43 protein-coding genes (2 of these 43 cut by a window edge) are annotated in these 57,671 nt (G+C 41.7%); 29 read left to right on the forward strand and 14 right to left on the reverse strand.

The genetic code is table 11. From position 1 onward, the window contains the following. On the reverse strand, window positions 1–341 hold the start of the coding sequence (locus A7968_RS03920; protein WP_064665246.1) for a winged helix-turn-helix domain-containing protein. Its footprint begins 1,813 nt before the window's first position; 341 of the gene's 2,154 nt are visible here — the first part of the coding sequence; it begins with the start codon at window positions 339–341; its stop codon lies off the left edge, out of view. A gap of 156 nt (window positions 342–497) precedes the next feature. On the opposite strand from A7968_RS03920, the gene A7968_RS03925 reads away from it, so the two are divergent. The 4 genes from A7968_RS03925 to A7968_RS03940 all read left to right on the forward strand — a co-directional run bounded on the left by A7968_RS03925 (window position 498) and on the right by A7968_RS03940 (window position 8,512). Beyond that, window positions 498–3,122, forward strand: a complete 2,625-nt coding sequence (locus A7968_RS03925) for a TonB-dependent receptor (protein WP_064665247.1) — start codon at window positions 498–500, stop codon at window positions 3,120–3,122. Window positions 3,123–3,227: 105 nt separating this feature from the next. Continuing rightward, on the forward strand, window positions 3,228–5,276 hold the full coding sequence (locus A7968_RS03930; protein WP_064665248.1) for a S9 family peptidase: 2,049 nt from the start codon (window positions 3,228–3,230) through the stop codon (window positions 5,274–5,276). A 185-nt stretch (window positions 5,277–5,461) separates the two neighbouring features. Further along, window positions 5,462–5,887, forward strand: coding sequence for a hemerythrin domain-containing protein (locus tag A7968_RS03935; protein WP_064665249.1), 426 nt, complete (start codon window positions 5,462–5,464; stop codon window positions 5,885–5,887). Window positions 5,888–6,187: 300 nt separating this feature from the next. Next, a complete protein-coding gene (locus A7968_RS03940; RefSeq protein WP_064665250.1) occupies window positions 6,188–8,512 on the forward strand; it encodes a TonB-dependent receptor domain-containing protein in 2,325 nt (774 codons plus the stop codon). Window positions 8,513–8,574: 62 nt separating this feature from the next. Here the strand turns inward: A7968_RS03940 and A7968_RS03945 are convergent, their stop codons facing one another. Next, a complete protein-coding gene (locus tag A7968_RS03945; RefSeq protein ID WP_064665251.1) occupies window positions 8,575–8,991 on the reverse strand; it encodes a hypothetical protein in 417 nt (138 codons plus the stop codon). Window positions 8,992–9,202: 211 nt separating this feature from the next. Here A7968_RS03945 and A7968_RS03950 point away from each other — a divergent pair, with 211 nt between their 5' ends. The 11 genes from A7968_RS03950 to A7968_RS04000 all read left to right on the forward strand — a co-directional run bounded on the left by A7968_RS03950 (window position 9,203) and on the right by A7968_RS04000 (window position 23,166). Then, the gene (locus tag A7968_RS03950) at window positions 9,203–11,563 is read left to right on the forward strand and encodes a TonB-dependent receptor (RefSeq protein WP_064665252.1); all 2,361 of its coding nucleotides are present in this window, start codon (window positions 9,203–9,205) and stop codon (window positions 11,561–11,563) included. An 11-nt stretch (window positions 11,564–11,574) separates the two neighbouring features. Then, on the forward strand, window positions 11,575–13,728 hold the full coding sequence (locus tag A7968_RS03955) for a dihydrolipoyl dehydrogenase family protein (RefSeq protein ID WP_064665253.1): 2,154 nt from the start codon (window positions 11,575–11,577) through the stop codon (window positions 13,726–13,728). A gap of 1 nt (window position 13,729) precedes the next feature. Beyond that, window positions 13,730–14,527 carry a DUF547 domain-containing protein gene (locus A7968_RS03960; RefSeq protein ID WP_064665254.1) on the forward strand — a complete coding sequence of 266 codons (798 nt, stop codon included), beginning with the start codon at window positions 13,730–13,732 and terminating at the stop codon, window positions 14,525–14,527. A gap of 16 nt (window positions 14,528–14,543) precedes the next feature. Beyond that, complete coding sequence (locus A7968_RS03965) at window positions 14,544–15,746, forward strand: ABC transporter substrate-binding protein (protein WP_227008983.1); 1,203 nt, start codon at window positions 14,544–14,546, stop codon at window positions 15,744–15,746. Window positions 15,747–15,793: 47 nt separating this feature from the next. Beyond that, window positions 15,794–17,461, forward strand: a complete 1,668-nt coding sequence (locus tag A7968_RS03970; protein ID WP_227008972.1) for an ABC transporter permease — start codon at window positions 15,794–15,796, stop codon at window positions 17,459–17,461. Then, complete coding sequence (locus A7968_RS03975; protein WP_064665257.1) at window positions 17,461–18,108, forward strand: ATP-binding cassette domain-containing protein; 648 nt, start codon at window positions 17,461–17,463, stop codon at window positions 18,106–18,108. Before A7968_RS03970 ends, A7968_RS03975 begins: the two co-directional genes overlap by 1 nt. Next, window positions 18,101–18,733 carry a CDP-alcohol phosphatidyltransferase family protein gene (locus A7968_RS03980; RefSeq protein ID WP_064665258.1) on the forward strand — a complete coding sequence of 211 codons (633 nt, stop codon included), beginning with the start codon at window positions 18,101–18,103 and terminating at the stop codon, window positions 18,731–18,733. Before A7968_RS03975 ends, A7968_RS03980 begins: the two co-directional genes overlap by 8 nt. A gap of 3 nt (window positions 18,734–18,736) precedes the next feature. Beyond that, window positions 18,737–19,534, forward strand: a complete 798-nt coding sequence (locus tag A7968_RS03985) for a sterol desaturase family protein (RefSeq protein ID WP_064665259.1) — start codon at window positions 18,737–18,739, stop codon at window positions 19,532–19,534. A gap of 136 nt (window positions 19,535–19,670) precedes the next feature. Then, window positions 19,671–20,456 carry a hypothetical protein gene (locus tag A7968_RS03990; protein WP_064665260.1) on the forward strand — a complete coding sequence of 262 codons (786 nt, stop codon included), beginning with the start codon at window positions 19,671–19,673 and terminating at the stop codon, window positions 20,454–20,456. Window positions 20,457–20,514: 58 nt separating this feature from the next. Then, window positions 20,515–21,969 (forward strand): lipid-binding SYLF domain-containing protein, encoded by a 1,455-nt coding sequence (locus A7968_RS03995; protein ID WP_064665261.1) that lies wholly within the window; start codon window positions 20,515–20,517, stop codon window positions 21,967–21,969. 12 nt (window positions 21,970–21,981) lie between these two features. Next, on the forward strand, window positions 21,982–23,166 hold the full coding sequence (locus tag A7968_RS04000) for a BamA/TamA family outer membrane protein (protein ID WP_064665262.1): 1,185 nt from the start codon (window positions 21,982–21,984) through the stop codon (window positions 23,164–23,166). Window positions 23,167–23,231: 65 nt separating this feature from the next. On the opposite strand, the gene A7968_RS04005 is transcribed toward A7968_RS04000, so the two are convergent. Together A7968_RS04005 and A7968_RS04010 are read right to left on the reverse strand one after the other, a co-directional pair. Beyond that, entirely contained in the window at window positions 23,232–24,200 is a 969-nt protein-coding gene (locus A7968_RS04005; RefSeq protein WP_064665263.1) for an HAD family hydrolase, read from the reverse strand. Window positions 24,201–24,278: 78 nt separating this feature from the next. After that, complete coding sequence (locus A7968_RS04010; RefSeq protein ID WP_157586647.1) at window positions 24,279–25,799, reverse strand: arylsulfatase; 1,521 nt, start codon at window positions 25,797–25,799, stop codon at window positions 24,279–24,281. 341 nt (window positions 25,800–26,140) lie between these two features. Here A7968_RS04010 and A7968_RS04015 point away from each other — a divergent pair, with 341 nt between their 5' ends. The 11 genes from A7968_RS04015 (at window position 26,141) to A7968_RS04065 (ending at window position 43,102) form a co-directional block, all read left to right on the forward strand. Beyond that, window positions 26,141–28,396 (forward strand): tetratricopeptide repeat protein, encoded by a 2,256-nt coding sequence (locus A7968_RS04015; RefSeq protein WP_064665265.1) that lies wholly within the window; start codon window positions 26,141–26,143, stop codon window positions 28,394–28,396. 10 nt (window positions 28,397–28,406) lie between these two features. Continuing rightward, window positions 28,407–29,399 carry an AAA family ATPase gene (locus A7968_RS04020; RefSeq protein WP_064665266.1) on the forward strand — a complete coding sequence of 331 codons (993 nt, stop codon included), beginning with the start codon at window positions 28,407–28,409 and terminating at the stop codon, window positions 29,397–29,399. A gap of 10 nt (window positions 29,400–29,409) precedes the next feature. Next, complete coding sequence (locus tag A7968_RS04025; RefSeq protein WP_064665267.1) at window positions 29,410–30,345, forward strand: DUF58 domain-containing protein; 936 nt, start codon at window positions 29,410–29,412, stop codon at window positions 30,343–30,345. 2 nt (window positions 30,346–30,347) lie between these two features. Then, a complete protein-coding gene (locus tag A7968_RS04030; RefSeq protein WP_064665268.1) occupies window positions 30,348–30,806 on the forward strand; it encodes a DUF4381 domain-containing protein in 459 nt (152 codons plus the stop codon). Next, window positions 30,803–31,810 (forward strand): VWA domain-containing protein, encoded by a 1,008-nt coding sequence (locus A7968_RS04035; RefSeq protein ID WP_064665269.1) that lies wholly within the window; start codon window positions 30,803–30,805, stop codon window positions 31,808–31,810. Before A7968_RS04030 ends, A7968_RS04035 begins: the two co-directional genes overlap by 4 nt. After that, a complete protein-coding gene (locus A7968_RS04040) occupies window positions 31,800–33,416 on the forward strand; it encodes a vWA domain-containing protein (protein ID WP_167542952.1) in 1,617 nt (538 codons plus the stop codon). Before A7968_RS04035 ends, A7968_RS04040 begins: the two co-directional genes overlap by 11 nt. Further along, window positions 33,416–34,609: a BatD family protein gene (locus A7968_RS04045; protein WP_064665271.1), complete on the forward strand. Its 1,194-nt coding sequence runs from the start codon at window positions 33,416–33,418 to the stop codon at window positions 34,607–34,609. The genes A7968_RS04040 and A7968_RS04045 overlap by 1 nt, the downstream gene beginning before the upstream one ends. 107 nt (window positions 34,610–34,716) lie before the next feature. Further along, the gene (locus tag A7968_RS04050; RefSeq protein WP_227008971.1) at window positions 34,717–35,847 is read left to right on the forward strand and encodes a BamA/TamA family outer membrane protein; all 1,131 of its coding nucleotides are present in this window, start codon (window positions 34,717–34,719) and stop codon (window positions 35,845–35,847) included. 408 nt (window positions 35,848–36,255) lie between these two features. Then, window positions 36,256–38,919 carry a glycoside hydrolase family 16 protein gene (locus tag A7968_RS04055; RefSeq protein ID WP_064665273.1) on the forward strand — a complete coding sequence of 888 codons (2,664 nt, stop codon included), beginning with the start codon at window positions 36,256–36,258 and terminating at the stop codon, window positions 38,917–38,919. A gap of 73 nt (window positions 38,920–38,992) precedes the next feature. Continuing rightward, window positions 38,993–41,953 carry a TonB-dependent receptor gene (locus tag A7968_RS04060; RefSeq protein ID WP_064665274.1) on the forward strand — a complete coding sequence of 987 codons (2,961 nt, stop codon included), beginning with the start codon at window positions 38,993–38,995 and terminating at the stop codon, window positions 41,951–41,953. 150 nt (window positions 41,954–42,103) lie between these two features. Further along, window positions 42,104–43,102: an alpha/beta fold hydrolase gene (locus A7968_RS04065; protein WP_084448008.1), complete on the forward strand. Its 999-nt coding sequence runs from the start codon at window positions 42,104–42,106 to the stop codon at window positions 43,100–43,102. Window positions 43,103–43,175: 73 nt separating this feature from the next. Here the strand turns inward: A7968_RS04065 and A7968_RS04070 are convergent, their stop codons facing one another. The 4 genes from A7968_RS04070 to exaC all read right to left on the reverse strand — a co-directional run bounded on the left by A7968_RS04070 (window position 43,176) and on the right by exaC (window position 47,114). Beyond that, window positions 43,176–43,373 (reverse strand): CPXCG motif-containing cysteine-rich protein, encoded by a 198-nt coding sequence (locus A7968_RS04070; protein WP_064665275.1) that lies wholly within the window; start codon window positions 43,371–43,373, stop codon window positions 43,176–43,178. A gap of 76 nt (window positions 43,374–43,449) precedes the next feature. Continuing rightward, window positions 43,450–43,884, reverse strand: coding sequence for a GFA family protein (locus A7968_RS04075; RefSeq protein ID WP_227008970.1), 435 nt, complete (start codon window positions 43,882–43,884; stop codon window positions 43,450–43,452). A gap of 58 nt (window positions 43,885–43,942) precedes the next feature. Next, window positions 43,943–45,445, reverse strand: coding sequence for a S41 family peptidase (locus A7968_RS04080; protein WP_064665276.1), 1,503 nt, complete (start codon window positions 45,443–45,445; stop codon window positions 43,943–43,945). Between the two features lie 148 nt (window positions 45,446–45,593). Beyond that, window positions 45,594–47,114: an acetaldehyde dehydrogenase ExaC gene (gene exaC / locus A7968_RS04085; RefSeq protein ID WP_064665277.1), complete on the reverse strand. Its 1,521-nt coding sequence runs from the start codon at window positions 47,112–47,114 to the stop codon at window positions 45,594–45,596. A 188-nt stretch (window positions 47,115–47,302) separates the two neighbouring features. Between exaC and A7968_RS04090 the strand changes: the two genes are divergently transcribed. Both A7968_RS04090 and A7968_RS04095 read left to right on the forward strand, forming a co-directional pair. After that, window positions 47,303–48,205, forward strand: coding sequence for an AraC family transcriptional regulator (locus tag A7968_RS04090; protein ID WP_064665278.1), 903 nt, complete (start codon window positions 47,303–47,305; stop codon window positions 48,203–48,205). A 307-nt stretch (window positions 48,206–48,512) separates the two neighbouring features. After that, window positions 48,513–49,895 (forward strand): Na+/H+ antiporter NhaC family protein, encoded by a 1,383-nt coding sequence (locus tag A7968_RS04095; RefSeq protein ID WP_064665279.1) that lies wholly within the window; start codon window positions 48,513–48,515, stop codon window positions 49,893–49,895. 137 nt (window positions 49,896–50,032) lie between these two features. On the opposite strand, the gene A7968_RS04100 is transcribed toward A7968_RS04095, so the two are convergent. Continuing rightward, the gene (locus tag A7968_RS04100) at window positions 50,033–50,506 is read right to left on the reverse strand and encodes an RES family NAD+ phosphorylase (protein WP_064665280.1); all 474 of its coding nucleotides are present in this window, start codon (window positions 50,504–50,506) and stop codon (window positions 50,033–50,035) included. After that, the gene (locus A7968_RS04105; protein WP_064665281.1) at window positions 50,506–50,940 is read right to left on the reverse strand and encodes an Xre family toxin-antitoxin system antitoxin; all 435 of its coding nucleotides are present in this window, start codon (window positions 50,938–50,940) and stop codon (window positions 50,506–50,508) included. The genes A7968_RS04100 and A7968_RS04105 overlap by 1 nt, the downstream gene beginning before the upstream one ends. Window positions 50,941–51,311: 371 nt before the next feature. On the opposite strand from A7968_RS04105, the gene A7968_RS04110 reads away from it, so the two are divergent. Further along, window positions 51,312–53,492: an OsmC domain/YcaO domain-containing protein gene (locus A7968_RS04110; RefSeq protein WP_064665282.1), complete on the forward strand. Its 2,181-nt coding sequence runs from the start codon at window positions 51,312–51,314 to the stop codon at window positions 53,490–53,492. A 64-nt stretch (window positions 53,493–53,556) separates the two neighbouring features. Here A7968_RS04110 and A7968_RS04115 read toward each other — a convergent pair whose 3' ends face one another. The 4 genes from A7968_RS04115 to A7968_RS04130 form a co-directional block, all read right to left on the reverse strand. Then, window positions 53,557–53,961 (reverse strand): DUF1801 domain-containing protein, encoded by a 405-nt coding sequence (locus tag A7968_RS04115; protein WP_064665283.1) that lies wholly within the window; start codon window positions 53,959–53,961, stop codon window positions 53,557–53,559. Between the two features lie 25 nt (window positions 53,962–53,986). Beyond that, the gene (locus A7968_RS04120) at window positions 53,987–54,574 is read right to left on the reverse strand and encodes a DUF1287 domain-containing protein (protein ID WP_064665284.1); all 588 of its coding nucleotides are present in this window, start codon (window positions 54,572–54,574) and stop codon (window positions 53,987–53,989) included. A 50-nt stretch (window positions 54,575–54,624) separates the two neighbouring features. Continuing rightward, window positions 54,625–55,467: an alpha/beta fold hydrolase gene (locus A7968_RS04125; protein ID WP_064665285.1), complete on the reverse strand. Its 843-nt coding sequence runs from the start codon at window positions 55,465–55,467 to the stop codon at window positions 54,625–54,627. Window positions 55,468–55,681: 214 nt separating this feature from the next. Beyond that, window positions 55,682–57,671: the 3' portion of an insulinase family protein gene (locus A7968_RS04130; RefSeq protein WP_064665383.1), read on the reverse strand. The gene runs 890 nt beyond the window's last position; the window shows 1,990 of its 2,880 coding nt (coding positions 891–2,880); its start codon lies beyond the right edge, outside the window; its stop codon occupies window positions 55,682–55,684.

Raw genomic sequence — 57,671 nt, forward strand, 5'->3', positions numbered from 1 at the left:
TCTAATAAGGTCGGTGCATCACTTACCTTTGCGATTAACTGATAGCCGACTCGCGGTACGGTACGAATAAATGTTGCAGTGTTTTTGTCGTCATGGAGGCTTTTACGCAGTTGTGTTACTAGCTGACTTACTGAATTATCGCTCACGACGACATCCGGCCAAAGCGTATCCATAATTATATCGCGTGATACCGCATTGCCTTGGTGTTCAAGCAATAACTTTAACAGCACCAACTGTTTAGCTTCAACGCCACTCCAACGCCCTGCCACTTTGACTTTAAGAGCAGCAAAGTCAACCAGTACATCGTTAAGTAGTAACTGTTTTAATTCGGCTGTTGGCATCGTTTGTTTTTACACACGTTAATCTATGGTTAAATTAGTCAAGAAAGCGTATTATAAGCAAATACGGTACATAGTAGCATACTCAATGAGTGTGTTCTTATTTTATAGGTAGTTATCACTGCTAGTTTTTCTCATGTTGCTCTAGTTGGGTTGAGTATGACAATAAAAATAAAAAAACTTGTTAACATAATGCTCATTTACAGCGTATTTAATACGCTTTACTCAAGTGCCCAAACGCCTTCTGAAACAGACCAAAATCAATTAGAAACAATTCAAATTAGGGGCTTTCATGACAGCGCTATCAAATCACTCCGCGATAAGCGTGATAGCCAGTCAATCATAGAAGCAATTAGCGCACAAGATATCGGTAAATTCCCTGATAAAAATGTCGCAGAAGCATTGCAACGCATTACCGGTATTTCACTTTCCCGTGCCCAAGGGGAAGGTGAACGTGTCGGTGTTCGTGGCACCACCCCGGAACAAAACCGTACTTTTTTAAATGGTCAAGCTATTGCCTCTGCTGATTGGTGGATCTCAACCCAACCTAATCGTGGTTTTAATTACACCCTGTTACCCGCAGATCTGGTGTCTTCTTTGGAAGTATATAAAACCCCACAAGCAGATCATAACGAAGGCTCGTTAGGCGGCTCTGTTAATATTAAAACGCAACGACCCTTGCATACGCAAAGCAATCAGTTTGTTACCAACGCGCAAGTACAATACAATGATTTATCAGGGGAATTTGACCCTCAGCTAGCCGTTTTTTATAACTGGACTAACCCAGAAAAAGACATTGGTGCATTAGTCACTTTTACCCGCAACCAACGCTCATTACGTCGTGATGGGCTTGAGTCATGGGGCTGGCATGAACAAAACTTTCAACAAAACAACGATGGTAGTTTATCTGCAACAGACAGCGACACAGCCGATCTGAAAAATATTTGGACCCCAGGTGGGGGTGGCTCAGCAATATTCCAGCAACAGCGAGTGTTAACCAGTGCCACCGCAAATTTTGAATACCAACCTAATTTAGATTGGAATATTCAACTGAATACTTTGTATTCAGTGCTTAACGCTGATAACAGTAACCAAAACTTTTTATGGCAGCCTAGTAGTGTGTTTGCCCGTGGCGGTCATATCAGCGATGCGAAGATTATTGATAACACCCTCGCCTTTGCCCGCTACTCAAAAGTTCCTGAACAAAACGCACAAAATTTACCATTTAGTACTGCTATGGAAGCTATTTGGCGAGAATCTGAAATAAATACCAGTAGTGTGCATTTAATTGTTAGCCAGCAAGCACACCTTTGGCAAAATCAATATCAAATTGGTTTTACCAAAGGGGGTGGCGGCTCAAAACAAGATCACACCTCACAATTCTCAGCCAATACCGCCTATACCGTTGATACCACAGAACGTAAAAATATAATCGCCAACTATGATGTATCCCCGCTTGATGGACAGGCTTGGCAACTTACAGAAGCACGTAACGACAGCCAAGATTCAAACGATCAAGAGTTCTATTTGCAAGGTGATTTTGAACGCGCAATTGATCATTCTATTATCAGCGCTATAAAAGTTGGCGCAAAGTACCGCGATCATCAACGTGATTTTATTCGTTATCGTTCATTTAACGGCGCATTTGATGGCATAGCCCAGCAACTTGATTGGACCTTAGCTGACTACCCGGCGGCTTTTCCCAGTAGATTTTTATCCGAAATTGGCGATCAACACACTCTCAAAAATTACAGCTATGTCGATATCAACGCATTATCTACAGATTTTAAAACGATCGACTTTATACAGCAGGAAGAAAAAGCCAGCCGTTTCGATATTCAAGAACGCACAACAGCAGGTTATGTTAAATTAATGCTTGATGGCAATGACTACCGAGCAAACTTGGGGGTACGCGTTGTTAATACTGAACAAGACGCCGGTGCTTATCAGCGTGTTGGTTCACCGATTGAACAACAAGAAAGTTTTGTGTGGCAGCAACACAGCAAAAATTATGTAGATATTTTACCCAGTGCCAATATCAGCTTTGATTTAAGTGAGGACTTAATTGCCCGAGTCAGTGCCGCGCGGGTAATGTCTCGTCCGCAATATAATCATTTAATGCCGTCAACTAACTACAACGTCACGCAGGCGCAAGGCCAAGGCGGCAACCCAGACTTAGATCCCTATCGTGCCAATCAATTTGATCTAAGCGTTGAATGGTATTTTGATGATGCCGCGCTGCTCTCTGTGGCATTATTTAATAAAGACGTTGAATCCTTTGTCGAATTTAAGCGCACCATTGAGCAACACGAAGGCATTGATATGACCATTGACAGGCCCATCAATGGCAGCGGCGGCACAATCAGAGGGGTAGAAATTGGCTATCAACAAGAGCTTATATATGGTTTTGGTTTGATCACTAACTATACTTTTGTTGATGGCGATCGCACTGATAGCATCTCAGGGCGTGAAAATTACGTACCTGGCACTTCAAAACACACAATAAATTTAACCAGTTACTACGAAAATGACTGGTTAAGTTCGCGTTTGGCCTATAACTATCGCACTCATTTTGCCACCGGTGTAGGGGAGACCATGATGGATGATTTTGGTCAACTTGACGGCAGCATTACCTTCAAATTATCTGACAAGCTTGATTTTGTAGTAGAAGCAATCAATCTCACCGATGAAATCACTTACCTGTATGAGCGAAATGAATATGCACCTACGGGCATTTACCAAAATGGTCGACGTTTCTATGTTGGTGTTCGTTACAGCCATTAATCGTTCACGCTTGCGTGTTGACCGCAAATTTTAACATTCTAGGTACGTGCTGTTATAATCCTTCGATAATTAAAACAAGTGAATAAAACAAGCGAAGGAAAAATCATGCTAAAAACTAGCTTAGCACTGGCCATTGGGCTTTCAAGCTCATTGGCGGTTGCTGCCACATCGTTAACCGTTGAAGATATTCCAAAAATTCAATCTGTGCTACAAACCAGTATCAGCCCAGATGGCGAGACTGTGGCCTTTACCCGCTCTGTACCACGTGAATTATACGTAGATGAAAATGGCACGAATTACAGCGAGCTTTATGTTGTTGATGATGAAGGTGTTGAGCGGCCTTTCATTACTGGCTCTGTCAGCATCAAGAGTATTCAATGGTCAAACGACAGCAAAACCATTTATTTTTTAGCAAAGCTGAAAGATGACAAATTTAGCGCGCTATACCAAATCCCGGTTGATGGTGGTCAAGCGCAAAAAGTGCTATCACTAAATGACACATCAATTTCTAGTTATCAATTAAGCCCAAACAACAAGCAACTTGCTATTTTAGCTATGCCAGCGGCTGATAAGTCTGAAAAAGAGCTGAAAAAACTCGGCTTTATGGCTGAAGTTTACGAGTTAGGTTTAAAGAATAAACAACTGTTTATTGTAGATTTGGCCAACGCAGACCAGCCATTAACCCCGCAACCTCTAAATGTTGCGAACTATGTCAGTGACGTTAACTGGGCAGCACAAGGCGACAAATTATTAGTTAAAACTCAGCCTACAGCACTGATTGACGATAAATACACTAAATCACAATGGCATTTATTTGATATTGCCAGCAACCAAGTAACCATGTCATTTGCCACCGAAGGTAAACTTGATGGCGCTGAGTTATCTCATGATGGTCGTTATATTGCGATTTTAGGTGCAGAAGATAAGCACGATCCGGCGACTGGCCGCTTATTTCTAGCGGATACTAAAACCGGTGAAGTAACAGACTGGTTACCCAACTTTATGGGGCATATCGTTGATTTTGAATGGTCTAATAAACGTAATACACTAAACTTTATTGCCAATGTAGGCACACAAAGCTTTGTCGCAAGTATTAAAACTGGTTCAAATAAATATAAAAAACTTATCAAAGAAGGTGAGCTTATTGCCTCAAACCTAAGTATTTCTGACTCTGATAAAACCATAGCGCTGCGCGGTAATACAGCTAAGCACCCAAATGAAGTATTTATTGTTCGTGGCTCTAAAGCGCAACGTTTAACCGATTCAAACACTTGGTTAAATGACAAACGTTTTGCTAAACAAGAGACTATTTCTTTAAAAGCCCGTGACGGTGTTGAGATTGATGGCGTATTAGTTTACCCACTCGATTACAGCGAAGGCACACGTTATCCATTGATCATGTCTGTGCACGGCGGCCCAGAAAGTCATGATAAAGATGGTTGGGTAACTAACTATTCTCGCCCAGGTCAAATGGGTGCAGCACGCGGTTATGCGGTGTTTTACCCTAACTACCGCGGCTCTACCGGTAAAGGGGTAGATTACTCGAAACTAGGCCAAAACGATTACGCAGGTAAAGAGTTTGATGATTTAGTTGATTTTAAAGATCACCTTGTTGGAATGGGCTTAGTAGATGGCAAACGTGTTGGCATCACCGGTGGTTCATACGGCGGCTATGCCTCTGCATGGGGCGCAACAAAGCTGACTGAACACTTTGCCGCAAGTGTTATGTTTGTGGGCGTAACTAATCAACTTTCAAAGTTTGGTACGACTGATATTTCCAATGAAATGAATCTAGTACATGCCCGCTCTTACCCGTGGGATAAATGGCAGTGGTATCTAGAGCGCAGCCCTATTTACTGGGCTGGTCAATCAAAAACACCGCTGCTTATTATGCACGGTAAAGACGATCCACGTGTACACCCAGCACAATCAATGGAACTATACCGTTATATGAAAGTACAAGGCAAAGATGTACGTCTTGTATACTACCCGGGTGAAGGACACGGTAACCGAAAAGTGGCTGCCCAATACGATTACAGCTTACGCCTAATGCGTTGGATGGATAATTACTTAATTGATGGCAACAAAGATATGCCAGCATTTGAGATTGACCACGCAGCGAAGCTAAAAGCAGTAAAAGACGCGAATAAGTAGCATCTAAAATTACTTCTTGAAAGGCCAACCACAGTGTTGGCCTTTTTCATTTTAACCTGTAACTTTTACATTGTTTTTATATATTCTTGCTACCAAATCTTTAAATATCAATATAAAACAATAGATTAAAACATGGCTCGCCACTTGCTTCTGTTAACTGCAAATAGGTTAAGCAAGGATAAATCATGAATATTTTTGAAGCACTACGTCACGATCACGATAAACAACGTTCACTGGTTGATGCACTTATTGAAACACATGGAGATTCACCGAATCGTCAATCGCTTATGGATAATTTAAAACATGAGCTGGAAGAGCATGCCAAATTTGAAGAGCGTTATTTTTATAATCCCTTAATGTTTGATGATTTAACTCACGAAAAAGCCCGTCATGGGATAGCCGAACATCATGAGCTTGACGAGTTAATTGAACAACTTGAAGAAACAGATATGAGTTCACCCGCCTGGTTAGTTACCGCGAAAAAGCTTCATCATTTAGTGCATCATCATCTTGCGGAAGAAGAACATGAGATATTTCAGCTAGCTGGAAAAGCGCTAACCGAAGCACAAAAGCAAAGCTTGGCGGAAAAATATAACAATGCGATGAATTAAACTTTAGAGGGAATTTTGCCCCCCAACTCTATAACACACCAAGTGTCTAATATGTTTTGTTCATTAAACATTTTCGTAACTGAGTGAAAAGCCCACCTCCCTAGCACTGGGCTTTTTACTCATATCATCGCCACCGGCCATTTAACATTGACTACCCTTACTGATTTTAAAGTAAATATTATTCACTAAATGTAAATATTTTCACTTACACAATTGAACATGCAACTGATAATTGTTATCATGCCGACCTCGGTTACTAATTAGATTTATAATCTTTATTCTTTTCATGAAGGAAGTACAATGAAATCCCGCCCACTTTATTTGGCCTCATTGATTAGTGCAGTATTAACATCAACAACACTTATTGCTGATGATAACACTGCTAAAAATATGGAAGTTATGGTTGTTACCGCATCAGGTTACGAACAAAAATTAATAGATGCGCCTGCGAGTGTTTCTGTTGTTTCTCGCGAAGATTTACAGAACAAGCCTTTCACCAGCCTCGCAGATGCACTTCGCGATATCGAAGGTATTGATGTCGGTGCGGGGCAAGATAAAAACGGTAATATCAGCATTACCATGCGTGGATTACCAGCTAACTATACGTTAGTACTCATTGATGGTCGTCGTCAAAGTGATGTAGGTAACATTGGCCCAAATAACTTCGGCAACAGTCAGTTTATGTACATGCCACCACTTGAAGCCATTGAGCGCATTGAAGTTGTGCGTGGCCCAATGTCTACGCTATATGGTGCAGACGCCATTGGTGGTGTTATTAATATCATCACTCGTAAAAACCTTGATACCACACATGGTAGCGTGACTGTAAGCAGCAATATTCAAACTGACGACCAGTACGGTAACGATAACAAAATCGACCTATATTTAACCGGTCCAAGCGGCATTGAAGGGTTAACATATGGTATTCGTGGTAGCTTCTATGACCGCCAAGAAAGTGAGCCAACATACAGCGAAAATTTACCATTACCAGATGGCAGCATGTGGGTTGATGACGGCAGCTTTGGTGATAAAAAAATTGTTGCCGCACATAACTGGAACGCAGGCGCAACAATAAACTATCTGATCAATAAGCAAAACGAAATTACCTTTGAGTACGATATAGCCAAACAACGCTACGATAACACCGAAGGTCAAACCGGTACTTTAGACAGCCCAATTAGCTTATGGCGTGCAAGTGGTGGTATTGTCCAACCTCGCGTTGGTTATACACCATATCAACGTGTTGAGCGTGAACAATTTGTCCTAGCCCATGTTGGCCGCTATGACGCTGGCACGCTTACCAGCAGCATTACCCAAAGCAGCAGTGAAAACTTTGGCCGCTCATTGCCACTGACTGTACAAGAGCGTTTAGGTGTGCAAGCTATTTGGGACCAAGCAGTACAAGATCAAGGCAGCACTAAACCAGAACTAACAGATGCAATTTACACGCAACTTGATGAGGCTTTTTTACCTCGTCCAATGCGAACACTAAAACTTGATAACTTAATTATTGATACCAAATTTGAGTCAAACATTAATAACCACTACTTTGTAGTTGGCGCACAATATTTTGATGCCGAGATGGAAGATGGCGTATTTGGTATGTACGGGGATGGTTTCCGTGAAGGGACCACTCAAGCTCACCGCCAAACCGCTATTTTTGCAGAAGATAATTGGGAAATAACCTCAGATCTTACTGCGACTTTTGGCGCCCGTTATGATCACCACAATATTTTTGGCTCGCAAGTGAGTCCGCGTGCTTATTTAGCTTACTCACCTGCCGATGAATGGACGTTTAAAGGTGGCGTTAGCACAGGTTATAAAACCCCAGAGCCAAATCAGTTATTCCCAGGGATCACCGGTTTTGGTGGCCAAGGTACGCGCCCTTTCGTGGGCACACCAGACTTACAGCCAGAGACCAGTGTAAACTACGAAATGGCCGCTTACTTTAACGGTAGTGATAACTTTAGCGGTAATGTAACCGTGTTTTACAATGACTTTAAAGACAAAATCATTAACCAAGATAACTTACCAAACTGTGAAGTGGCTGTTGGTGATGAGCCTTGCGTTGAAATTGGCGCAGGGTGGGCCGGTATTGGCAGTACTACATTCACACAAGCTGCTAACGTTGATAAGTCAGCAACTCGCGGTGTTGAAGTCGCTGCTAACTGGCAAATTATCGACAGCTTAGCACTGCGCGGTAACTTTACGTACACTGATAGCGAAGTGAAAAGTGGCCGCGATGAAGGCTTACCGCTCGTTAATACACCAAAAAACATGTATAACCTAACCCTTGCATGGCAGCCATTAGATGATTTGAGTATTTCACTTATTTCTGAAATTCGTAGCGATCGTTACCGTGGTACGGCAAATGTATCTGGTCCACAAGGCCCTGAAACGCAGAAGCTATATTACAAAGCCTATGATTTATATCATTTAGCTGCGAGCTATAAAATTAATGAAAGCCTCGCACTGAATGCGCGTATTAATAATCTATTGGATGACGATTTATCAAGCCGTACATGCTTGTTAGCAACATCACAAGAAGAATATGAATGTACTTCTGATTACAATACCACACAAAAAGCGCGTAGCTTTTGGGTATCTATGAGCTATAGTTTTTAATTTAGATTGATAATCAATTTACAAGCCCAGCATCGCTGGGCTTTTTTTATTTCCGAGTTACTTTATGATTTAAAAGTAAATTTCGTGTCTTCTACACGTAATATGTATAACGTAAAACAGGCTGCCCACATTGGCCATGCTGCAAAGAATAATAAGTTATTAAAACCATCAAAATACTGTGCATAGGATGAAAGTGTTGACGCGCCATGCATCAAAAATATCACACCATAAGTTATACGCTTTTTAATACCGGCCATAAAAGCTAAAACCAAAATTAGCTGTAAAGCACCTAATATATAAGCCACCGTATCGTTTGCACCGCTAATGCCATAAAAGTGCTCAAATATACGCGCACTATGCGCTGGGTTGACAAATTTATCCAAAGTCCACATTAGCATTACGACAAAGACACCTAAGCGTAATGAGAAAAGTGACCACTGTATGCGGTTTCTTAGATCAGATGATAAAGTTTGAGACATTTCATTTCCTTAAACAAGTGTTGTCATTTCAATTAGTGAGTTTAACAAGACCGCATAAGCCAGTTTTTATTACACGCGAACTCATTTTTCCAATATTCAGCTATGCTATTTAAATCGCTACTGTTTTAAAAAGTAATAAGAACACTGAAATATATTTCTAAAAACTGAGGTCTCTATTTCCGTCACTGATATTTAACTGCGGTAAACACATTTGAAATACACTTATTTAGCTTTATCCATCGCCATTACTTTGCAAATGCCACATGCCCTTGCGACCCAAGAAAACAATCAGCTATCAGCCAACTCAGCGATAGAAGTGATTGAAGTTTCAAGTCAGGTTATAAATGAACAAGGCTTTTCGCCAAAAAATACATCCGTTGATGGCCCCTTTGGTGATAATTTAGCACTTACAGATATTGCTCGTGCAGTCACACCAATCACCAGTAATATGATTGAACAACTTAATATTACGACTTTACAAGATGTATTAGCGGTCAGCCCTAATAGCTATTCAGCCAGTGGCTTTGGTGCGCCAAGTTTACCTACGCTGCGTGGGCAATTGGGTGAGCTATACCAAGATGGAACTCGTCGCCAAGCTGGTAACAATGGTTTTGGTGTACCGCTGTCGTTTAATGCGGTAGAGCAAATAGATGTCGTCAAAGGCGCACCTCCTGTTTTATTTGGCAGTAGTCAACGTAATGGCGGTTTTGTCAACTTGCACTCTAAAACTGCAAATACGCAAACGGCACAAGGCAAAGTAGTACTTTCTGCCGGACGTTGGGATCAATACCGAGCACAAGTGGATTACAGCGTTCCTATTGTTGAAGGCAAAAGCGGCTTTAGAGTCAGTGCTGAACACGTTGATAACGGTAGCTTCTATGATTATGCAGGCCATAAAAGTGATAGTTTGTTTGCTGCGCTGCGCTTTTTACCCGATAATAAAAGTAGCTGGGACATTAACTTTGAATTTTACCAAGTTGAATTTACTGATAACGCAGGCATTAACCGCCCTACTCAAGCACTGATTGATGACGGACTTTATATTACTGGTCAGGGTGTACAACCTAATGGCAGCAGCATTGCTGGCGCTGGTGCTATTGTATCACCAACAGGGCAAGTGGTGATCCCACGTAGTACCGTACTCACGGATCCCAATAATCAAAATAAAGCCACCACTTACTTACTTCACAGCATCTACAAGCGCGAACTATCAGCCCATACAACGCTAAAAAACATAAGTTATTTTCAGCATTTACAACGTGATGAAATTGCCCAAAACAGCTTTGTTGAAATCATTGATGGTGCAGATACAGCACAAAATCGCACCGAGCTAAATTACCAATGGAATGATAATCAAAGCACGCTATTTGCATTTGATGTTCGCTATAACAAAGTAAAAGGTTACAGCCAATTTACCACAGAGGCCGACTTACCGATTGATTTAACAGGCCCACTTGAAAACCGTCGGATCCCGCTCACTGCTGAACAACAAGCGCGTTTAGTTGAATTACGTCCCGGCGTTTACGTATCGCCTGGTGGTCAATACGATATAGATAACAATGGTAACGGTGATTTTTCACTTTCAGACACCACCGATTCCACCAGCTGGCAAACCGGTATTGCCCTGCAACACGACAGTGAGTGGACTAATAAATTACGTACCAGCATTGGTTATCGTCTTGATTACTATGACGTAACAGCCCAAGACCCACTAGCACCGCAAGGACAAGTAGCAGCCCATGATAGTATTTATGAGGCCTTGCATTCAGGCCAAGCAAGTATCAACTATAAGCTCACTCATACACTAACTAGTTATTTAGCCGCAAGTTATAATCAAGCCACTTCAAACAGCATGGCTGGCGGCACCACACTTGGTAGTGACAATAAAATCAGTGCACAAAATTTTGCCACGGATAATACCCTTACTGAAGTTGGTCTAAAATACAGCCCAGATGACACCCCATGGTATATCGATGGTGCGCTATTTAGTCAACGCCGTAGTTTACGAAATCGCGATGGCAGTAATACAGGTATCCGCACTCAAGGTTTTGAGGCTCAGGCCTTTTATGATGCACAACCATTTTGGTTAAGTGCCGGCTATAGTTACATCGATGCCCGCTACGATAACTCAGCTAGTAGCCAAGACTCCAACCAAGTAGCTGATGCATTTGATAATTCACGTCCTGACATAATTAATGGCACAAGTGTCGGCGCGCCTAATTTTGCCTCGTTTGCAGCGTCAACTCGTCGCGTTCAAGGTATACCTGAGCAATCGGTCAGCCTTAATGGTGGTTGGTTTATTACTCAACATTGGCAAGTTGGCTTAGGGGGTATTTATACTAAAAGCTACCCGCTTGATTACTTGGCCACTGTCAATATTCGCGATCAGTATACGTTAAACTTCAATACCAGTTATGAATTTTCACAGCAAACAAAATTACGTTTAGATGTGAGCAATGTTACTAACCAAGATAACTGGCGTCCAGTATTTGAAGGCGGTTACTTTGGCTCGACCTTAGTATTCCCTGAGCTACCAATCAATGCCAAGCTAACCTTTCAACACAGCTTTTAAGAGCGAAAATGATGTTTAAAAAAATTATATTATTAATTACTGCACTGCTCGCTATTGGGCTGTTTTTCTATTTTGATTTACATCAGCTATTAACCCTTGATGGGTTAAAAGGCTCAATGGATCAATTTAACCAATACAAAGCGCAATCGCCGTTGCTCGTTATTGGTGGGTTCTTTTTACTCTATGTCGTAGTAACTGCATTATCTCTGCCAGGAGCCGCTATTTTAACTCTGGCAGCAGGAGCACTATTTGGCCTAGTCGAAGGTTTACTCGTGGCTTCTTTTGCGTCAACCATTGGCGCCACACTCGCCTTTTTAGTGTCCCGTTATTTATTACGTGATGCGGTTAAAAAGCGTTTTCCTGAGCGTTTAGCAGCAATTGATACTGGCGTTGAAAAAGAAGGCGGTTTTTACTTATTTACTTTACGTTTAGTACCGGTATTTCCATTCTTTTTAATCAACTTATTAATGGGTGTCACCGCAATTAAATCATGGACTTTTTACTGGGTAAGCCAAATTGGTATGTTGGCTGGTACCTTCGTATTTGTAAATGCAGGCACTCAACTGGCGCAAATTGATAGCTTATCGGGCATTTTATCGTTTAATTTAATTTTATCATTTGTACTACTTGGGGTATTCCCACTTATTGCTAAAGCAATACTTAAGACCATTAAAAAACGTCGCGTTTATAAAAATTATACTAAACCAAAACAATTTGACCGTAACTTGATAGTCATAGGTGGCGGTGCTGGCGGCTTAGTAACGAGTTATATTGCTGCAGCAGTAAAAGCCAAGGTAGCCTTAATCGAAGCAGGAGAAATGGGCGGTGATTGCCTAAACTATGGCTGTGTACCCAGTAAGGCGATTATTAAAAGTGCCAAGATAGCCGAGCAAATTAAACACGCTGATAAATATGGTTTAGAGAGTAGTACGCCGCAGTTTTCGTTTAAGAAAGTTATGGCACGAGTACAGCAAGTGATTGCTGATATCGCCCCACACGACAGTGTTGAACGTTACACTGATTTAGGGGTAGAAGTGCTCAAAGGCTACGCGAAAATTATTGACCCGTGGACAGTTGAAATTAAACTTAATGATGGTGGCAGCCAAACTCTTACTGCCAAAACCATTGTTATCGCAACAGGAGCACGTCCATTTGTTCCGCCACTACCCGGTATTGAAGAAACAGGTTATGTCACCAGCGATACGTTATGGAGCAAGTTTGCCGAGCTTGATGAAGCACCTAAAAAACTGGTGGTGCTAGGTGGCGGGCCTATAGGCTCTGAACTTGCGCAAAGCTTTGCTCGACTCGGATCAAACGTAACGCAAATAGAAATGAGCGAGCGTATCATGATCAAAGAAGATGAAGAGGTTTCACTTTTTGCAACCGAAACACTTAAAGCCAGTGGTGTCAACGTACTCACCAACCACCAAGCTCTTCGCTGTGAAACACGCGATAATAAAAAGTATATTGTTGTTAAACATCAAGCAAAAGAGCTTGAAATTGAATACGACGAACTATTATGTGCCGTTGGTCGTAGTGCGCGCTTAACCGGTTATGGCCTAGAAGAGTTAGGTATTGAAACCAATCGCACAATTGTAACTAATGAATACCTAGAAACCCTCTACCCAAATATTTTTGCGGCCGGTGATATTGTTGGCCCGTATCAATTTACGCATGTTGCAGCCCATCAAGGCTGGTATGCCGCAGTAAATGGTTTATTTGGTAATTTGAAGAAGTTTAAAGTGGATTATCGAGTGATCCCCTGGACAACCTTTATTGATCCTGAAGTTGCTCGCGTAGGTATTAATGAGCAAGATGCAATCGAACAAGAACTTGATTATGAAATTACTCGCTTTGAATTTAAAGAGCTTGACCGCGCCATTACCGACAGCGCCACGCAAGGTTTTATTAAAGTTATTACGCCTAAGGGTAAAGACAAAATACTCGGTGTGACTGTGATCTCTGAGCACGCTGGTGATCTAATCGCTGAGTTTGTACTTGCGATGAAACACGGCTTAGGACTGAATAAAATACTTGGCACTATTCATAGTTACCCAACATGGGCTGAAGGCAACAAATATGCCGCTGGCGAGTGGAAACGAGCACATGCTCCTGAGCAAGTATTAAATTTGCTTGAAAAGTACCATACTTGGCGTCGAGGTTAGTATGAAGTTTAGTGCGATTTTTATTACCTTAGTAGGGTTTTTTTTAAGCCCAACTTCTCACGCCGAATCACTGCATTCACCTTGGCAGCAGCTTCTTAGCAAACATGTATATCCAATCAATCAGGGTAGTGGCACTGAGGTTGATTACCAAGCCTTTAAGGCGCAGCGTAACACCTTAAAAAACTACCTTGAGGCGCTTTCAACAGTTAGTCAAACTGAGTTTGATGCTTGGCCCAAGCATAAACAGTTAGCTTTTTTAATTAACGCCTATAACGCATGGACGGTCGAATTGATTCTAACTCAATACCCAAATATTGACTCAATTAAAGAATTAGGGCGTTTTTTTAGCTCTCCTTGGAGCAAAAAGTTTGTTTCATTATTAGGCGAAACCCGTAGCTTAGATAATATCGAACATACACTTATTCGTGGCACTGGCCGGTATAACGACCCGCGTATTCATTTTGCAGTAAATTGCGCCAGTATTGGTTGCCCCGCGCTACTAGAAGAAGCCTACACAGCCGACAAGCTTGAGCAACAGTTAACCGCACAAACTAAACGCTTTTTAACCGATACAAGCCGTAACTATATTACGGATGACACGCTTTATTTATCATCAATTTTTAAATGGTATAAAAGTGATTTTGAGCAAGGTTTTAAAGGGGCTAACTCTCTCAATGAATTTATAGTAATTTATGCAGATGCGCTAAACTTAAACCAAAACCAACAACAAGCAATTAAAAACAACGATATGGATATAGAATTTTTAGACTACAACTGGGCGCTCAATGCCAAAAACTAGGTTGGTTTTACGTTATATGCGCTTAACATTATTATTAAGCGCTTTAGTAACCGCACTCACAAGTTACGGCCAGCCTACGCACTTTGAAACAATACAACAGCAAGGCCAAAACCAGCCTGTGTATTTTCACGCATGGGGTGGTGATGCGCAAATAAATGCCTATATACAATGGTTAGCAAGTGAAGTAAAAGCCGCTTACAACATTGACTTAGTGCATGTAAAGCTTAACGATACCAGTGAAGCAGTAAACCGTGTACTCGCTGAAAAATCCGCCGCTAACCACAATAATGGTCAAGTTGACTTAATTTGGATCAACGGCGCTAACTTTGCTGCCATGGCAAAAAATAAACTATTAGCGCCAGACTGGGCTTTTGAACTGCCTAACTTTGCGCTGACAAATCCAGATAAAAACCCCGCCATGAGCAGAGACTTCAGCCTACCTACCCAAGGTATGGAAGCACCATGGGGGCAAGCTGCACTGACTTTTTATTACGATAGCGTAGCAACACCAGTACCGCCAAAAACACTTACTGAATTGCTAAGCTGGAGTAAACAAAACCCAGGACGATTTAGCTATCCAAAACCTCCTGACTTTTTAGGTGTTAGCTTTTTAAAGTATGCGCTACTGGTACTCAATAATAACCGCCCAGCGCAACACCTCCTTTATCAACCAGCGACACCACAAAGCCAAGCATTACTGCTTCCTGAATTATGGCAATTTTTAGATAAATTACACCCGTATTTATGGCGCAGTGGTCGCTATTTTGTTTCAAGCGGTATTACACTTAGACGTTTAATGGGCGATACCGAACTAAGCCTTGCATTTACTTTTTCAGCGCCTGAGGTTGCTGGTGCAGTAGAACGCTTTGACTTACCACGCAGTATTCGTAGCTACGCCATGGCGGATGGGAGTTTGAGTAACATCCACTTTATTGCCATCCCTTATAATGCAGCTCATCAAGCCAGTGCAAAACTAGTGGCAAACTTTATGCTTAGCGTTAAAGCACAAGCTAAAAAGCAGCAAGCAATGGTATGGGGTGACCGCACAGTCCTTGATTTATCAGCATTAACACCAAAACAACAGGAAAAATTTAAACCCGCAAAGCCGCATTTAAGCGCACTGCCCATTAATAGCAACAGCCCAGCTCTTAGTGAGCCGCACCCAAGCTGGAGTAACCTACTCACTCATGAGTGGCTTAAGCGCTATGGTGCACAATAACTATGCTTAATGCGACCAGATCATATTTTACGACCTTTGTCAGTATCATGCCCACGTTACTGATTGCTTTGTTAGTACTTCCTGTATTAGGTGGTTTAGCTAATGTCATTTTACCCGCCTTTGGCTGGCTACCTGCCCTTGGTGAAAATGCCCTTAGCATAAAAGGATTTAGTGCCTTATTTGCAACTGCAGGGCTGACTAATATGCTTATGCTTAGCTTCTCAAGCGCGCTTTTAAGCACCTTATTAGCTTTTGTTATGACGATATTAATTATGGCCAGTTACTTTAACAGCCCTTGGCTTGGTCGTATCCAACGTTTATTAGGGCCAATACTCGTGATCCCCCATGCAGCCGCGGCCATAGCAATTGCATTTTTAATTACGCCTTCCGGTCTTTTCTCTCGCATGCTGTCGCCTTGGTTAACTGATTGGCAAGCCCCTGTTGATTGGTTATTACCACACGATCCGTTTGGGCTGAGTATTATTTTAGGGCTCACCCTAAAGGAGCTGCCATTTTTATTATTGATAGCATTAGGCGCACTATCACAAAAAGAGCTAGGTAAAACGCTTCACGCGCAACATAAAGTCGCACTCAGTTTAGGTTACTGCCCTATCACCGCTTTTTTTAAAGTCGTGTTACCCGCACTTTACCCATATTTACGTTTACCTGTACTTGCTGTGCTTGCTTATGCCAGTGCAAGTGTAGAAATCCCATTAATTCTCGGCCCAAATACGCCTCCCACCTTGGCTGTGGCAATTTTACATTGGTTTAATGACGTTGATTTAACCCTCAGAATTCAGGCTAGCGCAGGCGCATTACTGCAATTGATAGTGACACTCTTTACACTAACTTGTTGGCTAGTACTTGAATGGTTAGTTAAGTTTTTTGCAAAGAATAGTTTAACTAATGGACAGCGAGAATACGCAGGCCAGTTAATAAAATGGCTAACCCATCTGCTTACCACATTATTAATGAGCGTAATAGTCATGGCGCTAGCAGGGCTTATTTTATGGTCTGTCGCAGGATTTTGGCGATTTCCGGCTGCGTTGCCAGAAAAATTGCTATTCATGCATTGGCAAAGCGCATTTAGCCAAATGCAAACCCCAATTATCAATACTTTACTGATTGGTTTTGCGGCCACCAGCATAGCGCTATTTTTAACCCTTCTCACTCTCGAGGCAGAACAGCAGCGCGGGTATGAGCTCTCAAGCTTAGTGAGTTTACTCATCTATTTACCCATGCTCATCCCCAGTATCGCGTTTTTATTTGGTTTAGTATGGCTGCAAGAACAATTAAGCAGCCGACACGCTTACTTCAATGTAATATTTAGTCACTTATTATTTGTGTTACCTTATGTATTTTTATCATTAGCAAGTAGTTACCGCTTACTCGATAAACGTTTTGCACAAGTAGGTGCAAGCCTTGGCGCGGCGCCCCTGAAAGTTTTTTTGCAAATAAAGCTCCCCCAATTGTTGCCTGCGATTTTAGTTGCCTTAGCACTTGGTTTAGCGATTAGTTTTAGCCAATACTTACCAACCATTTTACCCGGTGGCGGGCGTATCAATACTATAACCACTGAAGCTGTCGCCCTCGCAAATGGGGCGAGTCGCAGAGTTAGCAGTGTTTATGCATTAACGCAGATGATTTTACCTGGCCTAGGCTTTTTGCTTGCGTGGCTTTTGCCCAAATTTATTTTTCGTCACAAGGATTTATAATGGCTGCATCACTGACCATCAAAGCACTAAACCTATATCGAGGCTCTGAGCATTTACTTACCCTTGATGAAACCATTAAAGGCGGCGAAATACTAACTATTATGGGGCCATCAGGTAGTGGAAAGTCAACACTATTAAATTGGCTGAGCGGTATGTTACCTAAAGGTTTTAGTGCGCAAGGTGCGCTTTATTTTAACCAGCAAGATATTAGCCACCAGCCAAGTCACCTACGTCATTTAGGCTTACTTTACCAAGACTCGTTATTATTTTCACATCTTGATGTTGCAGGTAATATCGCCTTTGCAATGCCTAAAGGCGATAAACAACAAAGGCTGAAAAAAATAACCGAGGCGCTTTCACAAGTTGGATTAAGTGGTATAGAGCAACGCTCTGTTAGCAGCCTATCGGGCGGTCAGCAAGCACGTGTTGCATTACTAAGGGTATTATTAAGCCAGCCCAAAGCAATATTATTAGACGAGCCTTTTAGTAAGCTCGACAGTCAGTTACGTAGTGAAATACGCGAGCTGGTGTTTAGCCAAATACGCGCACTAAAAGTTCCTGCCATTTTGGTAACGCACGATTACAGTGACGCAAGCGCAGCTGCTGGCAAAGTAATAAACATAACCAAGGAAAGTGAGCATGCTTGATAAGTATATTACGCCTATAATAAAACCACTGCTAACACCTGTCGTCAGGCTACTTGATAGAAAAAATATCACTCCCGATCAACTCACAGTTAGCGGTTTTGTAATTGGCCTATTGGCAGTTCCTTTACTAGCATTAGAGCTGTGGTATTTTGCACTGACTGCAATTGTAATAAATCGCATTTTTGATGGCCTAGATGGCGCGTTGGCTCGCCATACAAATAAAAGCTCAAGTGCGGGTGGCTTTTTAGATATTACTCTCGATTTTTTATTTTACGCAGCTATTCCACTTGGCTTTATTTTGGCGAACCCTGAACAAAACGCCATTGCTGGCGCTATTTTGTTAGCCAGCTTTATTGGCACCGGTTCGAGCTTTTTGGCCTTCGCTATTGCTGCAGAGAAATTTAACCTCGAAAAGCCACAATTTAAAAATAAGAGCTTTTATTACTTAAATGGCCTAACTGAAGGCACTGAAACCATAGCACTATTTATTGCTCTGTGTATTTGGCCTGCGCAATTTGCATTACTTGCAAGCATTTTTGCTTTTGCTTGCGCAATAACCATTGTCACTCGCATTTATGGTGGTTATATCACCCTAAAACAGCAAGAACTCAGCTTAGGCGAATAATAAATGACGAATGAAGTATATTGGCGCCTTGGCTGCTTTTTTAGCATTTTAATAATCATGATGTTACTTGAGTGGCAAAAACCCGCGCGTAAATCACCAGTTAAAGCATCAACTCGATGGTTTGCTAACTTTTCTTTAGTACTTATTTCATCAGTGGCAGCGCGCTTAATTGTACCAATAGGGCTTACCGCATTAGCTATTTATAATACCGAGCAAGGGATTGGCTTATTTAACTTATTGGCACTGCCAATGTGGCTGGTCATTATCCTTAGTTTTTTACTGCTCGACATGCTGATTTATTGGCAACATCGCTTATTTCATCAAGTACCGTTACTTTGGCGTTTACATAAAGTTCACCACGCAGATCCTCATGTCGATACAAGTACTGGACTTCGCTTTCATCCTATTGAAATCGTACTCAGTATTTTAATTAAGCTCACTGTAATAACCATTTTGGGTGTACCCGCGCTGGCCGTACTTGTTTTTGAAATAGTACTGAATGGTTTTGCGTTATTTAATCATGCCAATATTCGCCTGCCAAAAAGGCTCGAACACCTATTGCGTTTACTAATAATTACCCAGCAATTGCATCGCATTCATCATAGCCAGCGCCCCGATGAAACCAATAGTAATTACGGCTTTAGTGTTGTTTGGTGGGATAAGGTTTTTAAAAGCTACAAAAAGGCAGCCACGCTAACTGATGATAACCTCAATATAGGTTTAAAAGAATTCCGGAGGGTAAATGAGAACAGTCGACTATGGACACTATTAAAAATACCCTTTATAAAGAAACAGATTTAGTTAATATCACAGTGCACACTTTAGTAGTTGCCATTAAGCCAACTACAGTAGGCAAGCTGCAATTTGCCATAGCAATGATTTACTCTATACTGACTATCGTAATAGGATTTATTTTTAATTTAATAAGGATCGTAATATGCGTAAACTCCTCCCTATACTTGCCTTTTTGCCAGTTGCAAATATAGCCCAAGCACAAGAAAAAGATGTGCAAGATATGTCTGACCCACTTGCCGTATATACTCAAGCAGGTTTTGGCGTTACCGATAAAGGGATTAATTTAAAAATTGGTCAAACCTATGACACAGGTAACCCCACCACTGCTGGGATGAATATCATTGAAGTGAAGGGGATTTATGGCGATGTATTCGGCTGGCGAGGAGATGACAAAACCACAGATTCCATCGATTCATTTCGCTTTCGTAATTTTACTACAGATTTAAGCAACGGCACCGCCACACAAATTGATGCCAACTATAATTTGCGAGGCAACCTCGCTGCAGAAGAGACCTTGGATGTCTCATATAGCTTTATTAAAGCCCTTCCTCCCCAAGGAAAATTCACCTTTTACCCACTTGCTGGTGTGGGGGTATCTGTGGGTGAAAATGCCTTAGAAGATGATGGTTCAATCGACAGTGGTTATTCAACCATGGGGGTTTATGGCCTTATTGGTATGTACTCAAAATTTGCCGTTACAGATAAAATTTGGATTAACTACAACCCATTTTGGTTATCGACTATTGCAGGCTCCGATAACTATAAAGATAACTACTATGGTGTAGATCAAAGCCATATTTTAACTCACGAATTTGCGCTTAGTTATCAAATTAACCCACGAATGAACCTACGTTACTTTGCTAACTGGAATGAAAATGTCGATTTTTTTGATGGCGACCAGCGAATAGAATTCAATTACCAGCTTTAATCTCATCAGCTAATCCATCGCCTAGTCTGTGCGCTAGGCGTAAACGTAAAGAGTAACCATGCAACGTATTTTTGCTTTTTTGCACTCAGTTAGCCTGTCATTAATTATTTTACTATTAATTTTTACCAGTGGCTGTACCAGCCTTTCTAAACAGCAACGATTAGACACACAGCAAAAAATAGCTGCTAAAAACCAGCAACTTTTAACTATGTTCGCGCGCAAGCAACCCAGTATAAATAATGACTTAGAAAATGCGGTGGGTTACATGGTGTGCGAAACAAATCAAATGATGTTAATCGCCTTAGGTGGCCAAAACGGTTTATGTTTATTAACTAATAACAGTAAAGCTGAGCAAACCGTTCTCGATTTAAACAGCATTAACTTAGGGGTTGGCTTAGGGGCTAGTCATAATCAATATTTAATTACTTTTCAAGATCCTGAGGTAATGCATAAAGTTAAAGCGGGTCATTTCAGCATTAAATTGAGTAACGTTACCAAAAGTACACAAAGTACCCCTACCACGGCTGTAAATTACGCGCAGAAAATAAACCTTTATTCACTCAATAAAGAAGGCGCTATTATCTCTTTAGCCGTTGATGCATTAGTTATTACCCCAAATAAATCGCTCAATGACCCTGAATTTTCGCTCAGCAATATGCCCACAAAAACAGCTCAACCACAAACCACAGAGTGGCCCTATGCATTGCCCTTTCTAGCAGAACGAGTCATTGCCAAAGGCTACCAATTGCCGAAACCTTATGGGGTTGGCTTTACTTACGTTAGCGTTGAGCAACAGATGTCATTAACACAATTACAGGTTGGCTTTAATGGCAATGGCACTCACCCCTATGATTTTGTAAGCTTTGACACACCAATTACATCACTAACCACACTGCAATTAAAAGCAGATATGTGGGTATTACCCTTTATGAATGTATTCGCTACCTTAGGTAAAGTTGAAGGCGACTTACATGCTGATGTACTCATTGATGGCGACACTATGCTTGCCCAACTAGGCGAAGATTGCCAAAATTTTATAAAACCGCTGAGCTGCCGGTTACTCGAAAATAAACGCTTTACGCTACCTATTCGCGCAAACGTTAACCCCACCACTTATGGTATAGGGACCATAATTGCAGGCGCTTGGCAAGATTGGTTTGTAACATTGCCAATGAATATGACTTGGAGCCAATCAAATCGTAATCACCTTGATGGTCGCTCTGTTACTATCACCCCTAGAGGCGGACATATAATTCATTTACCCCGATTAGGACGCTTGTCGCTCTTTTTAGGTGGTAATTATTTAGATAGCCGCAATACGGTTACGGGCAGTTTAACGAGCGAAGCTGGATTTAGTCTAGACTATCAAGTAAAGCAAGCTAATGTTGACCGTTGGAATTTATTGACTGGCTTTAATTGGGATATCAGTAGTAGCTTATCACTTAATATAGAATACAATGGTTTTATCGGCGATCGCGATGCGTTCATTGCAGGGTTAACCATTCGTTATTAAAAAGGAATTGTTATGCGTAAATATTCAACATCATTATCCAGCGTTTTTGCATGCTTGCTATTCAGCCCCGCTGCTAATGCTGATTTTTTTAATGAGTATATGATTGACCCTGAAGATGGTCAACTCGATGCCAGCCGCTATATTTCACAAACACCACTGGGCTTTTTACCCGTTCCGTCCATTATCACTGAGCCCGCTGTAGGGACTGGTTTAGCGTTGATGGGATTATTTTTTCATGATACCGATAAAAACAAACATACTGAACACACAGAAAAGCCTTTGCTACCAAAAAGTATTAGTATTGTTGGGGCGATGAAAACAGAAAACGGTACTTGGGGTGCAGGCGTTGGCCATATTGCATTCTGGCAAGAAGATACACTCAGATACCGAGGCTTTGCTGGCTACGCCGACATTAATTTAGACTTTTACTCATTAGCGGGTCGCGAGCTCAATAAACCGATTGCGCTTAACTTACATGGTCCCGGAGTGTTACAGCAACTCACTAAGCGGATCCCAGGCAGTAATTTTTTCGCAGGCGTTAAGCAATTTTACCGCGGTGTTGATATTGCCCTTGCCGAGCCTTTATTGACTGGCAATAACATCATAGATGAGCAGCTAGCGGTACTTAATGACCAACTCAGTAAAAAAATCAATACCTCAGGACTTGGGGGCGTATTAGAATTTGATAATCGTAACAACCCCTTAAACCCAGAAAAAGGCTTCAATTACCGAGCAGAATACATGGTGTTTAACGATAGTATTGGCAGTGACGTTGATTATCAGTCAGCACAAATTAAAGGCTTAAACTATTGGCAGCTAAGCCCAAAAACTAATTTCTCTTTTCGCTATCAATACGATGGTGTATTTGCTGATGGTGATACTAGACTACCTGTCTATGTACTGCCATTTATTGATTTACGGGGGATAGCTAAATCGCGTTATCAAGGTACTGATGTATTAGTCGCGGAAGTTGAATTAACCTATAAAATAAATCAACGCTGGCGAATCAACGGTTTTACAGGGCTTGGAAAAGCAAGTTACAGTTTTTCAGATATTGGCAGCGCAGATCCACAAACAACTCTCGGTGCTGGGTTTCGTTATTTAATAGCAAAACGCTATGGTTTTACAATGGGCCTTGATATAGCAAAAGGCCCCGAAGAAAGTACTATTTATATCCAAGCGGGTAGTTCGTGGTAGAGATACAGGTCCAAAACTGAAGGAATAACGTTTCCCTCAGTTTTGGCCTCAGCGAATTAATCTCGCTATTTTTTATAGATAACTTTCCAATCACTTTTCATATCAACAACGGTCCAGTCGTCTTTTTTTGCTTGTACTAATGCTTTATCTAAACCACCGATTTTTGAGCCTTTATCATATGCCCATTCACGTTTTTCGTCAGTGTGATGGATAAGCATAGAGAAACGTGCGCCATTACCTGCTTTGGTCCACTCCAACATTTCTCTGTCACCATCAGAATTGCCAACAGCAATCACAGGGCGCTTCCCTATTGCTTGATAAATACCGATAGGCTTACCCGCTTTATCATCATTAAAATCAAGCTTTGGCAATCTTACAATTTGTGGCACACCGTCAACCACTTTATATTCTGACGCTACGCGGCTACCAATAATTTGCTCACTTGGAATACCATAAACAGCGGGCGCCCAAGCACGCATAAATTCAACACCACCACCAGAGACTATAAAGGTTTTATAATCATGTTCACGTAAATAAGTTAATAGTTCAAGCATAGGTTGATAAACCATATCCGTAAAAGGCATCTTCGTTACTGGATGTTTTGCTGAACTCATCCATGTTGAAACTTGCTGAGTAAATTCATCGCTAGTGATTCCGGTGTGGGTATTCATCACTAACTCAACTAAATCTTTTTCAGTCACATGAGCAGGCATTTTTCCTTGAAGAATATCAGCGTAAGGCTGTGTGGTTTTCCACTCTGGGTGCGCCGGCGCCAGCTTTTTAACTTGCGCTAAGGCAAAAAACAGTTGGAAATAAGCTGGTTGCTCTGCCCACAACGTTCCGTCATTATCAAATACAGCAATCCTGTCAGCAACAGCAACAAAGTCTTTAGAGCCTTCTGTGGTGGTGTTTTTTACAAACTCCATAATTGCATTTTTGCTAGTGCCCTCTTGCCATGACGCTAAGGGTTCAGCTGCGACATAGGCCGTAAAAACGAAACTTGTAATAACCAGTAGATACTTAAATAATTTCATACAAACTCCTTTTAAAGTTAAAAAGCCAACTCCGAATGAAGTTGGCTTTAAGTTTTGTTATCAAACTTGCAATAGCGCTTAGTTACGCGGAACTAACGCATCTAGTTCAGCCAATTTTTTCAATGCATCTTGCTGTCTAAATGTATCATAACTAATGTTGCTTGAGTTTAAGCTAGATCCCATTTGGAATGGATAATCTGGAATAGTTTTTAAGAACTCCATTACTTTCTGTTGTACAGGTACAAATAACCACATAGTGTTTTCAGCATACCATTTTAAGTACATACCAGACTCAAGCGCACCTTTTTGATACGGGTCTTGACGTAGGTTAATAATTAACGGCCATGCTGGCGTTTCACGAGTTGCGGTATTAATACCACCAGACAGCGTTGCAAAGTGGATTTTCCAATCCTGCCAGCGAACCGCATTCAACTCACCTGTCGCACCAAAGTAGTAAATAGTATCACGTGGTGATTTATCAACTTTACCTTCAAAGTATGGCTTCATGTTATAACCGTCAAGGTGTACACGCCATTTTTTACCATTGGCGCGGTAGCCTTTTTTCAGTTTTTCAACTACGTTAGGCTCACCGGCTGCAGCCACGAAGGTTGGCATCCAATCTTCTTGTGAGATGATTTCGTTTGAAACAGTACCAGGCTTAATAGTACCAGGCCAACGAACCATCATAGGAACACGGAAGCCACCTTCCCACGTAGTCCCTTTCTCACCATGGAACGGAGTAGTACCACCATCAGGCCAACTAATAGTTTCTGCACCGTTATCGGTTGAGTATACAACGATAGTGTTGTCGGCAATTTTCAGCTCATCAAGCTTATCTAGTAACACACCTACGGCCTTGTCATGCTCAGCCATACCGTCTGGGTATAAACCTTTACCCGTAACACCAACAGACTCTTCTTTTAAGTGAGTCCAAACGTGCATACGCGTAGAGTTCATCCACATAAAGAATGGTTTTTTCTGTTTAACAGCGCGTTCCATAAAATCTAGACCCGCAGCCATAAACTCGTCATCCGCATGCTCCATGCGTTTTTTAGTCAGTGGACCTGTATCTTCGATTTTGCCATCAGCGGTTGCTTTTAATACACCACGAGGACCATATTTTTTACGGAACTCAGGATCTTTTGGGTAATAGTAGCCTTCAGGCTCTTCTTCAGCGTTTAAGTGGTAAAGGTTACCAAAAAACTCATCAAAACCATGGTTAGTTGGCAGGTGCTTGTCTTGGTCACCTAAGTGGTTTTTACCAAAATGGCCCGTCATATAGCCTTGTTCTTTAAGTAAATCACCGATAGTTGGTGACCAATCAGGAATACCATGATCAGAACCTGGCATGCCAATCGTTAACAAACCTGTTCTAAATGGGTGTTGACCGAGAATAAACGAAGCACGGCCAGCAGTACAAGATTGCTGCGCATATGAATCGGTAAACATTGCTCCCTCTTTGGCAATACGATCAATATTCGGTGTTTTGTAACCCATGATACCGTGGTTGTATGCACTGATATTGTGTACACCGATATCATCCCCCCAGATAACCAAAATATTGGGTTTATCTGCAGCGTGTGCGGAACCAACCCCCATTGCAAGTGCTGCCACTGCAACTAATTGCTTAATGTTCGATTTTATAGAAATCACCTGTGTACTCCTTGTTATAACCAACTTAAATAAATACGCCTAAACTATAGACTAGTTTAAAGCTATACTATTTCAACTTTATTGCAACGAAAAATTATCATCTTTTATGCTTCATATTTAATGCTCTATGTAATTATATACATATTGAAGGTACAAACGGTAATTATTCTTTTGAATTAGATACTTCTTGCAATTGAGTTGCTTAGTAAGCTTTACTCTAGTAGCTTTGAACTGGTATATATTGCAAGAAAAACTAAACGATGCTGTTCGCGCAAGGATAATTGTAAATGCGATTTCTATTTTTACTGATTTGGCTGTACGCCCTATCTCTCTCCCTCACTGTTAATGCTAGCGAACAAGAATGCAGTTCTTGTCACAAAGAGCAAGTGCAAGACTGGCAACAATCAGATCATTTTCACGCAATGGAAGCCGCAAGTTTAGAGACCGTTTTAGGCAATTTTAACGACCAGACGTTAGATTATGACGGTCAACAAGTTCGCTTTTATACTAATAAACAAAAACTATTTATAAGTATGCCGGACCTATCTGGTAAAATGACTGACTTTCCTGTGTTGTATACATTCGGCTACCAGCCATTACAACAATATATGTTTGACATGGGCAAAGGAAAAATTCAATTATTCCCATTTGCTTGGGATTCAAGAAGCAAACAGCAAGGTGGGCAACGTTGGTTTGTACTGCACCCCGAACAAAAAAAACATGATCTATTTCACTGGTCACAAATGGGGCAAAATTGGAACCATATGTGCGCCGACTGTCACTCAACTGATTTTAAAAAACAATTTGATTTAAAAACCAACGAGTTTAATTCAACATATAGTGCCATGAATGTTAGTTGTAACGCCTGCCATGGTGATACAAAGCAACATGTAAGCTGGGCGAATGGCGATACGAACATTAAAGATAAAGGTTTTGCGATCGATATCAGCAAAAAAACACCATTATTTGTTCGTCAAGCTGATGGCAATATGAAAAGCGCGCAACCACTAAAAAGCTCACAACAAGTACCAGTGTGTGCAACTTGTCATGCAAGACGAAGTCAGTTAGCTGACCGCACAGAGCCACATCAGTTTTTAAAAGAATTTCAACCATCGTTGATTACGCCCGAGCTATATCATGTCGACGGCCAAGTATGGGACGAGGATTATGTATGGGGTTCCTTCGAGCAGAGCAAGATGTTCAATGCAGGGGTAACGTGCAGTAACTGTCATAACCCTCATTCAGGAAAGTTAAAATTACCAGCTAATCAAACCTGTACGCAGTGTCATACCCGTGAAGTATTTGACACCCCTGATCATCACGGTCATCAAGTTGACACCGCAGGTAGCCAATGTGTTGATTGTCATATGCCTACGACAACTTATATGCAAGTCGATGCCAGACGCGACCACAGCTTTAGAGTACCGCGCCCTGACCTAACATTAAAAACCCAAGCCCCTAATGCTTGCAATAGCTGTCATCAAGATAAAACACCGCAATGGGCAGTAAAAAACATAAAAACATGGCACCCAGATTCAAAGCATATAGGCAGTGATCATTTTTCATTAGCATTTCATGCTGCTGATAACCGCCTACCAAATAGCTCTGCTATGCTGACAAAAATTGCTCAGAATAAAGACTTTCCTGACATTATTCGCGCATCTGCTTTATCTCGTATGGCAGCAACTCCAGACAACAATGCTGTTGTCGCTATTGTCAGAGCAGTAAAAGAAAATGAACCACTAAAACGCCAAGCGGCTATTACTGCTGCTATGCCGTATGAAATATCACAGCGTTGGCGCATGATTAATAGCTTACTTGATGATGAACGTTTAGCGATCAGAACAGAAACTGCTCGTGCACTCGCCGCAATGTTAGTAGAGCCTTTTCCTGGTGGCTTAAATGAAGTGGACACTAAGCGCCTTAATAAAGCATTAAAGGAATATAAGCTTGCTCAATCTTATCAAGCTGAGCGCGGCTTTTCGCACACTAACTTGGGTAACTTAGCGCTGCAGCTAAACCAAGCTGATCAAGCAAAAGCACATTACTTAACTGCAATCCAGATTGAAAATATCTTTATTCCAAGCTATGTTAATTTAGCTGATTTATATCGCACTCAAGGTGATGAAAAAGCGGCAAAAGATATTTTATTGCAAGGGCTAAAGGTCAACCCTGAAGCCGCTGACTTACATTATTCACTTGCAATGAGTTATATACGAAGCAAAGATAAAAAAACGGCATTACCGCATTTAGCACAAGCTGCGAGCTTCGCTGAAAACAATGCCAATTACAGCTACACTTATGCTTTACTACTGCAAGACATGGGTCAGATGAATGATGCCTTAAAAGCGCTGCAAAAGGCATTTCAAATAACGCCAAACAACCCAGATATAAGCTATAGTTTAGCCCAAGCATACTTAGCGAAAAAGCAATATGATGATGCGTTAAGATATGCAAGAAACTTAGCGCAATTAGTACCAGGTAACCAACAGATACAAGAGTTTATACAACAAATACAAATGATGCAGAGCCTAAATCAATAAGGAAAATAGTATGGAGACACTTGCACAAATAAAACAATTACAAGCACAAATGGCCAGCAGTATTATAGGCCAACAAGATGTAATTGAGCGTTTGCTTATTGGCTTATTAGCCAATGGTAACTTATTGATCGAAGGCTTGCCGGGTCTTGCAAAAACCCGTGCCATTAAAGCCTTAGCTAAAAATATCGATAGCCAATTTAGTCGGGTACAATTTACCCCTGACTTATTGCCATCTGATATCACCGGCTCTGAAGTGTACTTTCAAACCGAAAATGGTGGCGAATTTAAGTTTGACCCAGGTCCATTGTTTGCCAATATCGTACTCGCCGATGAAATTAACCGTGCGCCAGCTAAAGTGCAATCAGCACTATTAGAAGCAATGGAAGAGAGGCAAATCACGGTTGCTGGTAAAACCCATAAAATGGAACCGCTTTTTATGGTATTAGCCACGCAAAACCCTGTTGAGCAAGAAGGCACCTACCCGCTGCCGGAAGCGCAAATGGACCGTTTTTTAATGCAAGTAAACATTGTTTACCCAAGTGTTGAAGACGAAGTGGACGTGATTGGATTAGTTCGTCAAGAAGAGCAAAGCTTATACAATACAGCTACTGAAGAGCAAACTGACAACACCCAAAAACAGCTTTTGCCACAACAAGTCATTTTTGATGCCCGCAAAGAAATTGCCAATATCGCAGTAAGCCCTGAAATGGCACGCTACATTGCTGATTTAGTGTATGCCACACGCACACCAGAAAAATACGATAAAGAGCTTGCCAGTTGGATAGACTTAGGTGCCTCACCGCGTGCTTCTATCAGCTTAGATAAGTGTGCACGTACCCATGCTTGGCTTGCAGGGCGTAGTGAAGTACTCCCTGATGATATTCGTAGTATTGCCGTTGATGTATTACGCCATAGGTTAAGTTTAAGTTATCAAGCACAAGGCGCAGGAATTCAAAGCCATGATGTCATTGCTAAAATTATTGAGTTAGTTGCCCTGCCATAAGGAGCATGACATGGCTATTTCAGAGTCTGAGTTAGACCAACGTATATACAGTGACTTTAAACAATTAAAAAGCTTGCAAAGTCGCGCCCGTAAACTCAGTTTTTTACCTAAGCAACACAGTAATAGTGTGTTAGCGGGTAGGCATAGTTCCCGGGTTCGCGGCCGTGGTTTAAGCTTTGAGGAACTTAGAGATTACCGTGTTGGCGATGATATTCGCAGTATTGACTGGCGTGTCACCGCACGTACCGGCAAGCCTCATGTACGTGTTTATGCTGAAGAAAAAGATCGCTGTGCGTTGCTCTTAGTTGACCAGCGAGTGAATATGTTTTTTGGCTCAAAGCTAAATATGAAATCTGTCACAGCGAGTGAGGCTGCAGCAATTTGCGCCTATAGAATATTTGAGCAAGGTGATCGGGTTGGTGGGGTCATTTTCAATGACACTGAAATAAAAGCCTTTAAACCCAGTAAAAAACCACAAGCGCTTGAACAGTTTATGCATAGTGTCAGTAAGTTTAATTTAGCCCTAAATTGCGATTTACCCAAGCCAACTACAGCGATGACCTTAAACGAACCACTTGCTGCGGCAACCAAGTTGGTTAGTCACGATCAAATGATTATTATTATTAGTGATTTCGATCATGTTGATTTAGCCACCGAGCAGTACTTGGCGCAAATGGCCGAGCATAATGATGTTATTTTATGCTTAGTGAGCGATGATATCCATCATCAGCTTCCTACTGACCTGATCTTAAGCGTTAGTGATGGTGAGCAGCAAATGATGCTTGATACTAGCCAAAAAGATGTACATCAACGTATGCAAACAACATTCACAGAACGCACTAAAAAAATCAAAGATTGGCAACTTTCCATTGGCGTTACCGTAATCGAACTCAGCGCCAGTGAAGATACCTTAAGCCAGTTTTCCAGTGCATTTGCGGTAGGTTAAATATGGATAATCAAGATTTAGATAATCTCGAACTTTACCAGTTGATGGCAGAAATTAAGCCTGTTACTGAGCCCACTGCAATTTCTATGTGGCCACAAGGGCCTGGCTGGACCGTATTAATTGTCGCAGTTATACTCATCGCTATTACTTTTTTTGCACGGAATCGCTTTAAACGCTATCAGCAACGCCATCGTTTTTACGCCATCGATGAAATTAACAATTTAGCAGATGATAGCAGTGCGCTTGCTATCAGCAGTATTCTAAAACGCTGCGCCTTAAATGACTTTGCACGCAGTGAAATAGCCTCTTTAACAGGGCCACAGTGGAGTGAGTTTTTAAATAAGCATTGCGATAAACATACTGACTTTACTGATTTTTATACACTTGATGCGAGTTATGATCGCACCAAACTAAAACAACAAGCCATTACTTGGCTCACCAATTACAAGGTGACGTCATGATCATTTTTAAACACCTATGGATATTTAGCTTGTTGCTAGTGCCTATCTTATTAGTGTGGTTACTACCTGCATTTAGGCAGAAAACGTTGGCAATTAGGATCCCATTTTTTTCTTTAGCCCAACAAGCCACTGGCGCTGTTACCACACAGGGCGAACACAGTAATAAGAAATATGCCTTCTTATGGTTAAGTGCCGCTCTAATATGGCTGTCATTGGTTGTTGCACTGGCAGAGCCCACTCAACTGGGAGCACCCGTTAAAACCGAAACCACCAGCCGTGATATTATGCTGGCAATCGATTTATCCGGTTCCATGGACGAGCAAGACTTCCCAACGACTAACGGCGAAAGAATTCAACGCTTACAGGCTGTAAAAAATGTAGTCAGTCAGTATATCGAAGATCGAAAACATGATCGTATCGGACTTATCGTATTTGGCACCCAAGCTTACTTACAAGTACCCTTTACTCAAGATTTACAAAGTGCCGAGCAATTACTCGACAATACCCAAGTTGCTATGGCAGGGCCGCATACTGCAATTGGTGATGCAATCGGGCTCGCTTTGAAAACCTTTGAGTCATCTAAGGTCGATAATAAAGTGCTTATTTTATTAACCGATGGCGCAGATACCGGCTCAAGAATGTCACCTTTAAACGCTGCACAAATTGCTAAGCAATCGCAATTAAAAATTTTTACAATTGGGATTGGTGATGAAGATGCTGATGGCCAGTACCGAGTAGATTTTGAAACGTTAAGAAAAATAGCCAGCACTGCAGATGGGCAGTTTTATACCGCCCAAGACAGTCAATCTTTAGAGAAAATTTATCAACAAATTGATGAAATAGCCGCGGTAGTAACTCCTGAAATATCAACCCGCAAAGAAACCAGTTTAGTACATATACCACTGTATTTTGCTTTATTGATCTTTGTATTAGCGCTATTCGCCCAAGTTATTATTGAGCTTTTTAAGCAAAAACAACAAACAGAGGATGTTAATGATGTTTGAGTTTCATTTTTTGCGACCCTTGTTTTTACTGCTGCTGCCCGTTGTTATTGTACTTTGCTACAGCATTCGAAAAAACCAGCAAAGTAGTAAACATCATACCAATGCGATAGCAGCACATTTGGCATTAGCGCTAACCCCTAAACAGCGCTTATTTGATAAATTAAAACCCATCGACTTTACCTTAGCCTGTGCGGTGTTGTTAGTGATTGCTTGTGCAGGACCTGCCTGGTTCAAACAAACCGATGATAATAGTGATAAAGCACCGCTGATTATTTTATTAAAAGTAACCGAAGCCATGCAGGTAAACGATGTATCACCGACCCGCTTAACCCGTGCTAAGCAAAAAGTGGCTGATTTACTTAGTTATCGCAGTGGTGCTAAAACGGCGCTGTTTGCTTATGCCAGCTCCAGCCATAATGTCTTACCGTTCACCGAAGACAGTAGCGTTTTTCAACCATTTTTAGTGGCATTAGCGCCCGATGTTATGCCAGGCAATCATAGTGTTAATGCCGATAACGCCTCAACAGCCATGCAACAAGCAGTCGCATTGCTGGAAAAGCAACCTTATGCCAGTATTGTTATAATCGCAGACGATATTAGTCAAGCTCAGGTTGCTGCGCTTAATAAACTTAAACAGCCATTTATTTGGTGGCAAATTGCCACAGACAATGGCGGCGTGATCAATGCTGATGATGGTCAACTTCGCTCCAACGATGAAGGCCAAGCTTTAATCATTAAGCCCAACTCTAATACCCTATCATCGTTACAGGCTGCAACGCATCAAGCACTCACACTAGATATGCAAGATATTATTGCTATAGATGAACAAGTGGAACAAAACTATCAACGCCAGCGTGATGACAATAACACCAGCCCCTATCAAGATATGGCTTGGTATTTCACTTGGCCAGTATTGTTATTAAGTGCCTTGTGGTTTCGTAAAGGCTGGACATCAATCAGTACAAATAACAAACCAAGTAATTCAGTAAAAACCACCAGCCATATTGCCGTGTTATTTTTAGCAGCTTGCTTATTTAGCTTTCCTAAAACAACCTATGCCAGTACAGCTGATTGGTTCTTCAGCCGCGATCAACAAGCGATGATGGCTTATAACAACCAAGATTTTTCCCGTGCTGCAGCACTATTTTCTGATCCCAACTGGCAAGCAAAAGCGTTATTCGAACTTGGCAAATATACACAAGCTGCACAAATTTATGGTTCTTTAGGAACTGTAGATGGGTTTTATAACCGTGCGACAGCACTGTTAAAAACACAAGAATTCGAAGCGGCAATAGCAGGCTTTAAACAAGTGTTAAAGCAGCAGCCAGATCACCCTCAGGCGCAGCGGAATCTTGCCATTGCGGAACATGCTTATGCCGCGGTTATAGCACAAGCCGGTGGTGTGGATGCGGAACAAAGCATCACCACTGAGGTCGATGGCAATGAAGTAAGCGAAAAACAAGATGGTAACTCTCAAGATTACCAAGTCGCTGATACCCTATCCCCTGACGCAAAAGAGCAATGGATGCGTAGTGTTGATTCCGAAATGGGTGACTTTTTAAAGAATAAGTTTGCCACTGAAGCAAATAATCAAAGGGGCCAATAATGCGATTCCTATTAATTTTTTTACTGGCCATGTGTACATTACCCAGTTTAGCCGCTGAGCCAAAAGTAACTGTCAGCCTTAGTGATGAAAACCCACTAGTAGGCCAAGTTACCACCGTCAAAGTAAAAGTATTAGTGCCAACTTGGTTTGCAAAGCCATTATATTTTGATGAAATCGATACTGTTAATGTAATTAATGTAAAAGGCAATAAAAGTACTTATCCAACCTCTGAGCGTTTTGGTAGCACAACTTGGACCGGTGTGATCAAAGAATACCCTGTCATTGCCATGGCGCAAGGCCGTTTTGAGTTAAAATTACCGACCTTAAAAATTCATTTTATGGATGAAAACAGCCAAGCTATCAACCGTGAAGTAACTCCCCCGCCGATCACCTTTAACGCAACCTTACCTGAGCTGGCGAAAACGCTTAAACCCATTATTATTGCTGAAAATATTGCCTTGCAAGAAGATGTTAATATACCTGATAAATTGACTGCGGGGCAAAGCATACAAAGAAAAATTAGCGCTACAATCACCGCCAGCTCAGCATTGTTCATTCCGCAAATGATGAATACAACTAACACCGAACAACAACAAAGTTACCCTATCACTGCGACTAGTAATGACACTCTAAATGATAGAACCGCCACACTCACAGGGCTACGCACCGAACAACAAGATATTGTCGTCAAGCAAGCAGGCAACCTGAGTTTACCTAGCATTACCATAAGTTATTACCAGCCAAGCACCAACAGTATTCAAACCGCAGAGGTCAAAGGCAGCGAAGTAATTGTTGCTGCTCCGCCCGCAAGTTTAAAAACATGGTTATGGCGGCTTTTATTCGTTGTGATTTGCTTAATCATTGTGTGGGGAGGTTACCGAATCAGTCAATTCTACTGGCTACGTTACCAACACAGTGAATATGCTCATTTCAAACACGTCATTCAGCACATTGAGGTGAATAAAGTACACTATAGCGCTTTTATTGCTTGGCGAGACAGCTGGCAAATGGCGATAGAGAAGAGTACAGCCTTACAACAACAAAACCAATCAATAACTCTTGATTATGAGCAAGCATTGTATGGTAATAAAGGCTTACCAGATGACTTTGCCGAACAGCTAAAACAATTCAGAGCAGCACTTAAAAAAGAAAATAACCAACAAAAAGATGTGTTAAGCCCACTTAATCCTTAAATGCAGTAGCTGGATTTTTTAATGCTTACACTAGAGCCAATTAAACGCATATTCAATTAGGGACAATCACATTGGTCAGAATGTTTACACTTTGTTGTATTAGCTTTATGTGTATTTCTTTTCACAGCTCTGCCAACAATGCCTATGAAGATCATGTGCTAACACCCACACAGAAACAATTGGATAAGCAAACATCTAAAGCAGATAAACCGATTTCATTTTTACCTATCCCGACTTTTATAACTGAACCTGCCGTTGGACCAGGACTCGGTGTCGTCGGGCTCTTCTTTCATGATAATAAAAATAAAAAACCTAAAAAAACAGGTGCAACGTTACCGCAAAGTATTAGTATTGTTGGCGCGCTGGCAACAAAAAATGGTACCAAAGGCGGTGCCCTTGGACATGTCACGTTTTGGGATGAAGACCGCGTTCGCTATCAGGGTATTATTGGCTATGCCAGTATCAATCTTGATTTTTACACTTTTTCAGGCATTGATTTACTCACCCCGCTGTCACTCAATATTGAGGGTCCTGCGTTATTGCAAAATGTGAAAGTACGTTATAAAGACAGCAATTTCTTTTTTGGCGCTAAACAACTGTACCGTCACGTTGATCTTAGTTTAGCTGAACCTATCTTTGAAAATTTAACCATCCCTGATGAACTATTAAATGAGCAACTAATAACTGATATCAACACCTCAGGATTAGGAGCGCTTATGGAGTATGACAGCCGTGATAACCCCCTTAATCCTGAGCAAGGTTTAAACTATAAAGCCGAATACATGGTGTATGATCAAGCAATTGGCAGTGATATAGACTACACCAGCTTTAAGCTTTCAGCTCTAAATTACTGGGCACTGAGCGCACAAACTAACTTAGCTCTGCGTATCGAATTTGATACTGTAAATAATAAAGGTGATAGGAAGCTGCCTGTCTACATCCCGCCAAGCATAAGTTTACGCGGAGTATCGGCCTCTCGCTATCAAGGGCTCAATGTACTAGTCACAGAACTTGAAGGCAGTTATAAGATCACCGAAAAAATTAAACTCAGTGCCTTTACAGGCATGGGTTGGGCAGCGGAGCATTTTTCAACACTGACCGACGCAAAAACAATAAACACTGTGGGTATGGGCTTTAGATATTTAATCGATGAGCATTATGGAATAAATATTGGTTTAGACATCGCCCATGGCCCTGAGCAAGATGTTGTGTATATTCAAGCAGGCTCCACGTGGTAACTAGCATTTGTAATTGGTGAAACTTACGCTGTTTGCTGCTAATAGAAGATCATAAAATATATACCTATTCACTTGCTTTCAATAAATCACCGTCCCCCCCATAGGGCCACCTACATTTATGCACAGGATAACAAAGCAAACTCAGCCATAAATACAATAACAAATAATGACAATATAAAACAAAGCCAACACTAAAGAACCAAAAATACAGTAAGAGTTAAATATAAGTTAAAAAAACAACTTAATTTTGTTGACCAAATATCAACATTCGCATACGCTTTTGTAAGCGCTTACATCTTGAGGTGTGTTTTTTATCTCGCAATGTAAGCGCTTACAAATTCGTTGGAATACACAATTATAATTATCAACGATGTTCTTACAATTTTTTGTCGAACTGGGGTTCAACTGATGAACATGACAACAATCAAATTAAGCCGACTTGTTGCTGCTATTTCGATAGCAACGCTTGCGGGATGTGGCGGTGGCGCCGAAACCGAATCAAACTTTACCAAGGTTGATCCAGCAGAACCTGTTTCTGATTGGCAAATGGTATGGAGCGATGAATTCGACAGTGGCGAAATTGACGCAGCTAAATGGAACTACGAAATCAACTGCGATGGCGGCGGCAATAACGAAAAACAATGTTATACCAACAGCCCAGACAATGCCTTCATCAACGATGGCATGCTCAACATTGTTGCCCTGCCAGCGGCTGAAGGTGCAGAAAAACCCTTCACCTCAGCAAGACTCACAACCCAGTACAAAGCTGATTTTAAATATGGTCGCTTTGAAATGCGTGCCAAATTACCATCAGGCCAAGGTAGCTGGCCTGCATTTTGGATGATGCCAACAGATTCTGTTTATGGTGGTTGGCCGCGCTCTGGGGAAATTGATATTCTTGAGGCGGTGAACCTTAAGGTAGCAAACGAAGACGGCAGCCTTGAATCACATGTCCACGGCACCTTACATTATGGTCGCGAATGGCCTAATAATGCCAGCTCTGGTAAAGCTTATGAATTTCCACAAGACATGAATCCTGCCGATGATTACCACACCTATGCAATTGAATGGCAAGAAGGTGAAATTCGTTGGTATATAGACGACTATTTATTTGCAACACAACGTCAATCTGAAGTTCGTTATAATTCAAAAGACGAAGCAGTTGGCTTAAAACACCGTGGTTGGTTTGCTGAATACTATGAGCAAGGCTCTGGAGAGCTCGTTACTCATTGGGACAGTGCGCCATTCGATCAAGAATTCTTTATGATCCTAAACTTAGCCGTAGGTGGTGATTGGCCAGAAAATGTTAATAACTTAGGCGTCGATGCTGGTGCCTTTGCCGACGGTCAAACTTACTCTATTGATTACGTTCGTGTTTACGAATGTGCATCAGACCCAGAAACCGGTAAAGGCTGTGAAACAGTGCGCCCGGGCTACGATAGCTTAGATGATGCGTTAGTTGAAGGTGCAGCACCCGTTCCTACACCACCGAGCGATGGCGTGGCAAAAAACCTTGATATATTTGATGGCAGCCTAAATGCTAATTGGCTTGCTTGGGATTGTTGTGGCGGTACAACACCAGAGATCATTGCTGATCCAGATAAAGGCGAGGTTGTTAAGTTTAATATTAATGACAACAATGGCACTGTTTTGGGCTTTTCAACGCGTGGCGGTCATTTCCCTGATGACTTTGCAGGAACATCGGCGCCATTTGATGCGTCACCATTACTTGAATTAAATGGTCGCTTAACATTTGACATGAAAGTAGTGACTCCTCCTGCAGCAGGTACACCTTGGCTATTCAAAGCCGAAGCAGGTGATGGCGGCCCTAGCACCGGTGATGTACCCCTTAGTGAAAGTGTAGAAGGTGTGGAGCCTGTTACTGGTCAATGGCAAACGTATACCTTTACACTTGCTTCACTGCAAGAAAGAGGCTTAGATTTAAGTGCTATCGATGTACTTATGATGTTCCCAGCATGGGGCGCAGGTGAAGGTGCAGAATATTTAATCACTAATGTCGCGATTGAAGGCGATGTAGGCGCATCGCCAGAAGTCGACCTTTTCACTGACGGACAAAACCTAGATTGGCCAATGTGGGACTGTTGTGGTGGTTCAACACCAGTTGAAGTAATGGATGACGCTGAGCACGGTTTAACAGCTGAATTTAGCATCGGTGCAGAACCCACGGTGATGGGCTTTACTAATCGCAGTGAATTTGGTGGCAGTGCAACCCCATTTGATGCCAGCGCAATTTTAGAAAAAGGCGTTGTGCAATTTGACATGAAAGTAACATCAATGCCAAATACAGCGGATGCTCCATGGTTACTAAAACTTGAATCACCAGGTACAGAAAGCTTTGCTGAAGTAAACTTGTCAGACAGTGTTGAGGGCGCAGTTCCAAGCGCAGGCGAATGGCAAACTTATACCTTCAAATTAGTCGATTTAGCAGCTGCCGGCCTTGATATTAGCGCCATTGATGTAGTGATGATTTTCCCTGCTTGGGGCAGCGGCGAAGGGGCTGTTTATCGTGTTGATAACGCAAAAATATACGACCCAGAAGCCATGCCAACCGGTAGTGACTTAGTGTTATTTAAAGACAGCACGCCTGAGCAGTGGAGTATTTGGGACTGCTGTGGTGGCTCTAAACCGACTGAAGAAGCTGATGACGCGGATCACGGTACAGTTGCCCAATTTATGATTGGTAGCGAGCCAACTGTTATGGGCTTTTTAGCCGATGACGAGGTATCGTTTGATGCCTCACATTTATTAGCCGATGGTGTTGTGAAATTTGATATGAAGGTAGTCTCAGCGCCTTCAAACCCTGACTCGCAATGGCTATTTAAAATAGAATCAACACTTGATGATAACTTTGCCGAATTTCCTTTAACAGCCAGTAATGAAGGACAAGACGTACTTGTTGGCCAATGGCAAACCTTTACCTTTAATGTACAAGACTTGTATGACACAGGCCTTGATATTAGTGCCATTAACGTTGTGATGATATTCCCTGCATGGGGCACAGGTAACGGTGCGGTGTATCGTATTGATAACGCGATGATCACGCAAAACTAATAGCGTCTATTAAACAGGTTGGTAAGCACAACTTACCAACCTAGATAACAAATTTGTATATAAGCAGACTATTATGAACACAATTAATTTTAAAAAAAGTCATATTGCAGCAACGGTTTCGATTGTCATTGCCGCAGGCATTTCAACAGCGACGCCAGTTTATGCTCAAGAACAAAACTTAAACAGCAAAGATAGCTCTGATATTGAAGTGATCCAAGTAAAAGGGATTAAAGGCTCGCTTATTCGTGCTATGGATTTAAAACGCGATGCAACGGGTGTAATGGATGCCATTTCAGCCGAAGAAATGGGCAAATTCCCAGACACTAACTTAGCTGAGTCATTACAACGTATTACCGGCGTATCAGTGAGTCGTGCTAACGGCGAAGGTAGCCAAATCACTGTACGTGGTTTTGGCCCATCATATAACTTAATAACCTTAAATGGCCGCCAGATGCCAGGCACAGGTAACACGCGCTCGTTTAATATGGAAAACTTGGCATCTGAAGGTGTTAGCGCCCTTGAAGTCTATAAAACAGCTAAAGCCGATATTCCAAGTGGGGGTTTAGGTGCCACAGTAAATATTGTGACTACTCGCCCACTACAGCAACCTGGCCAACATTTCAGTGCCTCTGCTAAAGCTATTTATGACAGCTCAAATGAGCAAGGCAATGATGTAACGCCTGAAGTATCAGCAGTTTATAGTAATACTTTTAAGGATGAGATGTTTGGTGTTGGCTTTTCATTTTCACATCAACGTCGTGATTTTCAAAAACAAACGGCTAATATTCAAGGCTGGCAAGCTAACGTTGACTTACCAAGCTTAGAGGAAGGCACGTTTGTAGACCCTCGCGCTGTAGATGCAGAAGGCAACCGTGTAGGTAATCACTTCTTCCCTAAAGATATGAACTACAGTATTGAAGACCTACAACGCGAACGCACAAATGGCCAAGTAACCTTGCAATTTGCCCCTGTCGATAACTTTGTCGCAACGCTTGATTATACAGCAAGCGAAGCGGTTACAGGCTCAAACAGCATTGGCTGGGGTATTTGGAACGAGTTTGGTGGCAATATAAATAGCTATGAGCTGGATGAAAACGGCACAGCATTATACGCCGATATTGGTGGTAATGACGCTTCATTCACCGCTAACCGCAATACCACTGAAGTAACAGCCCGCTCAATTGGCTTAAACCTAGAGTGGCAAATTGGCAGTAACTGGGAAATTGAACTGGACTATCATGACTCAAAAAATGAGACCGATAATGGTGCAGATAAAGGCATGGGAAGTGCTGGCCAAGTTATATTAGGTTCTGATCAACTGGTTAATAAACTTTATGATTATCGCACTGGCGATATCCCAAGCGCACTTGTAAATTGGAAAAATGGCACCTCAGAGCTCAGCCCAGGTGAAATAGATTCTAACTTTAGCCAGTTTATTCACTCACCGGGTGAATCACAAGTTAAGCAACTTCAGCTTGATACAACCTGGTATAACGACAGCTTTGATATTGGTTTAAACAGCATTAAATTCGGCGCAGCACGAACCAAACAAACCACTGGCGGCTATGAAGCATGGAGTGGCCTTAGAGGTGGTCCTGGTTTTAACCCTTCGTTTACAGAGATATTCCCAGACAGCATGTTTACTCGCCACGATACCGGTGACTTACTCGATGCATTTGCTGGTGGTGGTAGTGATTTACAACCTAATTACTATTACACCTATGACTTTGATGAAGCCGTTGCGCGTCAACTCGCTTATCTAACAGAAGATGTAATGGGTGGTGATGTTTATTCAACTGATGCTTACTTTGATGGTATCGACAGCCAAAGCAGTGTAGAAGAAATAACCGATAGTATTTATCTAAATACCAAGTGGGAATTTGATGTTTCAAATTTCTATGTCCAAGTTAATGCAGGCTTACGCTACGAGCAAACTGATGTAGAAAGCACCGTTCGCCAACGCGTAGAAAAACAAGTTAATTGGGAAAGTGCCTCAGAATGGATTATGCAATATGAAGCTGGTGGTACAGATAACTTTTTAACCCAACAAGGCGACTACGACGTATTACTACCTAATATTGATATTCGCGTAGATATCACCGATGACTTAGTCTCTCGTATATCTTGGGGTAAAACCATGTCACGGGCACCACTTGGTGACCTTGCAGGTGGCCGTAGTTTGACAGGTAGTCCTAAACCTGGTGCGCGTACTGGTGGCCGAGGTAATACTAACCTTTTACCCTATGAATCAACCAACCTTGATTTATCATTAGAGTATTATTATGGCGAAGGCAGTTACGCATCAATTGGTTATTTCAAAAAAGATGTCGATAACTTTATTCAAAAAACCATTACTGAAACTACCATTGAAGGTTTGCACGATATTTTTAACGGTCCTCGTTACCAACAAGCTGTGTCAGATGTAGAAGCGCGCGGCGAACAAGCCACCAGCGATGCTATTTTTGCGCAAATGCTTGCTAATGGTAACGGTAATGCTGAGGGCAAAATTGAGCCAACCAGCAATGATCCACTGATTGTATGGAACATTACCCAACCTTCTAACATTGAAGCAAAATCGGTTGATGGCTTTGAAGTTGCCGTACAACACTTGTTTGGTGAAACGGGCTTTGGTGTAGGGGTGAATGCCACTGTTGTTGACGGTGATGTTAAATTTGATAGTGACAGTTTAGTACAACAATCCCCTTTACCTGGTTTAAGTGATTCAGCTAACTTTCAAGCATTTTATGAAATGGATGGCTTATCAGTCAAAATAACTTACGCATGGCGCGACGCGTACTTAATTGGTGTAGGCCAAGCACAAGGCTCAGCTGATGCACCGCCACAGTATGCTAAAGAGTATGCGCAATGGGATATGAGTGTAAATTACGACGTGACAGAAAATGTCACGGTATTCGCAGAAGGAATTAACTTAACTAACGAAACCGAGCAAGGCTACGGCCGCTATGAAGAGCAGTTCTTATTTGCTCGTCAGTACGGACCACGCTACACACTCGGCGCGCGTTATACATTCTAACTAAGAGGTTCTCCACCCCTACGAAAGCCGCTTATCAATAAGCGGCTTTTTATTGCATTAATGAATCTAACTAAACTTTACTTAACTTACGAAACCTAAAAATTCCGTGCTAAGCTAACAGCCTATAGCAACAATGAATGGAGTATAGTAATGAAGCAAATATTGGTATTACTAGGGCTCATATTTTTTGCCTGCAACTTACTGGCCGCGCCACAAAAAGTTCCCGCATATGATGCTATATTAAGTAACTATAGCTATGACTTTGACGTTAAATATTATAATTTTTCATCCCAAGGCCAACAACTTAAAATGGCCTACAGTTACTTACCCGCCAAAGGCGACAAGCCCGTTATTACTTTACTCCACGGTAAAAACTTTAACGGCCACTACTGGACAGCAACAGCAAATTACTTACAAAAATTAGGCTATGGTGTGCTGATCCCCGACCAAATTGGTTTTGGTAAATCGTCAAAGCCAGCCGATTATCAGTTTTCATTTGCAGCTTTAGCGCAGCATACTCACGCTTTAATGACGTCATTAAATATTAAAAGATCGGTTATTTTAGGGCATTCTATGGGCGGGATGCTGGCTAGTCGCTTTGCGCTGATGTATCCGCAAACCACAGAAAAGCTGGTTTTGCTTAACCCCATCGGCCTGGAAAACTACTTGCAATATGTGCAATACAAAGACACCGACTTTTTCTATAAAAATGAGCTTGCTAAAACACCCGCTGGCGTTAAAGCGTACCAACAAAAGAACTATTATGATGGTAAATGGAATAGTGATTACGCCGCCCTCACCGACTTTATTACTGGCCAAATACAAGGCCCTGATAAAGAGCAAGTGGCGTGGGTTAATGCTAAAACCTACGACATGATTTTTACCCAGCCGGTGATCACTGAGTTTAAAAATTTCACTATGCCAGTTAAGTTAATTATTGGCACCCGAGATAGAACCGGCCCTGGCCGTAATTGGAAAAAACTAGGCGTTGATTATGAGCTTGGCCGTTACGATAAATTAGGCAAAGCGGCTGCAGCAATAATCCCTAACGCTGAACTATTTGAACTGGCCGATTTAGGACATTTACCGCATATTGAAGATTTTGATCGCTTTAAAGCCGTGTTTATAAAAGCGTTGGAAGGTAAATAGTAGTTAAGGTTTAAAGCTACAAGGCTAAAGTTTAATTATGCACAGGGTAGCTTCAATTAAAAACCGCATGTAGCTAGTAACTCTCGTCATCGCTAAATACGGTGACAGAGAGTTCTTTATCCATCGTTTCAAAAACCAAAAAATTAATCGGCTTACAGCACACTTGACAGTCTTCGATGTATTGTTGGTCTATATCAGCCGGATCTAGCAGTACTTCGATATGTTCACCACAATACGGGCATGCGATGGTTTTTTCTGTTAATTGATTCATCGGTTAAAACTTCCTCTATTAATTTACAAGTTTATATTGATAAAGGTACTCCGTATATTTATCTCTACACTCTACTTTATAGCAATGGTAGAGCTTCATAGCTAGGTACGTTGCTGAAACTTTTTGCCCATGTCGCACAACTGCCCACATAGATTTTAGCCGTTGGCTGAATTGTAACTGCGCTGTCGAGGCTACCAGCAGGAACCACAATACAATTCATTTGCTCAACTTTTGTTGGAAGTGCAGACCCACAGTGTTGACAAAAACTTCTGCTGTGTAATGTGTTAGCATGCTGGTAAGTTTTAACTTCCGCTTCGCCTTGTATCCAGTTAAGTGTTGCTGCAGATGCAAACAAATTTGCAGCATGTGCTGAACCTGAATCTTTTCGGCAATGACCGCAATAACAGAGGAAGAATGAGTGAAAATCGCCATAAAGCTCATACTTCACGCAGCCACATAAACACGAACCTAAATGTTGCTTACCCATAGAGCCTAATTTATGAAATGCCATACCTCTTATCCTTAGCGTCATATTGCTTGTTATAGAATAGCTATAATATTAACAGCACTTATTTTAAAGTGCTGTTAACTTGCTCAAGTAAAGCCTCAGTTGTCCACTCAAGTCCGTAATATGGGATATCCGGTTGATAATAGAATCCGTTTGCGCGAGGTCTATCGACATACACTTTATTAGGAATGATCACCTTACTCAACCCAGAAGGTGTATCAACTAACCTTACTTCCATGTAGGTTGAGTCAGAACTACTTGGCGCGCCAAATAACACTGTATTTGCAAACAGCTTAAAGGTGTCAACAGCATCAAGGCAGGCACTGCCACACTGTCCTGGAACAATCACCATGGCTTTGTTTTGAAAATCGCTGCCAGTTACTTCACCAGCACTATGTTCTGAAGGCTGATTTTTCTCTACATAAAACGGCGCACCTTCATCTAACGATAGCTGCATACCTGCAGATACTTCCTTGACCATTTCGTACATTTCCAGCTGGTCTTTTAATATTACCTTTAATGACTCTACATATTCGGTATTGTCTTTTGATGCGCGCCACCAGACTTGCGTTTTTTCGCTCGCTTGCTCTTTACGATAGGTAACAACTTGTTGCCCCCATAACTGCTCTGCAACTTTTAGGCTCCAATAAGAGGACCCCCCTTGGTTATGACGAAGATCAAGTATTACCGCTTTCGCCGTTAATAACTGGGCGCGCTGTTTTGCTAAATCAACAAACAGCTGCTGGTAATCTGCTTTTTGTTGCTCATTGGGAGAAAATGTTGGCATGGCTATCCACGCAATACCTTCCGTTGGCCAATGTAGTCCGATCGCCAACTCATCGCCATTATACGCATTCACTAAATGCTGTTTTACACTTTCGGGCCGCTCAGTCCACTTCAATTGCACACTGTAAGTAGAACCATTCGCTTTGGCAAAATCACATGTTTTAAGTTTGGGTAAAAAGGGGTTGCCATCATCAACGAGTAAGCGCCGCCCGTGATGCCACCAATGGCCAGGCTGCTCAACTTGACCATGAAAAGTAAAAATGGTTTTACGCATTAATGGCTCAATTGGCGTGTTATTACAGCGTATTATTTTATCACCTTTGCTCACTTTAGAGTGTTCACTGTAATACACTTTTAAGCCATCCCCTCGCCAAACAGCAGAAAAGCCGGGCCAGCGGCGTGGTTGCTTTAATTCTTTAGGTAAAAGCGCCACAGCTCCGGCATGACCATCTTGCAAAACCGTATTAAAACGCGCGATGGCTGCAGCATAGCCTTGCGCATTATTGATCTGGCTCGCAAGCGCTAATCCTTCTCGTTTAGCGCTTTCAAGTAGCTTAGGGAAATCAGGGTTGTGGCTGTCAAACATACCGGGGTGATTGGCAACTGATTGCTGATACGCTGCTTCAATATCTTGCTTAGCTGTTGTTTGCCACTGCGCAGCGGTGCTTGGTAAGCTTTGCAAAGAGCTGTTTTTATCATCTTGTGCAAAAACATTTTGTGCCATTAAAGACATAACGACCACAAGTATCTTAGGGGACGATTTAATCACCATTCTCATCTAAATCCTTTTTAATTATTATATTCTAACTTACTGATACTTAAGTAAACCAAACTCAGCTGTAAAATGTAACTAGTTTATACAAAAAAGCGCAGCCAGTGGCCACGCTTTGCATTACTCAATTAATTGTTTTTCGCTTAAGTCCCTGTTAAAAAAAGCCCAGTGGATCTTCGCTGTAGCTTACCAGCAAGTTTTTAGTTTGCTGGTAATGATCAAGTGCGAGCTTGTGGGTTTCGCGGCCAATACCTGACTTTTTATAGCCGCCAAATGCAGCATGAGCTGGGTACATATGATAACAGTTGGTCCATACGCGCCCTGCTTCTATTTTGCGGCCAAAGTGATAAGCACGGTTCATATTACGGCTCCACACCCCTGCCCCCAAACCAAACTCTGAACTATTAGCAAGTTCAAGCGCTTCGGCTTCGTCTTTAAAAGTCGACATTGAAATAACCGGGCCAAAAATCTCTTCTTGGAATACCCGCATATCATTCGTGCCTTTTAACAGTGTTGGCTGAATGTAATAACCACCATTTAGTTCATCCGTTAGTTGCTCTACATTACCGCCAGTGAGCACTTGTGCGCCTTCTTTTTTACCAATTTCGATGTAGCTGAGAATTTTATCAAATTGGGCTTTTGATGCTTGTGCACCCACCATGGTTTCACTATCAAGCGGGTTACCGCGTTTAATTTTTAATGTGCGCTCTAAAATACGCTCAATAAACTGCTCGTAAATATCTTCTTGGATAAATAGTCGCGATGGGCAAGTACACACTTCACCTTGGTTAAAGTACGCAAGTACTGCGCCTTCAATGGCTTTACTTAGGAAGGAATCGTCTTTTTCCATTACATCGTTAAAGAAAATATTCGGTGATTTACCACCGAGCTCAACAGTTGATGGAATAATGTTATCCGCAGCACATTTTAAAATGTGTGAGCCCACTGGAGTTGAGCCGGTAAAAGCAATTTTAGCGATGCGCGTGCTGGTTGCCAGCGCTTCGCCCGCTTCTTTACCAAAGCCATTTACAACATTAAGCACGCCAGCAGGCAGTAAATCACCAACGATCTCCATCAACACTAAAATCGAGGCAGGTGTTTGCTCCGCCGGTTTTAATATTACACAATTACCCGCTGCAAGCGCTGGCGCAAGTTTCCATGCGGCCATTAAAATTGGGAAGTTCCACGGAATAATTTGCCCAACTACGCCCAGTGGCTCATGAAAATGATACGCGACTGTGGTTTCGTCTATTTCCCCAATGCTGCCTTCTTGCGCGCGAATGCAACCGGCAAAATACCGAAAGTGATCCGCTGCCAGTGGAATATCTGCAGCCAATGTTTCACGAATTGCTTTACCGTTATCCCACGTTTCCGCCACCGCAAGTAACTCTAAGTTTTGCTCAATACGGTCAGCTATTTTTAATAAAATATTGCTGCGCTGCGTCACTGAAGTTGTGCCCCACGCTGCTTTTGCTTCGTGGGCTTTATCAAGCGCAAGCTCAATATCCGCTTTATCTGAGCGTGGTATTTTACAAAATACCTTACCGTTAACGGGGCTAATATTTTCAAAGTACTGACCGTTAACTGGCTCGACCCATTGCCCACCAATATAATTACCATACTGAGATTTAAAGTTAATGAGTGCGCCGTCGCTGCCAGGATTTGCATAGATCATTGTGTGTATCCTTTATTCAAAATGTTGCTTTTTAATTTAATCGAACTGACTAAGTTTGACGGGAGATTGTTGTTTATTTATCCGCCATCTGTTGACATTAGCTCATAACAGGCATAAAAACTTGATTAGCTGTCCAAAAAACATGTCTGTGCGTCCAAACTCTGTTGGTCGTGTTTAAAGGAAATAAAATGAATACCACGTTATTGACTGAAAAACTGACTAAAAAGCGCCAAGCAGTTGATGTACTGATCGAAAATAAAATTACGTTTGCCTCAGACAACGCCGAGCTGAGCATTTATGACACCTACCAAGATGCACAAAAAGTAGCACTGCATTCCAGTGAACTGCTATTTTGCGGCATGATCAGCGGTAAAAAAATCATGCACGTTGCCGACAGTAACTACCATGAAGAGTTTTTACCCCAGCAATCTTTTGTATTAGCACCCGAGCAAGGGGTGTTAATCGACTTTCCCGAAGCATCAATGCTGCAACCTACCACCTGTTTGGCAATCGAAATTAGCCGCGATAAAATCAGCCAAGTAGCTGACGCGCTAAATATGCAACAGCAAATAAGCAGCGATGACTTTTTTCATTACATTCCAAAGCTGGTGCATACCGAGCATAATCAACAAACCCAACAGTTGCTTGAACGGATGATTGGGTTATTCAGTGAAAACGAGCAAGATCGCCATTATTTAATTGAGCTGTCGGTTAATGAATTAATCACTCGATTATTACAACAACAAAGCCGCGATTTAATGCTCGCCAATTGCCAACAAACTATTGCGTGCCCATTAACTGATGCCCTGCACTTTATTAAAGAACATCTTAATCAAACTTTAGATATCGATACTTTATGTAAAATTGCCTGCATGAGCCGTAGTAAATTTTACCAGCAATTCAAACTCGCCTTTGGGCAAACTCCGGCCATGTGGCAACAACAGCTAAGGTTAAAGAAATCTCGCCAACTTCTGCAATCAGGGCAGCAAATAAGTCAAGTTTGCTACGATCTTGGCTTTACCAACCCCAGCCACTTTAGCCGTTTATTTAAGCAAAAATTTGGTGTTTCACCTAAACAATGTAAGCATTAATATTCATCTATTAAGAATTTTTAACTAAACTAAAAATTTTTGTTGACTCAAACGCAATTGCGGATTACTTTCCCGCTGATGTTTTTATCGGCATAAACAATAGCGGCATGCATCCCCTGCACCGTCTGGCGCCAAGCCAACGCACTTTACTGTGTCGCACTTGTGCTCATCCCACCGCGAAAGCCAACAGTAATGATTGCGTGCAAAAGCAGTGACTTGGAATATCAGCCATGTGGCTAACATTCTTTGTTTTTGTTAAGTAACTTGAGCCAATCACTCAAGTGCTTTTTATTTTGTGAACACTTAAATGCTTGAACCTTCTGCGTTAAGTCTTGTGCCGCCAATTGTGGTGGTTATTTTGGCGATCGTGTTACGTCGTCCTATTTTATCTTTGCTGATCGGTGCCCTTGTTGGCCTCGCTATGCTTAACCCTGTTGAAATGCTTAGCAACTTTGCTGCGGCATCATTAAAAGTGATGGTCGATGAAACAATCGGCTGGCTTATTCTAGTGTGTGGTGGCTTTGGTGCGTTAATCGCATTGCTCGTGCGCACCGGTGGTGCAGCAGCATTTGGTAGTTTTGCGCTGCGCTTTTGTAAAGGCCCACGCTCATCGTTGATCATGACCTTTTTGCTCGGTATCGTGATTTTTATCGACGATTACCTCAATGCGCTTACCGTGGGTGAAACCATGAAACGCATTACTGATAAATTTAAAATCAGCCGTGAAATGCTTGCCTACGTGGTCGACTCTACCGCAGCGCCAATCTGTGTATTAGTGCCGCTGTCTACCTGGGCGGTGTTTTTTGGCGGCTTATTAGTTGATAACAATATCGCTGGTGAAGGCCAAGGTATTGCTGTGTATATTCAAGCCATACCCTATATGTTGTATGCTTGGTTTGCGGTATTAATAGTCCCATTAGTGGTGCTTGGCGTTATTCCTTTATTTGGGCCGATGAAAAAAGCTCAATTACAAGCAATACAAGAACAGCCACAAGTCGATCCTGCGCAGTACAACGAAGTGCAAACAGCCGATGAATACGCAGTCAAAGCCGTTGAAGAAAGCTTTGAAAGCGCAGACAGCCACGGCAAACTGTACAACTTTTTACTGCCTATTTTATTGCTCGTTGCCTTTACTGTGTATTTTGACATCGACGTGTACAAAGGGTTATTAGCGACATTCGCCGTGACGATCCCATTTTATATGCTGCAAAAACTAATGCCATTTGCCGAAATGATTGAAAAAATGCTCGATGGTTTTAAAAGCATGTTGCCAGCGATAGGAACTGTGATCGCCGCATTTATTTTTAAAGATGTCTGCGACCAACTGCTATTACCACAGTTTGTCATTGAATCGCTCAGCCCATTTATGACCGCAGGCTATTTACCTGCCGTAGTGTTTTTAGCCATGGCTATTTTGGCGTTTGCTACAGGCTCAAGCTGGGGTATTTTTGCGGTAACCATTCCTATTGTGATGCCACTGGCTGTGGCGGTTGATGCAAATATACCGCTGGTTATAGGTGCGCTATTGTCAGCATCATCATTTGGTAGCCAAGCATGCTTTTACTCAGACTCAACGGTACTTGCAGCGCAAGGCTCAGGCTGTAACTTAATGAGTCACGCTATTACTCAACTGCCCTATACGCTCATCGCAGCAGCAAGTGCATTTGTTGGGTTTTTAGTAATTGCTTAAGCAGATAGGTTTAAGAGGAAAGTTAGTAAGGTTAAAGGTTAAAAATAAACCCATCATTTAACTAGACAGCCACTCTAATTGAGCAAGCAACACTGTACCAGATAGTAAGTGGTTCGAATCAGCCACTTACTAAATCACTAAAGTTTTAAAGCCAATCTTTTAGGGTAACTAAATGGTTGGCATTCAACGCATTTTATTTCATCTGCATCAGTATGCGCGGGATTTATGATAAAATTATATTCATCTGAACAAACAGACGAAGGAACTTGCAGTACAGCTTCTCCCATACTCGTTAACCAGTCGCTACCCACTATTTGGGTTTTTAATATATAAGGGTGATCATCCCAGTCACTTGGTAGATCAGATACAACCAAGCGTTTAATTTTCAGTTTATCAGGTATTAATATCGATGTGACTGATAGTTGCTTGTTAAGTATATCCGTAGAGTCGTTCACTAACCTCTCAAGCATTGCAAGGGAGCGGCTACTTGCTGTATAAACAACAGGTTTACCAACCATGTGCCATCTACCTTCTGCATAAAGCCCACCCATGCCTGACAGTGCGTTATTTGCATTGTTATGTTCAGTAGGCGCAATCCTGTAACAAATCATCAGGCAGTGAATCCATACTCTAGCCCATTAATAATCCGCTTAATTAATTCACGACCGCGAATAGTATGCAAAAATTCTTTTGGCGCTTTGCCATCGAACTGTGTATGAGCGGTGTTCAGCCACTCATTCCAACGTTTTACATCACCAAAGTATGAAATACCTATAGATGACAAACGTGCAACTTCCAATGCATTTTGACTTAAGTTAATACCTAAACGTTTGCGCTCTTTTACATGTCGCTCTAATGTCCGCGTAGTAGTACCAATAGTCTTAGCTATTAGTTTTTGTTCCCATCCAAGCGATTTACTAAGAAGGAAAATGGACGAAGCTTTCAAGCCTGTAGTAGCAACAGTAATTTCTTCTAATGCATTAGAGTTGTTAGTGATTAACCCACCACTCACTACTTTTATAAAATCAAACTCTAAAGTTTCCATAAACACCTCCAGCGACAATTGTCGTTAATTATAATACCAAGTGTCAAAACTAGCAAGGTGACATAACGCTATTCACTGATAGCTGAACGAGATGGCCACTTGGGTTCTTGCATCTCATGCGCACCATGCAATTTGTCTAATTCTGTATCAGTCTAATGTAAAGTACTCTCTTTTGAGTAAATTCAAACACACTAACAACTTTGACCTTTAACCTAGCTAACTCTCGCCTTTTTCCAATTAACCGCGACAATTACTTGTATGTACTCCCCTAAAAAGCGGATAATTGCAGCCAAATGAAAATATACTGACAAAGTCTGGCGCAAACACCTGCAAGCCTTACTTATTAGTGCGCACGAAGGTGGACCAACTCAATGGAAATTAAAGTTAATTTTCTCGATAATCTTAGATTAGAAGCTAAGTTTGACGATTTCTCAGTCATTGCGGATCAACCGATCCGTTACAAAGGCGATGGCTCTGCGCCAAGTCCATTTGACTACTTTTTAGCATCTTCAGCTCTGTGTGCTGCGTACTTTATTAAAGTGTATTGTAATGCCCGAGATATCTCGACCGATGGTATTCGTGTTGCGCAAAACAACATTGTTGATCCTGAAGATCGTTACAACCAAATTTTCCAAATTCAGGTTGAACTCCCTGAAGGTCTTTCTGAAAAAGACCGCACTGGTATCCTGCGCTCGGTGGACCGCTGTACCGTTAAACGTGTTATTCAAACTGTGCCAGAGTTTAAAATTGACGCAGTAGAAAGCTTAGATAATGACGCACAAGCGATGCTGATGGCAAAACCTGAAGGCAGCGATAACACCTTTATTTTAGGCAAAGATTTACCGCTTGAGCAAACCATTGCTGATATGACCGCGATTTTGGCCGAGTTAGGCATGAAAATTGAAATTTCATCATGGCGCAATATCGTACCAAATGTATGGTCATTACATATTCGTGATGCGGCATCACCGATGTGTTTTACCAATGGTAAAGGCGCTAGCAAAGAAAGCGCATTATGCTCTGCCCTTGGCGAATTTATTGAACGTTTAAACTGTAACTTTTTCTACAATGACCAATTCCTTGGCGAAGAAATTGCCAATAGCGAGTTTGTGCATTACCCGAATGAAAAATGGTTTCAGCTCACCGATGATGATTCACTACCGCAAGGTATTTTAGACGACTACACGCTGAGCATTTATAACCCTGAAGATGAACTGTGTGGCTCTCATCTTATTGACACGAATTCAGGCAATATTGAGCGCGGCATTTGCTCGATCCCGTATGTTCGCCATTCTGATGGCGAAACCGTGTATTTTCCATCAAATCTGATTGAAAACTTATTTTTAAGTAATGGTATGAGCGCCGGTAATAACTTTGCCGAAGCCAAAGTACAATGTTTATCTGAGATTTTTGAGCGCGCCGTTAAACGCCAGATTATCGAGCAAGAACTAGTACTGCCAGACGTACCAGAAGAAGTGCTTGCTAAATATCCGGGTATTGTTGCCGGTATTAAAGGCTTAGAAGAGCAAGGCTTTCCAGTAGTTGTGAAAGATGCATCCCTCGGCGGGCAATTCCCCGTGATGTGCGTAACTTTAATGAACCCGAAAACCGGTGGCGTATTTGCTTCATTTGGTGCCCACCCAAGTTTTGAAGTCGCCCTAGAGCGAAGTTTAACCGAGTTGTTACAAGGTCGTAGCTTTGAAGGCTTAAATGACGTACCAAAACCCACTTTTAACAGCATGGCTGTATCAGAGCCTGAAAACTTTGTTGAGCACTTTATTGATTCTACCGGTAAGATCTCATGGCGTTTTTTCAGTGCGAAGCACGATTATGAATTTGTTGAGTGGGATTTCTCAGGCACTAACGAACAAGAAACCGCAAGCCTTTTCGGTATTTTAAAAGATTTAGGTAAAGAAGCCTACATTGCTGAGTTTTCAGACCTAGGCACAGCGTGTCGTATTTTAGTGCCTGATTATTCAGAGGTTTACCCAGTAGAAGATTTGATCTGGGATAACACCAACAAAGCACTTAAATACCGCGAAGATATTTTAAACCTACATAGTTTAGATGAAGATCAACTTGCCGATTTAGTAGAGCGCTTAGAAGACAGCCAACTTGATAACTATATTGATATTATTACCTTAATTGGCGTTGAGTTTGACGAAAACACGGTATGGGGTCAATTAACCATTCTTGAGCTTAAATTGCTTATTTATTTAGCACTGGGTGATTTAGAAGCGACCATGGAACTGGTTGAGACCTTCTTGCAGTTTAACGATAACACCGTTGAACGCGGCTTGTTTTATCAAGCAATGCACGCGACACTAGAAGTTGCGCTTAGTGATGATTTAGAGATTGAAGACTACATTCACAGCTTCACCCGTATGTTTGGCCAACAAGTAATGGATGCAGTAGTCGGCTCAATCAATGGTGATGTGATGTTCTACGGTTTAACCCCTACTAACATGCAACTTGAAGGGTTAGAGCGTCATCAGCGTTTAATTGACAGCTATAAAAAGCTACACGCCGCACGCGCTGCAAGAGCCAAATAAAGAGTGTCAGCGCGAGATAAACTCGCGCTTTTGCTCTTTATAGCGCGCAAGCAACCCATTTTATTTAAGCACCTAGCAATGGCAGGTGCTTTATTTTTTTATAGCGCAAAGCCAGCGATATACAATGCGCGAGCTCTTTACTTGGTAGCGTTTGATTGAGCTTAAACACCAAAGCACGGTTACCCTCATAGATAAACGTATCGCCATAAAGCTCTTTGAATGTTTCAATCAGTTTAGTTTTACAGTTAAAGTAAATACAAAATTGCCCAGCTGATTTTGGTTTGTGATCAAAACGAATGGTCGAGCCTATTTTTGAAATATAACTCGGTTCCCCCCACTTTAAAGTTTCTTCAAGCTCGGTGATGCCATCTTGCTTTGCAACACGGAATATAAGCTCTCGAACTTCACTTAAGACAACTACAACCTGTGAAGGGTAAGTCGTAAACTTTTGTTTTACTTGCTCATCCATGTGATCACCCTTGCTTAAAAAGCATTTACTCTGATAGCTGATACCGATAATGCCCGGTAATTTTATAGCGAAACAGCACGTCTTCACGCTGCGGCCCTGCCCCTATGTTATGCACAATAAGCGGCGTTTTGTTATCTACTGCGTATGTATCTACCACGATACCAATATGTGGCAAATTACCCGGCAGCATCCATGTAACAATATCGCCCGCTTTATAGGTATCAGCATTATTAGTTATAGGGAGCATTGTGCCATGGCGTTTAAAGAAGGTTTGTAAGTTTGGCACTCGGCGATGATCAATATTGCTATCGGGCTTAGTTAACCCCCATATTCTTTTTGAAGGATAAGAAGAGAAGTTATCGCGCATATCTTCATGCACTAATTTTTGTAAATCAACCCCTAGAGCTCTATAGCTTCGAATAATTACATCAGTGCACACACCAATATTGGCAGGTACGTCACCGTTTGGATAAGCAATGCGGTGATAAGCGCCGTCATAACGCACGTTTTGTGTTGTTCTATCATTTGCAGCGTTAACCAAGTCATCAGTAAATGAGTTGCTATAACTATAAGCAGAAAACAATAACAGCAAAAACCAAAGTACATAAGTCATAGTCATTCCTTGTAAATTTTAACGCTATTTAAACTTCAATAGCTATACAGTCATGGCTGCTTATTCTCATCCAGTATCTTCATTAGTCGCTTTAACTCTCGAAGCACCAGCATGGGCTCATCATTTTGAATAAAATGACCGCTTTTTTCTGTTAATACACTGCGCCCTTGAGGAAATTCAGCAGCCCAATTCTGCCACATCTCCCCCCACATCATTCGGCCCTTGTCTGTAAAAAACAAATTACTCGGTTCAGCCACTTTGCGTACTGACGCAATAACGGTGACAGGTATATCTTTAATCTGCGGATAGTCTGGTAAGGGCCGTTTACTCCAAAAATCTAAATATTGATTCGACATCCCATTTTCCATATCACTTAGTTTTATTTGCGCGATTTCTTTATTACCCTGCTCTAAATTTATGGCACGCAGTATATCTACATCGTGCTCAGAAGAAGGATCGAGCATGAGTAAAGCATTCAGTTGCTGTGGGTATTTTGCGGCAAAATCTCGCGCAACACTGCCGCCATAAGAATGTGCAGCCAGTACTATCGGCTCTGAAATATCCAGCGCCAACAAAAACTCACTAAGATGATCAGCATATTCCATTGAAGTGAAATGCCTTTTAATTGCGGTTGAATTACCATTACCAACACGCGAGTATCGAATAACCTTCGTTTGTTCAGCTATGGAACTAAAAACCGAGTTCCAATCATCTAGCCCTGCGCTACCACACGCCTCCAAAACAACAATTTGCTTACCACTACCTGCTATTTCATATTGCAACTCAAACTCTCCCACTTTCACAAATGCTGCTTTAACATTTGCAGCAAACAATAAAGAGAGAGCGAGTAACAAGAAGGTATTAGTATTAACACCTAGAGATCTTAACTGCATTGCATTTTCCTTTTACATTTTACATTTTAGCTTAGGTTTAACTGTTGGAGGTAAAATGCTCACTGAGCAACAGCCTAATTTCAAGCTCGCTTCGCTTAATTTCTTTAATTATCGATTGTCGGTTCATTCCCATAAACAGCAACAGCTTTATTCTTTACAAAAAAGCCCAAGCAATTGCTTAGGCTTATTGTAAATTAACACTTGAACCACTTAGTTACTTTTGCAGTTTAATGCCATTAAAGTACGTTTGTAGGTCTGTGACTTTTGTTTGCTTTGGTAAATCGGCAAACGGTTTGTCGGCAAATTTGCTACCACGAAGTTGTACGTTTAAACGCGCCGCTTGCGGGTTTAACATCGTTTGCTGGTAGTAGTCTTTGATATCTGCAAGGGTGACTTTTTCAACTTCTGCAATTAACTTCTCTTTTGAGTCAAAAGCAAAGTTTTCACGATACCAATCACCAATTAGCGGGCTCATTTCATCACTGAGGTTTTTAGGTTGCTCTTTGAGTGATACTAAGGCGGCATTTTTAAGCTGTGCGAAAGTCTCCTCACTCATATTATCAAGCTCAACAGCGTATTGCTTTTTAAACTCCTCAAAGCGCGCTTGCATTGCTTGAGCATCTTTAACCGGTGTTTGAATAAACAAGCCAATTGCTGAATAGTCTTCAATTGGGCGCGCTAAGCCACCTACCGCATAAGCCAGTTGCTCTTCGGTACGTAATTTATCAAATGCAATAGTACTAAAGTGACCTTGTAGCACTTGCGCTTGCGCTTTTTGCTTATAGCCTGCAATCGGGTGTACGGTCATATCAATAATCGCGACATCCGCCACATCTATATCTTTTTGCAATACGATGGTTTCACCAGGTTGCGGCAACCATGCTTTACTGCGTGCGAATTCAGTTGCTTTGTGCGCTGCTGGTAGCACAGCCGTTAGCGCTTTAGCAATCGACTCAACATCTTGCTGGTTGTAGTTACCAAACGTAAATACGCGTAGTTCGTTATTGCCAAATGTCTGCTGTTTGAGCTGCTCAAAATCGGCAATCGTTAATGTTTTAGCTGTATTTACTAATGCATCCGTATCAAAGCTACCTGTTCTGATCAGTTTTGAATATTCATCGAACGCTTGATAGAAAGGAAATTGTTTTTGTGCATTTAATAAAGCACGTTGGTAACGATCAAGTGCTTGTGCAAAGCCTTGCTCTGTCACTTTTACATTTATGTTTTCCAGCGCCTGTGCTAGTAATAAATCCTGTTTATCAGTAAAACCACTCAGTGATAAAATAAGGCCATTACTCGCTTCAAGGCCCACACTCATACCAGCAACTGCGGCTTCAGTACTGAGTTTACTTTGTTGTAGGTTATATAAATCAGCCCATACTGAGTAAAGTACTTTTGCTTTGATATCCGTCAATGCATCCGGCGTATTTAAATAAACTTCAACTAACCCTTTAGGTTGCTCGGCAAAGTTTTGACTGGCTTGACGCCATACTTTTACGCCATTTTTATCATAGACCAACGCTGGGTGCTTTTGCTCAGTAAATTGCGCAGTTTTAATTGCAAAGCTCTCTGGTAGTAAACGGTTTACAGTTGGCAATGCTAACGCAAATTGGCTTGGTTTACTCCAGCTGGCGATCTCTGTATCGCTGATATCTTCAATGCGGTATTTACCATCGTAGAAATGCAATTGCGAGTCAGTTTCTTCTTGTTTCGAGGTATACCAAATACGTAGCGTATCAGCATTTAATTGCTTAAGTACTTTATTAATGGCAGCGGCATCAAATTTAGCATAATGATATGGCGCATTGATCGCATGATTAAGCGGATAATCCTGCATACTGCCAGCAAGATTACTGACATAGCCGAACTCATCGCCTTTTTCTAAGAATTTAAATTCATTATTAAGTGAAGTGCGAATTTCGTTAAAGTATTTACTATCCACGCCTTCTTTTTTTATTAGGTCTATGTATTGCATAATCGTTGCGACGATTGTTTCGCGATTTTTCATGCCTTCATCAGTTAATTGCACATCAACTGTCAGCGCGCCATAGTTACCGTAATGAGTTGGCGTTGCGCTGGCCGATAATTGTGAAACCCAGCCTTTATCACGCAAAATTTGTGCAGGGCTGCCCTGCATTTCATTACTGAGCAAATACGCGACAAAACGATTTGGTTTAACCGCAAATTCATCGCTATTATCGGTA

The organism is Pseudoalteromonas prydzensis, assembly GCF_001661495.1.
GTDB lineage: Bacteria > Pseudomonadota > Gammaproteobacteria > Enterobacterales > Alteromonadaceae > Pseudoalteromonas > Pseudoalteromonas prydzensis.

Coding starts and splice junctions, on each gene's coding strand:
- A7968_RS03925 (WP_064665247.1), top strand. CDS start 498: ATGACAATAAAAATAAAAAAACTTGTTAACATAATGCTCATTTACAGC.
- A7968_RS04000 (WP_064665262.1), top strand. CDS start 21,982: ATGCGTAAATATTCAACATCATTATCCAGCGTTTTTGCATGCTTGCTA.
- A7968_RS04060 (WP_064665274.1), top strand. CDS start 38,993: ATGAACACAATTAATTTTAAAAAAAGTCATATTGCAGCAACGGTTTCG.
- A7968_RS04070 (WP_064665275.1), bottom strand. CDS start 43,373: ATGAATCAATTAACAGAAAAAACCATCGCATGCCCGTATTGTGGTGAA.
- A7968_RS04020 (WP_064665266.1), top strand. CDS start 28,407: ATGGAGACACTTGCACAAATAAAACAATTACAAGCACAAATGGCCAGC.
- A7968_RS04110 (WP_064665282.1), top strand. CDS start 51,312: ATGGAAATTAAAGTTAATTTTCTCGATAATCTTAGATTAGAAGCTAAG.
- A7968_RS04025 (WP_064665267.1), top strand. CDS start 29,410: ATGGCTATTTCAGAGTCTGAGTTAGACCAACGTATATACAGTGACTTT.
- A7968_RS03990 (WP_064665260.1), top strand. CDS start 19,671: ATGCGTAAACTCCTCCCTATACTTGCCTTTTTGCCAGTTGCAAATATA.
- A7968_RS04125 (WP_064665285.1), bottom strand. CDS start 55,467: ATGCAGTTAAGATCTCTAGGTGTTAATACTAATACCTTCTTGTTACTC.
- A7968_RS04075 (WP_227008970.1), bottom strand. CDS start 43,884: ATGGCATTTCATAAATTAGGCTCTATGGGTAAGCAACATTTAGGTTCG.
- A7968_RS04080 (WP_064665276.1), bottom strand. CDS start 45,445: ATGAGAATGGTGATTAAATCGTCCCCTAAGATACTTGTGGTCGTTATG.
- A7968_RS04105 (WP_064665281.1), bottom strand. CDS start 50,940: ATGGAAACTTTAGAGTTTGATTTTATAAAAGTAGTGAGTGGTGGGTTA.
- A7968_RS04050 (WP_227008971.1), top strand. CDS start 34,717: ATGTGTATTTCTTTTCACAGCTCTGCCAACAATGCCTATGAAGATCAT.
- A7968_RS03965 (WP_227008983.1), top strand. CDS start 14,544: ATGCGCTTAACATTATTATTAAGCGCTTTAGTAACCGCACTCACAAGT.
- A7968_RS03955 (WP_064665253.1), top strand. CDS start 11,575: ATGTTTAAAAAAATTATATTATTAATTACTGCACTGCTCGCTATTGGG.
- A7968_RS03995 (WP_064665261.1), top strand. CDS start 20,515: ATGCAACGTATTTTTGCTTTTTTGCACTCAGTTAGCCTGTCATTAATT.
- A7968_RS04030 (WP_064665268.1), top strand. CDS start 30,348: ATGGATAATCAAGATTTAGATAATCTCGAACTTTACCAGTTGATGGCA.
- A7968_RS04055 (WP_064665273.1), top strand. CDS start 36,256: ATGAACATGACAACAATCAAATTAAGCCGACTTGTTGCTGCTATTTCG.
- A7968_RS03945 (WP_064665251.1), bottom strand. CDS start 8,991: ATGTCTCAAACTTTATCATCTGATCTAAGAAACCGCATACAGTGGTCA.
- A7968_RS03970 (WP_227008972.1), top strand. CDS start 15,794: ATGCCCACGTTACTGATTGCTTTGTTAGTACTTCCTGTATTAGGTGGT.
- A7968_RS04100 (WP_064665280.1), bottom strand. CDS start 50,506: ATGATTTGTTACAGGATTGCGCCTACTGAACATAACAATGCAAATAAC.
- exaC (WP_064665277.1), bottom strand. CDS start 47,114: ATGATCTATGCAAATCCTGGCAGCGACGGCGCACTCATTAACTTTAAA.
- A7968_RS03935 (WP_064665249.1), top strand. CDS start 5,462: ATGAATATTTTTGAAGCACTACGTCACGATCACGATAAACAACGTTCA.
- A7968_RS04010 (WP_157586647.1), bottom strand. CDS start 25,799: ATGGGGGTTGGTTCCGCACACGCTGCAGATAAACCCAATATTTTGGTT.
- A7968_RS04005 (WP_064665263.1), bottom strand. CDS start 24,200: ATGAAATTATTTAAGTATCTACTGGTTATTACAAGTTTCGTTTTTACG.
- A7968_RS03980 (WP_064665258.1), top strand. CDS start 18,101: ATGCTTGATAAGTATATTACGCCTATAATAAAACCACTGCTAACACCT.
- A7968_RS03960 (WP_064665254.1), top strand. CDS start 13,730: ATGAAGTTTAGTGCGATTTTTATTACCTTAGTAGGGTTTTTTTTAAGC.
- A7968_RS03930 (WP_064665248.1), top strand. CDS start 3,228: ATGCTAAAAACTAGCTTAGCACTGGCCATTGGGCTTTCAAGCTCATTG.
- A7968_RS03975 (WP_064665257.1), top strand. CDS start 17,461: ATGGCTGCATCACTGACCATCAAAGCACTAAACCTATATCGAGGCTCT.
- A7968_RS04040 (WP_167542952.1), top strand. CDS start 31,800: ATGATGTTTGAGTTTCATTTTTTGCGACCCTTGTTTTTACTGCTGCTG.
- A7968_RS04095 (WP_064665279.1), top strand. CDS start 48,513: ATGCTTGAACCTTCTGCGTTAAGTCTTGTGCCGCCAATTGTGGTGGTT.
- A7968_RS04045 (WP_064665271.1), top strand. CDS start 33,416: ATGCGATTCCTATTAATTTTTTTACTGGCCATGTGTACATTACCCAGT.
- A7968_RS04035 (WP_064665269.1), top strand. CDS start 30,803: ATGATCATTTTTAAACACCTATGGATATTTAGCTTGTTGCTAGTGCCT.
- A7968_RS03985 (WP_064665259.1), top strand. CDS start 18,737: ATGACGAATGAAGTATATTGGCGCCTTGGCTGCTTTTTTAGCATTTTA.
- A7968_RS04090 (WP_064665278.1), top strand. CDS start 47,303: ATGAATACCACGTTATTGACTGAAAAACTGACTAAAAAGCGCCAAGCA.
- A7968_RS04115 (WP_064665283.1), bottom strand. CDS start 53,961: ATGGATGAGCAAGTAAAACAAAAGTTTACGACTTACCCTTCACAGGTT.
- A7968_RS04015 (WP_064665265.1), top strand. CDS start 26,141: ATGCGATTTCTATTTTTACTGATTTGGCTGTACGCCCTATCTCTCTCC.
- A7968_RS03940 (WP_064665250.1), top strand. CDS start 6,188: ATGAAATCCCGCCCACTTTATTTGGCCTCATTGATTAGTGCAGTATTA.
- A7968_RS04120 (WP_064665284.1), bottom strand. CDS start 54,574: ATGACTTATGTACTTTGGTTTTTGCTGTTATTGTTTTCTGCTTATAGT.
- A7968_RS04065 (WP_084448008.1), top strand. CDS start 42,104: ATGAAGCAAATATTGGTATTACTAGGGCTCATATTTTTTGCCTGCAAC.